Origin of the sequence: Methylococcus capsulatus str. Texas = ATCC 19069 (genome assembly GCF_000424685.1) — a bacterium.
GTDB classification, from domain to species: Bacteria; Pseudomonadota; Gammaproteobacteria; order Methylococcales; family Methylococcaceae; genus Methylococcus; species Methylococcus capsulatus.
The window spans coordinates 729,187-786,063 of sequence record NZ_KE384224.1 but is presented as its reverse complement, the minus strand read 5'-3'; the positions used below and the strand labels follow the sequence as shown (position 1 = coordinate 786,063).

The following is a 56,877-nucleotide window of genomic DNA, read 5'->3' as shown; positions in this document are numbered from 1 at the left end:
GTTTTCATAGCGATCCGGCGCATGTCTACTCAAACTACTTCGGAGTCCGGTGCTTCCGGTCTGGATACCGTCAAGCTCGTTCTTGCGCTGGTATGCCTGATCACGGGCATCGTCGCATATCATTACTTCGTCGATTATTCCGTCGTCTATCGCACGCTGGGTGTCGTCGGCGCGGGTATTGTCGCGGTCGCATTGGTTTCGGCGACGGCCAAGGGGCGGGCGCTGCTCGGATTTTTCCGTGAGTCGCGCATCGAGGTCCGAAAAGTGGTTTGGCCGACGCGGCAGGAGGCGGCGCAGGCTACCTTGATGGTGGTCGCGCTGGTGTTTTTCGTCGGGATTTTTCTCTGGCTGCTCGATATGCTCCTGTTTTGGGCAATCACCTCGATCACCGGGTAACAGGGGGCGATCGTGGCGCTACGCTGGTATGTGATCCAGGCTTATTCCAATTTTGAAAACCGCGTCAAGCGTTCTTTGGAGGAGCGGATAGCCCGGGCCGGGCTGGAGCATTATTTTGGCAAGATCCTGGTTCCGACCGAAGAGGTGTTGGAAATGCGGCAGGGTCAGCAGCGTAAGGGTGAGCGGAAATTCTTTCCGGGCTATGTCCTGGTCCAGATGGAGTTGAATGACGACACCTGGCATCTGGTGCGTGACGTTCCGCGGGTGCTGGGTTTCGTTGGCGGGACGCCCGATCACCCCGCTCCGATCAGTGACGCGGAGGCAGAAGCGATTCTGGCGCGTGTGGAGGAAGGGGTCAAGAAGCCTAAGCACAAGGTGCTATATGAGGTTGGCGAAGTGGTGCGCGTCATCGATGGTCCGTTCAAGGATTTCAACGGTGTCGTCGAGGAAGTCAATTACGAAAAGAGCAAGCTCAGGGTTTCCGTCCTGATTTTTGGGCGTTCCACGCCTGTCGAGCTCGAATTCGGACAGGTTGAAAAAGGCTAAGGCTGGGCGGGTTTGGTAGACGGGGGTCGTGGTTGCACCGCGAGCCCTTTTTGTTTTCGGGGAGCCGTAACCGGCGTTGGTACCCATAGGAGTCAAAAATGGCAAAGAAAATCACAGGTTACATCAAGCTTCAGGTCAAGGCCGGTGAAGCCAATCCGAGTCCGCCGGTCGGTCCGGCGCTTGGCCAGCGTGGCGTCAACATCATGGAATTCTGCAAGGCATTCAATGCCCAGACCCAGAACGTCGAGAAAGGGCTTCCGCTCCCCGTCGTCATCACGGTGTATGCGGACCGTAGTTTTACGTTCATCACCAAGACCCCACCGGCGTCCGTGCTCCTGAAGAAGGCGCTCGGGCTGAAGTCCGGAAGTTCCAAGCCGAACACCGATAAGGTCGGGACGGTCACGCGGGCTCAGCTGGAAGAAATCGCCAAGATGAAGATGCCGGATTTGACGGCGGCGGACATGGACGCCGCCGTGCGCACCATTGCCGGCAGTGCGACCAGCATGGGTTTGATTGTGGAGGGTGTGTGATGGCTCGTTTGACCAAGCGGCTGAAGTCGATCAAGGATAAGGTTCAGCCCGGCAAAGTGTACGCGATCGACGATGCGTTCGAGGTGCTGAAATCGGTCAGCTCCGTCAAGTTCGTCGAGTCGGTGGACGTCGCCGTGAATCTCGGCGTGGATCCTCGCAAATCCGATCAGGCCGTCCGCGGTGCGACCGTTCTTCCCCACGGAACCGGCAAATCGGTTCGCGTGGCAGTGTTCGCCCAGGGAGCGAATGCCGAGGCCGCCCTGGCGGCGGGAGCGGACATCGTCGGCATGGATGATCTGGGTGCCCAGGTGAAGGCCGGCGAGCTCAATTTCGATGTCGTTATCGCGGCGCCGGACGCCATGCGCGTCGTGGGCCAGTTGGGCCAGATTCTCGGTCCGCGGGGGCTGATGCCCAATCCTAAGACCGGCACCGTCACCCCGGACGTCGCCACCGCTGTCAAGAACGCGAAGGCCGGTCAGGTCCGCTACCGTACCGACAAGAAGGGCATTATCCATTGCACGATCGGAAAGATCAGCTTCGATTCGGCGGCGCTCAAGGAAAACCTGGAGGCCTTGCTGGCGGACCTGAAGAAGCTTAAGCCGAGCACTGCGAAGGGTGTGTACGTGAAGAAGATCACCGTATCTTCGACCATGGGGCCAGGCCTGGCGGTGGATCAGAGCACGCTGGCCGCCTGATACAGCAACGAATCAACCGACTTTGGGTTACCGGATTTCCGGTGACCGTCAAAGACCGCAGGCGTGCCTTTGGGGCACTTAATCGTACAGCCTGCGCAGACGGTGACTGAAGCCGAATTTCGGCGAAAGGAGCCGTTATGAGAGTCCCCGGCTTCGGCCGGGGTGGCATGGCTCTGAATGGTTTCCCAAAACTATTCAGTTTTTCTGGAGGTAACGAGTGGCACTGAGACTCGATGACAAGAAAGCGGTCGTCGCCGAGGTTGCAGCCGTTGCCGCCCGAGCGCACTCCGCAGTTGCGGCGGAATACCGGGGGCTGAGCGTCTCGGCACTGACGCAGCTCCGCAAGGAGGCGCGTGAGTCCGGGGTATACCTGCGCGTGGTCAAGAACACCTTGGCGCGCAAAGCCGTCGAAGGCACCGGTTTCGAGTGCATGCAGGACGGTTTGGTAGGACCCTTGATCCTTGCGTTCTCCCTTGAGGATCCGGGCTCCGCGGCCCGCGTGGTCAGTGCGTTCGCCAAGACCAACGACAAGCTCGTCGTGAAGTTGGTGGCGGTCGGCGGCAAACAATATGGTCCTTCCGAGCTCGAGCGTTTGGCTTCGCTGCCGAACCGCGAGCAGGCGATCAGCATGCTGATGGGCACGATGAAGGCGCCAATCGAAAAGTTCGTCCGCACCCTGGCCGAGCCGCACGCGAAGTTCGTGCGCACCTTGGCGGCGGTTCGAGATCAGAAGCAGGCCGCGTAACCCGCAGGTCCGGCAGAAAGAAATTTCGGAGAAATGACAATGGCAGTTTCCAAAGAAGATATCCTCGAGACTATTTCCAACATGACCGTCATGGAGATCGTGGATCTCATTTCGGCCATGGAGGAGAAGTTCGGCGTGTCCGCTGCGGCGGCAGTCGCCGTGGCTCCGGTCGCGGCGGGTGCCGCGGCGCCGGCGGTTGAGGAAAAGACCGAGTTCGACGTCGTCATGACCAGCTTCGGTGCCAACAAGGTCAACGTGATCAAGGCGATTCGCGAGATCACTGGCCTGGGGCTGAAGGAAGCGAAAGATCTGGTTGAGGGCGTTCCCTCCACCGTCAAGGAAGGTATTTCCAAGGCCGAGGCAGACGACATCAAGAAGAAGCTGGAAGAAGCTGGCGCGGCTGTCGACGTCAAGTAACGAAACGTTGCGCGTCCGCTCCTTTTAAGGAAGAGCTTCGATTCAGGCTGGCAGCCCCGCGCTGCCGGCCTTTCGGCGTTTGCGGATTGTTACGGAATCGGTTACCTTGTGGACTCCGAACGTCTGTCCATGCCGTCCTCCGTATCGCACGTGGCAATCCGATAACGAGCCAAGGCATATTCCCGATACTGCCGGTGCAGCCTCCCGGAGGCTTTAGGCTCACGATATTTCAAGCAAACCAAACTCAGGTCAGGAACCAACATGGCTTACTCGTTTACCGAGAAAAAACGAATTCGCAAGAGTTTCGGAAAGCGTCAGGACGTGCTGGAGGTCCCCTATCTTCTGGCGACACAGGTTGACTCGTACCGGCGGTTTTTGCAACTCGACAAGCAGCCCGCCGCCCGGAGCGACGAAGGTCTGCACGCGGCGTTGAAGTCGGTTTTCCCGATCAAGAGCCATTCCGGCAACATCGTACTCGAATATGTGAGTTACCGGCTGGGCGACCCGGTGTTCGACGTCAAGGAATGCCAGCAGCGTGGAACCACCTACGCCGCCCCGCTGCGCGTGCTCGTCCGTCTGGTGGTCTACGACAAGGATGCGCCGGTGGGCGCCAAGGTCGTCAGAGACATCAAGGAGCAGGAGATCTACATGGGCGAAATTCCGCTCATGACCGACAACGGCACTTTCGTCATCAACGGTACCGAGCGGGTGATCGTTTCCCAACTGCACCGCTCGCCCGGCGTATTTTTCGACCATGATCGGGGAAAGACCCATTCTTCGGGAAAGCTGCTGTTCAATGCCAGAATCATCCCCTACCGCGGGTCCTGGCTGGACTTCGAATTCGACCACAAGGACTGCGTTTACGTCCGTATCGACAGGCGTCGCAAGCTGCCCGCCACGGTGTTGCTGCGAGCCCTGGGCTATGACAACGAGCAGATCATCGCCGAGTTTTTCGACACCAACCGTTTCCTGCTCTCATCCGCCGGCATTCAGCTGGAACTGATACCCGAGCGGCTGCGCGGCGATATCGCCAGCTTCGACATTCGGCTTGGCGATCAGATCGTGGTCGAGAAGGACCACCGGATCACGGCGCGTCACATCCGGATGCTGCAAAAGGAGAACGTGAACCTCCTCGACGTCCCCAAGGACTACCTGTACGGCAAGATTCTTGCCCACAACGTCGTGGATACTTCGACGGGCGAACTGATCGCCAAGGTGAATCAGGAGATCACGGAGGATGTCTATGCGCGTCTCGTGGCTGCGGCCATCCCCGAGATCCGTACGCTCTATGTGAACGATCTCGACCGCGGTCCGTACATTTCCAACACCATGCGCATCGATCTGACCGAGACGCAGCTGGATGCCCTGGTGGAAATCTACCGGATGATGCGGCCGGGCGAACCGCCGACCAAGGAGGCCGCCCAGACCCTGTTCGAAAATCTGTTTTTCTCGGCCGAACGCTATGATCTGTCGGCTGTCGGCCGGATGAAGTTCAACCGGCGCCTGGGGCGGACCGATCCTACCGGCCCCGGCGTGCTGGAAAACGATGACATCATCGCGGTGCTGAAGGAACTGATCAACATCCGTAACGGGGGGGGCACGGTCGACGACATCGACCATCTGGGTAACCGCCGCGTCCGGTCCGTGGGGGAGATGGTGGAGAATCAGTTCAGGCTCGGGCTGGTCCGGGTCGAACGGGCCGTGAAGGAGCGTCTGTCGCTGCCCGACGCCGATGGTCTGATGCCACAGGAGATCATCAACGCCAAACCGGTGGCCGCTTCCATCAAGGAATTCTTCGGTTCGAGCCAGCTTTCGCAGTTCATGGACCAGAACAATCCGTTGTCGGAGGTCACTCACAAGCGCCGTGTCTCGGCTCTGGGGCCGGGGGGGCTGGCGCGTGAGCGCGCCGGCTTCGAAGTGCGCGACGTGCATACCACCCACTACGGCCGTGTCTGTCCGATCGAAACGCCCGAAGGTCCGAACATCGGCCTGATCAACTCGCTCGCGGTCTACTCGCGTACCAACGAATACGGCTTTCTGGAGACGCCGTATCGAAAGGTGATCGACGGTCGGGTGACCGATCAGATCGAGTACCTGTCGGCTATCGAGGAGGGCCAGTACTACATTGCTCAGGCCAGCGCCTCGGTCGATGAAAACGGCATGCTCAAGGATGAACTGGTGTCGTGTCGCCACAAGGATGAATTCACCCTGGCGTCGCGGGAAAACATCAACTACATGGATGTGTCGTCCAAACAGATCGTGTCGGTCGCGGCCTCGCTGATCCCCTTCCTCGAACACGATGATGCCAACCGCGCCCTGATGGGCTCGAACATGCAGCGGCAGGCCGTCCCGACGCTGCGTACGGAGAAGCCTCTGGTGGGCACGGGCATGGAACGCATCGTCGCCCGCGATTCCGGCGTGGCGGTCGTCGCCAAGCGCGGTGGCACGGTCGAGTTCGTGGACGCCAGCCGCATCGTGGTCCGGGTGAACGACGAGGAGACCGAGGCGGGGGTTCCGGGTGTGGATATCTACAACCTGACCAAATACACCCGTTCCAACCAGAACACCTGTATTAACCAGAGGCCGTTGGTTAAGCCGGGCGACGTCGTGGCCCGCAACGACGTGCTGGCGGATGGTCCTTCGACCGACATGGGCGAACTGGCGCTGGGCCAGAATCTGCTGGTCGCGTTCATGCCCTGGAACGGTTACAACTTCGAAGACTCGATCCTGATTTCGGAACGCGTGGTGCAGGACGACCGTTTCACGACCATCCACATCGAGGAGAAGACCTGCGTCGCTCGAGACACCAAGCTGGGGCCCGAGGAAATCACCGCCGACATTCCGAACGTCGGGGAGGCCGCGCTGTCCAAGCTGGACGAGTCGGGTATCGTCTACATCGGCGCCGAGGTCAAGGCCGGCGACATCCTGGTGGGCAAGGTGACGCCCAAGGGCGAAACCCAGCTCACCCCGGAGGAGAAGCTGCTGCGGGCGATCTTCGGTGAGAAGGCCTCGGATGTGAAGGACACTTCGCTGCGCGTGCCTTCGGGTATGGACGGCACGGTCATAGACGTGCAGGTCTTCACCCGCGACGGCGTGAAGAAGGATGAACGCGCCCGTCAGATCGAGGAAGCCGAGATTGAGAGGGTTCGCAAGGATCTGAACGATCAGCTCCGTATCATCGAGAAGGACTTTTACCAGCGGGCCGAGCAGATGGTTCTGGGCAAGGTCGCCGACATGGGGCCGGGCGGTCTGAAGCGCGGCGCCACCATCACCCGGGAATACCTGGATTCGATCAAGCCCGCCCAGTGGCTGGAGATCCGGTTGCAGGACGAAGACGTCAATCTTCAGATCGAAGCGATCGCCGGGCAGATCGCCCAGCAGCGCGAGGAAATCGCGAAGCGGCTCGAAGAGAAGCGCCGCAAGATCACCATGGGTGACGACCTCGCTCCGGGTGTGCTCAAGATGGTAAAGGTGTACCTGGCCGTCAAGCGCCGTATTCAGCCGGGCGACAAGATGGCCGGCCGCCACGGGAACAAAGGTGTGATTTCCCGCATCGTACCGGTGGAAGACATGCCGTATTCGGCTGACGGTACGCCGGTCGACATCGTGTTGAACCCACTGGGCGTGCCTTCACGCATGAACGTAGGCCAGGTGCTCGAGACCCATCTCGGCTGGGCGGCCAAGGGTGTGGGCCTGAAGATCGGGCGGATGCTGGAGGCCAAGGCCAAGATCGAGGAGATCCGGTCTTTCCTCACTCAGGTGTACAACGTGAGTGGCCGCCAGGAGGACATCGCCAGTCTGAGCGACGCCGAGGTGCTGGAGCTCGCCGGTAATCTGCAGGACGGCGTGCCGATGGCGACTCCCGTGTTCGATGGAGCCACCGAGGAAGACATCAAGGCCATGCTGCGGCTGGCCGATCTTCCCGAAAGCGGCCAGGCAACTTTGTTCGACGGACGTACCGGCGACGTGTTCGACCGTCCGGTGACCGTCGGTTACATGTACATGCTCAAACTCAATCATCTGGTCGACGACAAGATGCACGCACGGTCCACCGGTCCGTACAGTCTGGTGACCCAGCAGCCGCTGGGCGGCAAGGCGCAATTCGGTGGACAGCGTTTCGGCGAAATGGAGGTGTGGGCGTTGGAGGCCTACGGTGCCGCCTATACTCTGCAGGAGATGCTGACGGTGAAATCTGACGACGTGAACGGCAGGACCAAGATGTACAAGAACATCGTCGACGGTGATCACCGTATGGAGGCCGCCATGCCCGAGTCGTTCAACGTCCTGATCAAAGAGATCCGCTCGCTCGGAATCAATATCGAGCTCGAGCAGGACTGATCGCCGCCCCGCGCAGCAGGCAGCCGTTCGCGGCTGCCTTCCGAATTGATGACTGGGAGATTTACGTGAAAGATTTGATCAATTTTCTGAAGCGCCAGACGCAAAGCGAAGAGTTCGATGCGATCCGCATCAGCCTGGCATCGCCCGACATGATCCGTTCCTGGTCCTATGGCGAGGTGAAAAAGCCCGAGACCATCAACTACCGGACTTTCAAGCCGGAGCGCGACGGTCTGTTCTGCGCCAAGATCTTCGGACCGGTGAGCGACTACGAATGCCTGTGCGGCAAGTACAAACGTCTCAAGCACCGGGGGGTGATCTGCGAAAAATGCGGCGTGGAAGTCACCCTTTCCAAGGTGCGGCGGGAACGCATGGGACACATCGAACTGGCCAGTCCCGTTGCCCATATTTGGTTCCTCAAGTCGCTGCCTTCGCGCATCGCGCTGCTGCTCGACATGCAGTTGCGCGAAATCGAACGGGTACTCTATTTCGAATCCTATGTCGTCATCGATCCGGGCATGACTCCGCTCACCCGGGGCCAGCTGCTCGGCGAGGAGGAATATCAGAAGCTGGTCGAACAATACGACGACGAGTTCACCGCCAAGATGGGGGCCGAAGCCATCCGCGAATTGCTGCGCACCATGGATCTCCACGCCGAGGTCGTGCAGTTGCGGGAGGAAATCAACGGCACCAACTCCGAGACCAAGATCAAGAAGTACACCAAGCGGTTGAAGGCGATCGAATCGATGCTGGCGTCCAACAACCGGCCGGAGTGGATGATCCTCACCGTGCTGCCTGTGCTGCCGCCGGACCTGCGTCCGCTGGTGCCGCTGGATGGCGGTCGCTTCGCCACCAGCGATCTCAACGATCTGTACCGCCGCGTCATCAATCGTAACAACCGTCTCAAGCGGCTGCTCGACCTCAATGCGCCCGACATCATCGTGCGCAACGAGAAGCGTATGCTGCAGGAATCGGTCGATGCGCTGCTGGACAACGGCCGCCGCGGCCGCGCGATCACCGGTTCCAACAAGCGTCCGCTCAAGTCCCTGGCCGATATGATCAAGGGCAAGCAGGGCCGCTTCCGTCAGAATCTCCTGGGAAAGCGCGTCGACTACTCCGGCCGCTCGGTGATCGTGGTGGGGCCGACCTTGCGACTGCATCAATGCGGTCTGCCCAAGAAGATGGCGCTGGAGCTGTTCAAGCCGTTCATCTTCAGCAAGCTGCAGTTCCGCGGCCTCGCCACGACCATCAAGGCGGCCAAGAAGATGGTGGAGCGCGAGGCGCCCGAGGTCTGGGACATCCTGGACGAGGTGATCCGCGAACATCCGGTCATGCTGAACCGTGCGCCGACCCTGCACCGGCTGGGCATCCAGGCGTTCGAGCCGATCCTGATCGAAGGCAAGGCGATCCAGCTTCATCCGCTGGTGTGCACCGCCTTCAATGCCGACTTCGATGGCGACCAGATGGCCGTGCATGTGCCGCTTTCGCTGGAAGCGCAGCTCGAAGCCCGTTCTCTGATGATGGCGACCAACAACATTCTGTCCCCGGCCAACGGTGAGCCCATCATCAATCCCACTCAGGACGTCGTCATGGGGCTGTACTACATGAGCCGGGAGCGCTTGTTCGCCAAAGGCGAGGGCATGATCTTCGCCAGCGTCGACGAGGCCGAACAGGCGTTCCTCAATGGCGCCGTTGACCTGCATGCCAAGGTGGTGGTCCGTGTGCGGGAGGTGGTGGTGGGCGAGGGCGGGGAGCGTACCGAGAGCATCAAGCGGGTCCAGACGACGGTGGGGCGCGCGCTGATCTGGAACATCGTGCCGGAGGGCATACCGTTCGAAATGGTCAACGTCGATATGACCAAGAAGGCCATTTCCCGTCTGATCAACCACGCCTATCGAACCCTGGGTATCAAGGCCAGCGTCATCTTCGCCGACCAGTTGATGTATCTCGGCTTTTCCCATGCGACGAGGGCGGGTGTGTCGTTCGGCGTCGAAGACATGGAGATCCCCGCCCGAAAGGATGAAATCATCCAGGCGGCGGAGCGTGAAGTGAAGGAAATCCAGAACCAGTTTGCCTCGGGCCTGGTGACGGATGGTGAACGCTACAACAAGGTCGTCGACATCTGGTCGCATGCCAACGACCAGGTGGCCAAAGTGATGATGGAAGGACTCGGCGTGGACGAGGTGACCGTTGGAAACGGCGAGACCATCAAGCAGAAGTCGTTCAATTCCATCTTCATGATGGCCGACTCCGGTGCCCGCGGCTCGGCGGCGCAGATCCGCCAGCTGGCCGGCATGCGCGGCCTCATGGCCAAGCCGGACGGCTCCATCATCGAGACGCCGATCACAGCTAACTTCCGGGAAGGACTGACGGTATTGCAGTACTTCATTTCGACCCATGGCGCCCGCAAGGGGCTCGCCGACACCGCGCTCAAGACGGCCAACTCCGGCTACCTGACGCGCCGCCTGGTGGACGTCGCTCAGGATCTGGTGATCACCGAGGATGACTGCGGGACGACGGACGGTCTGCAGATGGCCCCGTTGATCGAAGGCGGGGATGTGGTCGAGCCATTGGCGGAACGGGTGCTGGGGCGGGTGCTGGCCGAGCACGCGGTCGATCCGGCGAGCGGAGACGTGCTGCTCGAAGCCGGTTCGATGCTGGACGAGCGGGCGGTGCAGCTACTCGAACAGCACGGCGTCGACAACGTCCGGGTGCGCTCCGTCATCACCTGCAAGACCCGTTATGGGGTGTGTGCCTCGTGCTATGGCCGCGACCTCGGTCGTGGCCACAAGGTCAACATCGGCGAAGCGATCGGCGTGATCGCGGCGCAGTCGATCGGCGAGCCGGGCACGCAGCTCACCATGCGTACCTTCCACATCGGTGGTGCGGCCTCGCGGTCGGCGGCGATCAGCAACGTCGAGGTGAAGTCGAGCGGACAGATCCGGCTGACCAATCTCAAGACCGTAGTCAACCGGGACAATGCGCTGGTCGCGGTCTCGCGTTCCGGCGAAATCAGTGTGATCGACGAACACGGCCGTGAGCGCGAGCGCTACAAGATCCCCTACGGAGCGGTTCTGTCGGTGCGGGAGGGCGGCGCGGTCAAGGCAGGCCAGATCGTGGTGAACTGGGATCCGCATACCCATCCGGTCATCTCCGAGGTCCGGGGCCGCGCCAAGCTGATCGATTTCGTCGAAGGCGTTACCGTGCGTGAACAGTCCGACGAAATGACCGGCCTGAGCTCGATGGTGGTCATCGATCCCAAGCAGCGCGGCGGCGCGGGCAAGGAACTGCGGCCGCTGGTCAAACTGGTGGACGAGGAGGGCAACGACATCTTCATTCCCTCGACCGAAATCACGGCGCAGTACTTCCTGCCGGCCGGAGCGATCATCGGCATCCGCGACGGCGATCTGGTCGAAGTCGGCGATGTGCTCGCGAGGATTCCTCAGGAGTCCAGCAAGACGCGTGACATCACCGGTGGTCTGCCGCGCGTGGCGGATCTGTTCGAAGCGCGCAAGACCAAGGATCCCGCCATCCTGGCCGAGGCGACCGGCACGGTGTCCTTCGGCAAGGAAACCAAGGGCAAGCGCCGCCTCATCATCACCGACGCGAGCGGCGAGCAGCACGAGGTGATGGTCCCGAAATGGCGCAACATCACGGTGTTCGAAGGGGAGCACGTGGAACAGGGCGAAACCATCGCCGAAGGTGAACTGACGCCGCACGACATCCTGCGGCTGCGCGGCACCGCCGAGCTGGCTTCCTACCTGGTCAAGGAAATCCAGGATGTGTATCGGCTGCAGGGTGTAAAGATCAACGACAAGCACATCGAGGTGATCATCCGCCAGATGCTGCGGAAAGTGGAAATCACCGATCCCGGTGATTCCAGCTTCCTGCGGGGCGAACAGGTGGACCGGTCGCGGCTCCTGGAGGAGAACGACCGCCTGGAAGAAGAGGGCAAGGTGCCCGCGTGTTACGAACCGGTGCTGCTGGGTATCACCAAGGCCTCCTTGAGCACAGAGTCGTTCATCTCCGCGGCGTCGTTCCAGGAAACCACGCGCGTGCTGACCGAAGCGGCGATCCGGGGATCCACCGACCGCTTGCAGGGCCTGAAGGAGAACGTCATCGTGGGACGTCTGATCCCGGCGGGAACCGGTCTGGCCTACCATACGGAGCGCAGGGAACGGACAAAGCTCGGCGAGGTGACGGAGCCCGAAACCCCGATCATCGATACGGCTGAGGTGGAAGAGGCCCTGAAGCAAGCGTTCAGCCTGTGACCGGACCGGCCGGGGGAGGCCGATGCATCCTCCCGGTTTCCGCGGTTGTCAAATTCCCGGAAACCGGTACCATACGCCGACTTGCCGGGGGCGCACGGCTGGCGTGTGCGCCGCGGGTTGCCCGGCGTTCGGATCGACTAGTCACTGGGGAGTATTCAGCATCATGAAAAACCATATCCTGTGGAAGGTTGCGGTCGCCGGGCTGGCCGGAATGGTCAGCAGCGGGACGGCATCGGCGGAGGGAGACCGCATGTCGGGGAAGGAGAAGTTCTACACCTGTGCCGGCTGTCATGGCATCGAGGGTTACTCCAATACCTATCCGACCTATCATGTGCCCAAGCTGGCCGGGCAGCACGACGATTATGTAGTCTCCGCGCTCAAGGCCTATGCCTCGGGAGCGCGGCAGCACGGAAGCATGGAAGGCAACGCGGTTTCGCTTTCCGACAAGGACCTGCGGGACATCGCCGCTTATGTCGCAGGTTTCCGGGCCATCAACGTCAAGAACGCCGTGACCGGCAACGTAGCCAATGGCAAAAAGAAGGCCGAGGCCAGCGGCTGCGGCGGCTGCCATGGGGAGGACGGCAACGGTGAGAGTCCCAACCCCCGTCTGGCCGGCCAGTACGAAAACTACCTGATGAAGGCGCTCGAAGACTACAAGACCGGCGTACGTAAGAATGCCATCATGAACGGTCTGGCCGGCGCGCTTTCCAAAGAAGACATCCATGACCTGGCTGCCTTTTATTCGAGCCAGGCCCGCGGACTTTCGGTTGTTCAGGACGACTGACCGGCACTTTCGCCAATTCGGATGACGGCTCACTGGGGAGACTGGTGGGCCGTTTTTCGTCGATTGCCAGGGAGGCGGAAAATACCCTAAAGACTTCGAATCCGCTGTATCACAGGACCGGGTTTGCGTCATGAAACTTCATCGTATTGGGATCGCGTTCTTGTTGGGACTGGTCAGTGCCGTTTCCTCCGCCGGCGACGCGCCGAAACCGAGAGACAAGGTCGTCATGGGCTGGCTGGAGTCGGTGTTTCTGTTGCCGTGGAATCTCCGCCTAACGGCCAAGCTGGATACCGGCGCGAAGACCTCGGCACTGCATTCGGACAATATCCAGCGATTCAACCGGGACGGCCGGGAATGGGTCCGGTTCACACTGGAAAGCGAGGATGACGATAAAACCGTCGTCGTCGAGAGGCCCTTGGAGCGCACCGTTTACATCAAGGAGCGCCACAAAGGGTCATCAAAGCGGGAAGTGGTCACCTTGACGCTGTGCAAGAACGGACGTGAATACCAGACCGAATTCACCCTGGTGGATCGTAGCAATTTCAACTACCCCCTGTTGCTCGGCCGCAGTTTTCTGAGTGACGTCGCCGTGGTCGATGCGGGAGAAACATTCGTTTTCAAGGCGGAGGGCGACCCCTGTAACCAGCGGGGTAAGGGGAGCACTACGCCGGCCCCTTCGCCCGCTGGTGGAAGGCACTGAGGGGAGATGACGGAGTCCCGTCCGGCATGAGCAAACTCCACGTTCGCCTTCTCGCCGCCGTGTTGACGGCGGTGGGTCTGGCGTTGTGCTATTACAAAGTCGAGATTCTGGGATTGCCGCTGCTGCCGACCGAACAGGCCGAGGTCTGGACGGTCGAGGCGCGTATCGAGTTCAAGGCCCGGCGGGATACCGCCGTCAAGGTCCAGTTCGCCATTCCGCGGGCGCCGCGGGGTTACACCGTGCTCGACGAGAACTTCGTCGCCAGCGATTACGGTTTGACGACCGACGACAACGGCCTACGCCGGCAGGCACGCTGGGCCATACGCGAAACCCACGGTTGGCAGGTCCTGTATTACCGTATCCACCTTGCCAAGGATCCGGCCGCGGAGGCGTCGCCCCCGCCGACGGGAGTGGTCATGCCGGTAGAGCCGCAGAGTTTGCCCGAACCCTTACAGGCGGCCGCTCGCGGCCTTCTCAACGAGGTCCGCAGCAAATCGGCGGACAACGTGACGTTCGCCCAGGCTCTCCTGCAGCGTCTCAACGCTGCCGACGCCGACAGCAACGTGAGTCTCTTGCGCCAGGACATCACCGGACCGGACGATTGGGCGCGCCGGATCGTGGCCATCCTGCGCGAGGCCGACGTTTCCGCCCGTCCCGTCTACCTGGCGATCCTGAAGGACAATGCCAGCCGGGGTTCGCTCACTCCCTGGGTCGAGGTGTTCGACGGCGACTCCTGGGTGGATCTGAACCCTTCGAGCGGTGAGACAGGGTTGCCGGGGGATGCGATCGTGTGGACGGTCGGGAGCGAGCCCCTGCTCGAGATCACGGGGGGGAAGAACGGGCGGGTCGAATATTCGGTGCGCCGGCATTCGCAGGAAATGACCCAGATCGCCGAGCAGCGTGCGCGGAAGATGGGGTCCAGGATCATGGAATTTTCCCTGTTCAGCCTGCCGGTCAAGACGCAGAACGTCTATCGGGTGCTGCTGCTGGTGCCGATTGGGGCCTTTCTCATCGTGTTCCTGCGTAACGTCGTGGGGCTTCAGACTTTCGGAACCTTCATGCCGATCCTGATCGCGGCGGCCTTCCGGGAAACCCAGCTGCTTTGGGGGGTCGCCATGTTCTGTCTCTTGGTCGCCCTGGGGTTGTTGCTGCGGTTCTATCTGGAATCGTTGAAACTGCTCCTGGTTCCGAGGCTGGCGGCGGTTCTCATCATCGTGATCCTGCTCATGGCGATGGTGAGCGTCATGACCTACAAGCTTGGCTTGGACCGGGGGGTATCCGTCGCTTTGTTCCCGATGGTGATCATGGCGATGACCATCGAGCGGATGTCGATGGTCTGGGAGGAGTTTGGGCCGGTCGAAGCCTTGAAGCAAGGGTTTGGCAGCCTGGCCGTGGCCGTCCTTGGCTACCTGAGCATGAGTAGCGACTATTTGGGGCACCTCGTTTTCGTTTTTCCGGAACTGCTACTGGTGGTCCTGGCACTCACACTGCTCCTGGGCCGTTACACGGGATATCGTCTGCTGGAACTGTGGCGTTTCCGTGGAGCGCTCAAGGGATGAAAGCCGGGGGCTGGAAAGACCGCATGTTTCCCTGGCGGCGTCTTCGCCGGCTCGGCATCCTGGGGATGAACGAGCGGAACGCCGACTTCGTGCTGCCCTACAATCCTCGCTCGTTGTACCAGCTCGTCGATGACAAACGCAGGACCAAGGCGCTAGCGATCGAGCTTGGTATTCCGGTGCCCCGGCTTTATGCGGTGGTGGAAATCGAACATCAGATCGAAGATCTCTCCCGGTTGCTCGCCCCCTATGGCGAATTCGTCGTCAAGCCGTCGCACGGCAGCGGGGGAGAGGGCATCCTGGTGGTCGAGTCACGCAGTGACGGCCGTTACCGCAGGTGTAGCGGCCTGGTCCTGACCGAGGAGGATCTGGGTCATCACATTTCCAACATCCTCAGCGGCATGTATAGCTTGGGAGGGATTCCGGACTGCGCACTCATCGAGTATCGGGTCAATTTCGATCCGCTCTTCACCGAAGTGAGCTATCTCGGTGTCCCCGACATCCGGATCGTCGTATTTCGCGGAGTACCGGTGATGGCGATGATCCGTGCCCCGACCCGCCTTTCCGACGGAAAGGCCAATTTGCATCAAGGTGCGGTCGGTGTGGGAGTCGATATGATCACGGGGCGGACCTACAATGGCATCTGGCGCGAACGCCGGATCGAAGAGCATCCCGACACGGGCGGCGAACTCGCCGGCATATGTGTGCCCCATTGGGACGACATCCTGACCATGGCAGCCCGCTGTAACGACATGGTCGGCATGGGATACATCGGCGTGGATATCGTGCTGGATCGCGACCTCGGGCCTTTGATGCTCGAGCTGAACGCACGGCCCGGTCTCAGTATTCAGCTTGCGACCCGAACGGGGCTTCTGCCGCGCCTGCGCTATCTGGAGGGGTTGCGTGAAATCCCCCGCGACGTTCCTGAGCGTGTGGCATTGGCGAAAACCGTCGCGAACCGCTTTTAGGTCGTTGACGTGGCGGGTGGGGCGGCCATGAGGTTTTTTCCGGTGAAATACCGTTGTAATGTTGCCGGGTTAAAAGGTTTTCTTGCTCAGTCTCTGCTCGTTCCCGGACGTGGTATGTTCCCGTGCGCCCGCTTCGTCAACGGATTCGGCGGGCGGCGGAGTGATGCTGGCAGTTTTTTTAGGGTGGGCATGGTGTTCGCCCCGGCTGGAACCCCCTGAAGCATATGCCCCGGGATTCCGGGCCACGGTCTCATATGATGTCCGATGCTCCGCTGCGTCCGTAAATTGCCGGCCGGTCCGATTTTTGTGGCCAGAAGTTACCCATGACCAAATCAACGCTGTTTTTCGTCCTCGTATTGTTGTGCCTCGCCGCTTACCGTTTCGGCCGCCGTCGCTCCTTGGCGGTCGCCTCGGGCAGAATCCGCAACCTCCACTCGCTTCCCGGGTACTACGGATTTTTCGTTGCGCTTTGGTGTGGAGTGCCCGCTTTGATACTGCTGGTCTGTTGGCTGATGTTCGAGGGGCCGGTCATCAACCACCTCGTCATTTCGAGCCTGCCGGACGAGCTCCGCGGCCAGTCTCCCGAGCAACTGGGCCTTGTCATCAACGACATCCGCAACGTGGTGGGCGGAAAGGAAACATCGGCTACCAACCCGGCGATACAGGCGGCTGCCGCCGAATACCTCCGCCTGCGCTCTTTGAGTGACGCCTTGCTGGCCGCGGTCGCGCTGTCCGTTTCCGTAATCGGCGGCGTGGTCGCCGGGCAGCGCATCCAGCCGTCGTTGCGGGCGCGGAACAAGGTGGAAGGGGCGTTGATGTTTTTTTTGATCGCCTGCTCCCTGGTCGCGATCTTCACCACTGTCGGCATCGTGCTTTCGGTGCTGTTCGAATCGATACGGTTTTTCGGACTGGTTCCGATCACCGAGTTCCTGTTCGGTACCGACTGGAGTCCGCAGATGGCGATCCGTGCGGACCAGGTCGGGTCTTCCGGCGCATTCGGAGCGGTGCCTCTGTTCACCGGCACCTTGCTGATTTCGGCGATCGCCATGGCGGTTGCCGTTCCCATCGGCTTGTTGTCGGCCATCTATCTGGCGGAATACGCCACCCCCCGCATCCGGGCAGTCGGCAAACCGTTGCTCGAAGTCCTGGCGGGCGTACCCACCGTCGTCTACGGCTTCTTTGCCGCTCTGACGGTCGCTCCCTTTGTCCGGGATGTGGCGCAGTCCCTGGGGCTCGAGGCGTCCTCCGAGAGCGCTCTGGCTGCGGGGCTGGTGATGGGAGTCATGATCATTCCGTTCGTATCATCGCTTTCTGACGACTTCATCAATGCGGTGCCGCAGTCGCTCCGAGACGGCGCTTATGCCCTCGGCGCCACCCAATCGGAAACGATCCGAAACGTCGTCATTCCGGCAGCGTTGCCCGGTATCGTTGGTGGAATCCTGCTCGCGGTGTCCAGGGCGATCGGCGAGACCATGATCGTCGTCATGGCGGCGGGCCTGGCGGCGAATCTGACCGGCAATCCCCTGCAGGCGGTCACCACCGTCACTACCCAGATTGTCACCCTGCTGGTGGGCGACCAGGAATTCGACAGTCCGAAGACGCTGGCGGCTTTCGCCCTCGGCCTGGTGCTGTTCCTGGCGACGCTCGCCCTCAACATCATTGCCATGCACATCGTCCGGAAGTATCGGGAACAATATGAATAGCGAAGCCACGCACGTCCTTTCGCGACGCACTGCCGACATCGTCAAGGCCTCCCTCGGGCGGCGGCATGCCGCCGAAAGGCGTTTTCGCCTCTATGGCCTCATGTCCATAGGTGCGGGCATCCTGATGCTGGTCATCCTGCTGGTCAGCATCTTCGGCCAGGGCTACCGGGCATTCTCGCAGACCTACGTGGGTCTCGACGTCAGTTTCGACCCGGCCGTGATCGATCCCGACGGCGGGCGTTCGCCGGAAGCGCTGGCCTCGGCCGACTATGGGGCACTGCTGAAGCGCGCTCTGGGGGAGCTGTTTCCGGATGTCACTGAACGTCAGGACAAACGCGCCCTGCATCGGTTGATCAGCGCGGGCGCTTCGTATGCCGTCCGTGACGAGATCCTGGCACATCCCGAGTTGGTCGGTCATTCGGCCCGCATCTGGGTGGCAGCGGGCGCGGACGTCGACCTGCTGGAAAAGGGCTACTTCGATCGCAGCGCTGCCGAAGCCGAGCGGCGCATGAAGGACCGCGAACTGGCATGGGTCGACAGGCTCAAGGCCGAAGGTCGTCTGGAACGGCGATTCAACGCGAAGTTCTTTACGGCCGGTGATTCGCGCGATCCGGAACAGGCGGGGATAGGGGGAGCGTTGATGGGCTCCTTCTACACCGTCCTGGTCACCCTGGTACTGTCTCTCCCCATCGGTGTGGCGGCCGCCATCTATCTCGAGGAGTTCGCGCCGCGCAATCACTGGGTCGATTTCATCGAGGTCAACATCAACAATCTCGCGGCGGTGCCATCGATCGTCTTCGGCCTGCTCGGCCTGGCCGTGTTCATCAATTTCTTGGGCGTGCCGCGTTCCTCGCCGCTGGTCGGTGGGCTGGTGCTCACGCTCATGACGCTGCCGGTCATCATCATCGCAGCCCGCTCGGCCCTGAAGGCGGTACCGCCCTCGATACGCGAGGCCGCCATGGGGGTGGGGGCTTCGCCAATGCAGACCGTGTTCCACCACGTCGTACCCCTGGCCATGCCGGGGATGCTGACCGGCGCGATCATCGGGATGTCGCGGGCGCTGGGCGAAAGTGCGCCATTGCTGATGATCGGTATGGTGGCTTTCATCGTCGACATTCCGCACGGCATTTTCGATCCGGCGACCGTGCTGCCCGTCCAGGTCTACCTGTGGGCGGACAGCCCGGAGAGGGGCTTCGTTGAGCGCACTTCCGCGGCGATTCTGGTCCTGCTGGCATTCCTGATCCTGATGAACGGCACTGCGGTGTACCTGCGCCGGCGCTTCGAGCGGCGCTGGTGATTCGTCCTCGGGGCCTGCGGGTTACACTACCAAAAGCTCGAGGGAGCGCATGAATACAATCGCAGAGAGTCAAACGGTTCAAGGCAAAGAGAGCGCAAAAATGAGAAGCCCGGAAAAGGGAACTTTGATCGCCGCCCACCAGAGGGAGTTCACCCGGACGATCGGAGAAATCAGCTCGCCGAACCCCAGGATCATGTGCCGGGACGTCAATGTCTATTACGGCGAAAAGCATGCGATTCAGAACGTCAGTCTGGATGTCGGCCACAATGAGGTCATCGCTCTGATCGGCCCTTCCGGTTGCGGAAAGTCGACGTTTCTGCGCTGTCTCAACCGGATGAATGACACCATCGTGGGCTGCCGGGTGACCGGTTCGATCCGTCTCGACGGCCAGGACATCTACGACGGCGGGCTGGACGTGGTGCCGCTGCGGGCGCAGGTGGGCATGGTGTTCCAGAAGCCCAATCCGTTTCCGAAGAGCATCTACGAAAACGTCGCCTACGGGCCGAAGATCCACGGTCTGGCGAATAGCAAGGCTGAGCTGGAGGAAATCGTGGAGTCGTCGCTGCGGCGGGCCGGGTTGTGGGACGAGGTCAAGGACGATCTGGCCAAGCCCGGTACCAGTTTGTCGGGTGGACAGCAACAGCGCCTGTGCATCGCCCGGACCATCGCGGTCAGTCCCGAAGTGATCCTGATGGATGAGCCCTGTTCGGCGCTCGATCCCATCGCCACGGCCAAGATCGAGCAGCTCATCGACGAGTTGCGCGAGCTCTACACCATCGCCATCGTGACCCATTCCATGCAGCAGGCGGCCCGCGTCTCCCAGCGTACGGCCTACTTCCATCTCGGCCGGCTGATCGAGGTCGGTGATACGGCACAGGTCTTCACCAACCCACGCCATCCCCTCACCGAAGACTACATCACCGGCCGATTCGGCTAATTGCGGAGATTGCGTTCGATGAATCAGGTTACGGAAGGTCACAGTATCCGCCGTTACGACGGCGAGTTACGGGAACTGCACTACAAGGTGCTGGAAATGGGCACGCTGGTGCTGACCCAGGTCAAAGAGGCGGTGCGTTCCCTGAAAACGGGCGACGTGAGTCTGGCAGCAGAAATCATCGAAGAGGATGACCAGGTCGACGATCTCGAAGTTGAAGCCGATACCGAGGTCGTTGCACTGTTCGCCCGCCGCTGTCCGAAGGGCAGCGATCTTCGCTTGGTGATGGCGCTGTCGAAAGCCATTACCGATCTGGAGCGCGTCGGCGATGAGGCGGTGAAGATCGCCTCGTGCGTGGAACGGCTGTATGCCGTCCCGGCCGATTATCCTGCCGAAGTGCCGCGCAACCAGGTCCTCGTGCTTGCTGACCTCGTGGTCAAGCGGTTCGAGAGCGCATTGCGCATCGTCGACTCGTGGGAGGCCGAACAGGCGCAGCAGTTCATCGCGAGCCAGCGCGAGGTTTCCGAGAGGTTCCAACAGACGCTCGGCGGGTTGATGGACAATGGCGGTTCCGATGCCGGCGGTGCCAACCGGGCGGTGAATCTGGTTCTGGTCCTCAAAGCGCTGGAACGTATCGCCTGCCACGCGGAAAATCTGGCGGAATACGTGATCTACCAGGCCATGGGCCTGGTGATCCGGCACCATGCGGTCTGAACGTCCCCATTCCAGCATGACGTCCGGGCATGAATGGCGCCTCAACGGCTCCGCTCATCCCTGACGGCGACTATCCCCAAACGCTGCGCCAGGCTAAAATAGTCGGATTTCCCGGCGTCTGCGCTGATGAAGAGGCCCGGCCGCAGGGGCTTCGAATTGTCGATCAGAGAGATTTGCGGCCATGCCCAGCGTGTACAACACCGACGATCTTCGCATCTGCGAGATCAAGGAAGTCATTCCGCCCGTCCAGGTTCATGAGGAATTCCCGATCACGGACCGGGCCGCACTCACGACACTGACCGCCCGCCGAGGGATTCACGCAATCCTTTCCAGGGAGGACGACCGCCTGCTGGTGGTGATCGGGCCCTGTTCGATCCATGACCCCAAGGCCGCGCTCGAATACGGGGAGCGGCTGCTGCCGCTCCGCCAGAAACTGGCGAGACATCTGGAAATCGTGATGCGGGTCTATTTCGAGAAGCCGCGAACGACCGTCGGCTGGAAGGGCCTGATCAATGATCCCGATCTGGACGAGAGTTTCAACATCAACAAAGGCTTGCGTCTCGCCCGCAAGCTGTTGCTCGATCTGAACGAACTGGGCATGCCCGCGGCCACCGAGTACCTCGATCTCATCACCCCGCAGTATGTCTCCGACCTGATCGCTTGGGGCGCCATCGGTGCTCGTACCACGGAGAGCCAGTCTCACCGTGAACTGGCATCGGGGCTGTCATGTCCGGTTGGATTCAAGAACGCCACCGACGGCACGATCAAGGTTGCTGTCGACGCCATAGGTGCGGCACGGCGGCCACATCATTTCCTGTCTTTGACCAAGGCCGGTCATTCGGCGATCTTCTCCACGACCGGTAACACCGACTGTCACATCATCCTTCGTGGCGGAGCCCGGCCGAATTACGACGCGGCCAGCGTCGAAGCGGCGGCCAGGGCGCTGGAAGCCGTCGGCCTGCCGCCCAACATCATGGTGGACTGCAGCCATGCCAACAGCATGAAGGATTACCTGAAGCAGCTGCGGGTGGCCGAGGACGTGGCCGAACAGATAGATGGCGGCGACAGGCGGATCATCGGCTTGATGGTGGAAAGTCACCTCAAGCCGGGCAATCAGAAACTCCACAAGGGCATGGTTCCCGAATACGGCGTCAGCATCACTGATGCCTGCATCGGCTGGGATGACAGCGTGGCCGTGCTGGAACGGCTCGCCGCCGCGGTGGAGAGCCGGCGCGGCCGGTCGGCAGGCATCCGGAACGTGCGGGGGGCCTGAGCGCATGCGTGTTTTCGTCAACGGCGAAGAGCGTACGGTACCGCCTGGAACGACCCTGGAGGATCTGATCGCCGCCATGGACCTCGCCGGGAAACGTGTGGCCGTCGAGCTGAACCTCGAAATCGTGCCACACGGCGACTATGGTTCCCGGGTCCTCGAGCCCGACGACCGGGTGGAAATCGTCCACGCCATCGGGGGGGGGCAGGGCGATCCGCTGGTGATCGCCGGGAAGGCATACACTTCACGCCTGCTGGTCGGGACTGGCAAATACAAGGATCTGGCGGAAACCCGGGCCGCGGTGGAAATGTCCGGCGCGGAGATCGTCACGGTGGCGATCCGGCGCACCAACATCGGCCAGGACCCGGGCCAGCCCAGTCTCCTGGACGTGATCCCGCCCGACCGCTACACCATTTTGCCCAATACCGCCGGCTGTTACACGGTCGAAGACGCCGTGCGTACCTGCCGGCTGGCCCGCGAGCTGCTCGGGGGGCATCGTCTGGTCAAGCTGGAGGTGCTGGGCGACCCGACCACCCTCTTCCCGGACGTGACCGCGACGCTGGAGGCGGCGGAGATCCTGGTGCGCGATGGATTCGATGTCATGGTATACACCAACGACGATCCGATCATCGCCAAGCGCCTGGAAGAGATCGGCTGCGTCGCCGTGATGCCGTTGGCCGCCCCCATCGGATCGGGGTTGGGGATTCGCAATCCCTACAACATCCTGACCATCGTGGAAAACGCCAAGGTCCCGGTCCTGGTCGACGCGGGCGTGGGTACGGCTTCCGACGCCGCCGTAGCGATGGAACTCGGCTGCGATGGCGTGCTCATGAACACGGCCATCGCCGAGGCTAAAAATCCAGTACTGATGGCATCGGCGATGAAGAAGGCGATCGAGGCCGGGCGTGAAGCCTTCCTGGCGGGCAGGATGCCTAGGCGCCGGTTCGCGTCGGCTTCGTCCCCGCTGGCGGGGTTGTTCTTCGATTGAGCACCCGTGAGGGTGGGGTGGTTTCGGGTGCCGACGAGTTGAAAGCGGCAATCCGGCAGCCGTAGTGTACCTCCCATGCCCTTCCTTCGGCAGCGGCTCGCCGGAACGCAGGGCTTTCATCAGGGCGCCCGGTCCGAGGTTGTAGGCGGTCAGCGCCTTCTCCGTGTCCCCGCCGAACAGGTCGGTCAGGTCCCGGAGATACCGAGCCGCGCCGTTGGCGGCCTGCTTCAGGTCGTGCGGGTCGGTCACGCCGTACTGGGCGGCGGTCGCCGGCATGAGCTGGAACGCCCCGCGGGCGCCCTTCGGGCTGACCGCCGCCGGGTTCAGGCCGCTCTCGACCAGCCCCACCGCCTTGAGCAGGGCGGGATCGAGGTTGTTGTCGATCGCCGCCTGGCGGATGACCGCCTCGGCGTCGGACGGGGCCGCGGGGGCGGAAGCGGGGGCGGAGGCGCCGGACCCTGCATCGAGCATGCGCTCGATGTCGAAGGCGTCCCGCAGCCGCAGGCCGCGCTTCTGCTCGTAGCGCGCCCGGTCCTGCGCGAGCCGGCGCTCGAGGGCGGAAGCGGCGAAGCGCCGGTCCGCGTCCTCGGCCGCCTGGGCGCGGACCATCGCATCCTGGTACAGCGCGTTGCGGTTCGCGGCCTGGAGCCCGGGGCTGACGCCGGCGAAGGTCTCGTTGCCGTAGGGGTCGACGGAAATCTGGACGCCGTTGGCGGAGAGCCGGGTCTGGGGAAGGGCTATCATCTTGACCAGGTCCTCCGGGGGGAGTCCGTTTTGCGCCGCGAGGCTTAAAATCTGTTGGCGTTCTTCAGGAGTCCGGGCGTTCTGGAGAATGCCTGCCACTCGGCGAAGCTTCGCCTGATTCAGACGGGTATTGACGTAATCGGCCAGGCCACGATCCTTCGCGTAGAGCGAAGACATCACGGCATGGTGCAGCGTGTCGGCATTGACCAGCTTGACTGGATCGTCGTCGCGGTTGGTGCGCCCTTCGGTGATTGGTCCGTGGGACAGCACGTTGCCGTCCCCGTCCAGCCAGGACACCCGCAGGCCGTAATGCGGATTGCCCCGGTCATCCTTGCCCGTGGGCACCACCTCGTCGACGCGCACCTTGGCGACGTTGTCAGGCACGCCGTGCTTGAGCTGGCCCTGGAAAAACGGATGGTTGAAAAGCTCCAGCGCCTCGGGAGACCGCAGCGCCTCGTGCGCGTCCTTCGTGACGAGGTTGCCCGCCGGGTCCGTGGTGGTGTACAGCGAGAGGTACTTCCCGGCGACATCCTGCGCGTCCCGCAGTTCCGCCGCCTCGCGCCGTTGACGGTCCTGTTCCTGAAGGGCTACGATGTCGCGGTAAGCGCCGAGAAAGCTGCCGAGTGGATCGCCGATGTTGTACAAAGCCATGAAGAACTTCCTGTTCCTGGTTGCGCTGCTTCCCGTGACGGCAGCCGCGTGGGATTCGGAGTGCGTTACCAATCCTGCCGCCTGCACGTCCGCAATCGGCGAGACCAGACGGGAACCTCCTTTATGGAAAACCGCGCCCGACCCCATGCAGGAAATCCGGGACCGGCAACGCCGCTCCGCGATCTATGACGTCTGGGAGACGGACTCCCAGGGCCACTACCACCAGTACCTCGTCATTCCGGACGAGTACGGCAGGCCGAGCCGCATCACGCCCGGATTATCCTCGGGCCGCTAGGAAGGCTGCAAACCGTCTGGCGGGTCCTGCGCCACCGCCTCCAGGAACGGCCTGAGCTTCCCGCTCTGCCGCGCCACCTCGTCCCAGACGAGCCCGGTCTTCGCCTGCAGGAGCCGGTGCGCGTCGGGGTAGTTCTTCCGGATCCACTCGACGCGCTCGACCTCGGCCGCGGAATTCCCCCACGCGGTGCAGGTCGCGCAGTCGAGCGAGTGGGTCACGCCCTAGAGACGAACGTTGTCTGGGAACTGTTCGCAACTCCCCCCCTTTTGATGCTCAAGATCGCCCTCGCTTCAGAAGATGTCGAGCGCACTCTGCCGGTCCAGGATGATTCGACCGTCACGGAGCGAGGCTTCTTGCCTTGTGGCTTTTCGCGCGCCTTCGGAGACAGGGAATCACCTTGCCCCTGATGGGGGGCTGTCGTGTCTCGAATAGTCGCGTAGTCGGTCGGTTGCCGACGATGACCCGCATCAAGCAGGGAGGGCTTAAGCCGCCTCCTTGACTTATTGTTGATCTCTCTACATTCTTTTCTCCATCTCAAATCCGGGTGAGATGGATCTCGCCGTTGAAGGGAGGAATTGGGATGGTACGGCGAACCATTTGGGCCGCACTGGCCCTCATCTGTATCCTGAGTTTTTCGCGCCCGGCCGGAGCCGCGGGATGCCCAAGCGAACCCGACTGGTCCTACAGCGGCGCCAACGGCCCCAGCAACTGGAACACCCTGTTTCCCATTCAGTGCGGGACAGGTTCGCGGCAGTCTCCATTCGATATCGTCACCGCCAACGTCACCAAGGCCGACCTGCCCAAGCTTAGCTTTCACTACAATGTCGCCGACGTGTTGTTTCTCGACCACGACGATCAGGTCGCCTTCAACCACGGCAACGGCAACTTCATAAAGATCGGGAAGGATCGCTTCGACCTTATCAACATCCACGAGCATACTCCGAGCGAATACACTCTAAACGGCCAACAGTTCCCGATGGAGATTCATCTCGTCCATCAGAACAAGCAGACCGGGCAGCTCGCGGTGATTGGCGTCTTCGTCGTCACGGGCAAGGAAAACAAGGGCGTCAGGAGGCTCCGAGCTTCAACGACCCCTCGACGGTCGCTCTTAAGCTGACCGGGTTGATTCCCAAAAAGCGCAATTATGTGCGCTTCAACGGTTCCACCACCCCAGGCGAAAACATCGCTCTGCCCAGATGCGCTGAAGGTGTGCTGTGGACGGAGATGCTGACGCCGATCGCGATGTCCTCCGACCAGATCGCCGCTTTCCAGGACTCGGCCCAGGTCTGCTGGGGCACCAGTATCACGAATCGTCCCCTCCAGCCCTCCAACAACAGGTTCCTGCTCTCGCCCAGGAACGTCGATCCGTGAGCCGCCCGCGTTTAACGCGCAAGCCAAAGGATAACCTCAGCGCGTGCGCTTTGCGCTTGCGCAGCTCGACCCGCCTGATCTTTCCGCTCACGGTCTTCGGCAGTTCGTCCAGGAACTCGATTTCCCTCGGATACTTGTAAGGAGCGGTCGTCCGCTTAACGTGCTCCTGAAGATCTCTCGCCAGGGTGGCATCCTTCGCCCCCCCGGTTTGAGGCGCACGAAAGCCTTTCACGATCGCGCCCCGATCCGGTGTATTCATAGTACGCATTGAACGCTAGCCCAAGATTGGAGGCGTCCCCTGGCTCTCCGGTGGGAATAAGCGTAGTTTTCCGATATGGGATGATGACGGGAAAGGCGGGCCGATGAGCATCGGCCCGCCCCATTAGCGGGGTTCGTCCCTAAACCCGACTTCCGTCTCAGGGCGCGGCTTTCAAGTGGGTGACGGCTTCCTCGGCCGATTTCTTGGCGATGTCGGCGTGCCCCATCTTCCCGTGCTCGATGGCGCTGTTCAGGCTCGTGATCGCAGCGTCGTAGTGGGGACTTTTCTTTTCCGCATTGGCGGCGGCGGCATGGGTCTTCGCGGCCTCCGCATGTTCCGCCACGCCTGCCGCATTGCCGGCCGCGACCGCGGCTTCGGCATGTTTCAACGCCTCTGCCTTGTGATCTTCCGCCGCCTGCGCCGCGCTCAGGCCGAGCATCGTGGCGAATGCCGCGGTCAGCAGCCCTTTGATGATGCCTCTGTTCAGAACGTTCATCGTGCTTTCCTCCTCTCGTGGGTGGTAAGGCTTCATGGTCGTCGGATGCATTGCACTCGGTATGTCCGACGGGAACACGGATACCACAGTCATTTTTCGGCGTCCATAGGAACTCTCCGGCCGTCGTTCGGAGCCGGCCCTGTCATCCGCCTTTAACTTCGAGCAAATAAGATCGCCCGCTCATCCGGACGGTGCAGGCCGTACGGTATAAAGATCATCATAATATTTCGAGGGGTTTGAAGATGATGAAAAAAAGATTTCTGGCTACGGCGGTCGGTATGGCTCTGGCGGGTGCGGGGGCATCCCCTGTCATCGCCGCCGTCAAAGGCGCGATTCCGGTGAAGTCAGTGGAGTTCATCGGGATGGCGGCGCCCGAAACCGCCGAACAAAGGGCTGCTGCCTACACCAACGCCAAGGCGAAGGTCACTTTCAAGAGCGGAGGGAGCCGGATCTACGATCTCAAATACAACACGCTCTTCTATAACATGGACACCATTGGCGGCGTGACTGCCGGCGCGATCTATGATGTGACCGGTACGCCATTGCTGGATTCGAACGGCAATCCGATGATCTCCGAAAGTCCGGACGCGAATAGTCTGATCCGCATCCCCGCCAGGGGCGGTGACAAGCTTTTTCTGGTTACCCATTTCGAATACGACTGGCTGGACACTGCCGGCGTCGATCAGTACGGCAAGCAGCCGATGACCATGAGCCTGGCGAGCATCGCGCAGGACGGGAAAACCGGGGCGCTGGCGGCGACCGGCCTCAAGAACATCGACATGTCGGCCATCGATGGCTTGTGGATTCCCTGTGCGGGCTCCCTCTCGCCCTGGAATACCCATCTCGGCAGCGAGGAGTATGAGCCGGACGCCCGTTGCCAAGTGGAAAGCTCCTGTGCAAGCGGATCCATTGGTCTGGAGGGGATGGAGCGTTATCTTGCCGGGACCAAGGTGGCCAACGTGTACAACTACGGCATCGTGCCTGAAGTGACAGTCGACGGAAGCGGCGCAACCCGCGTCGTCCGCCATCGGACCCTGGGTCGCGTATCCCGCGAGCTGGTTCAGGTGCTGCCCGATGAACGCACGGTGTTCCAGGGCGATGACGGTACCTATAACGTGCTGACGATGTTTGTGGCGGACCGGAAGCGTGATCTGTCTGCCGGGACGCTGTATGCCGCGAAATGGCAGCAGATCAGCGCCGAGAATGGCGGCGAAGCCGATCTGGCATGGGTCCGTCTCGGCCATGCCAGCGATGCCGAGCTGGATTCGCTGGTGGCGAGCGGCGTGACCTTTGCCGACATCTTCGAAACCGCCCCGGTGAACAAACTGGCCGATGGTTCCTATGAAGCGCCTCCGGCAGGTTTCAGGCAGATCATCGCCGGCCACAACAAGGGGCTGGTGGAAAATCTGAAGCTGAAACCCGGGATGGAAACCGCGGCGGCCTTCCTGGAGACACGCCGCTTCGCCGCGTATATGGGGGCCACCACGGAATTCGAAAAATTCGAGGGCGTGACGGTCAACGCCCGCGACCGGAAAGTCTATCTGGCGATGACGCGCCTGAGCAGTGGCATGGAGGACAAACCGAAGGATCCGGCCAACCACATCCGTATCCCCAAATTGCTGGCAGGCGCGGTCTACCAGATGGATCTCGCGACCTGGAAGCTGGACACCGAGGGCCGCAGGATCGACAGCAAGTACGCAGGGACTCACATGAAGGCCTTGGTGCTGGGACAGGACATCGCCAAGGATGCCGCGGGAAATACCGCCGCTGTCGACAGGATCGCCAATCCGGACAATCTGAAATATTCGGAAAAGATGCGTACCCTGTTCATCGGCGAGGACAGTAGCACCCTCCATATCAACAACTTCCTGTGGGCCTACAACGTCGATACCGGCAAGTTGTCACGCATCCTGTCCTTGCCCGCAGGCGCGGAAAGCACCGGGCTTCAGGCGATCGACGCCCTGGGCGGTCATGCCTACATCATGAGCAACTACCAGCATGCCGGCGATTATTCACCCAACATCGATCCGGCCCTCAAAGGACAACTCGAACCGCTGATCGACAAGTCCAAGGCGGCGATCGGCTATCTCGGAGGTATGCCGGCATTGGAGTGATCGACGCAGTCTCGATCCTTGAAAAACGCCGGGGCGCCCCGGCGTTTTTCATTTTGCGATGGTGATACTGGGTGTCCCGAAGGTCGGCAGGTCGGTCACGGTCATCTGGTAGAGCTGGTAGAGGAGGCGGAAGGCCTCCAGATTCCATTGGTGGCCGGTTTCAGGGCGCAATGAGTAGTAACGGCCGGCGAATTCCACGGCAAGCCCGGCATCCGACGGGCGCGAATCCGTCTCCACGATGTCGACGGTTGATGCGGGATTCTCCCGCACCGGCGGGGTTCTGGGATCCGGCTGGACGTCGTACTCCGGTTCTTCCGTGATGGATCTGCCGATGAAGTCGAGAATGCCTTGGAAGCTGCGCAGTCGGAACGTCCCGTGGATTGGGAATTCCCCGCCGGGATAGTCCTTGCGGATATCCACCGCGATTGCGTTGGGCGGGCTGTTTTCGGCCTCCCGGTTCAGCCGGATACGCTCCGCCTCGGGCAGATTGTCCGGATCGTAATTGGTGATCATCAGGCGTCCGGTGACCTTTTTCGACAGGAGGTAGCTGTTGGTGGACGGTTCGAACCGGATCTCATAGCCTTGCTCCAGCGCCGCGAATCCTTCCGGCGTTATCGCCGAGGCCGGCAGTGTCCAGGACTGAGTGAAGAACATCGGTTCCACGTAAAGCCGGTTGCGATCCTGGATGGAGGACAGATGGAGGACCAGGCGCCGGAAGAATGAATAGCCGGTCCGGTCGGAAGGCTTGTTGGTGTAAGCGACTTCTTCGCCTTCACGGAACGTTCGGAACTCCTGCGCCATGAGACGTAGAGCCATGTCCACGTCCATGCCCTGGCGCAGCAACAGGGTCAGTTTGTTTTCCTGCAGCGGCGCCAGCATGCGCTTGGTGAAGGCTTCCCCCTCGACGGGGACGATGCTCACGGTCGGATTTTCGGCGACGGAGCCGCCAAAGACCGGCATCATCAACCCGCCCGAGTTGCCTGTCAGTGCCGGTGTGGCGCCTGCATTGAACGTGACGTTGTAGGTCGCCGCGATGCTGGACAGGGCGGTGAAATGAATCGGCTGGTGGCGGGCGGCACGGGCGATGTTCAAAAGGATCTGTTTGTCGATGATGTCGGTCGCGGCTTCGTTATAGGCTAGGACGGCATGGTCGAGTGCCGTCGGCGCCAAGCATCCGGAAAGGTTGGCGGCGGCCAGCCCCACGAGCCCTGTACGCCGAAGGGATGACAGGGAGGTTTTCATCGCACCGAAGGACATTTTCACAAGGACGTAGCGCGGCGGCCCGATTTCTCTGACATTGCCGAAAAAAGAAAGGGATGAAGTATAGCCCAGGCCGTACCGTGGTTCGTGTGGTTTTCCCTGTCAGGCAAGGTATCGACAAATCTCGCTGCGGCGTCATGAAACCGTCACAGCAACCTGATAGCTTGAACGGATAACACATATCTTGCGGATATCCCACCAATTCGCGTTTTCCTTTTCTCAAACACTCGATATGCGTTCAGCCAAATCAAAGCGCGTGCTCCCTTTTTCACTGACTCCAGATGACCGGCGGGCCTTGCAGCGGGCGTTCGATCACCTTGAATACCCCAGCTTCGCGGCGAGGCTGTCCGGCGTGGTCGGAACGCCCATCGAAATGGCCGTGAAGCTGCTGCCGCGTTCCTGGTACATGGCATGGCATCGGGGCGTCGATGCGGCCGTTGCCAAGGCTCTGAGCATGGCGATCGGCAGCCTGAGCGCTTCGGCCGCGCCGCTGGCCGACCGCCGCTACTGGATGATGGGTGCCGTGTCCGGTGCCGTCGGTGGCTTCTTCGGTGGGCCGGCACTGCTGCTGGAAATCCCGCTGACGACGGTCCTCATGCTGCGGGCTATCGCCGACATTGCCCGGCAGGAAGGAGAGGACGTGGAGTCGCCCGAAGGCCAGCTCGCCTGTCTCGAAGTCTTCGCGTTGGGGGGACGATCCAGTGAGGACGATGCGGCCGACACAGGCTATTACAGCCTCCGTCTTGCGCTGGAGCTGCCGCTATCCAGCGCCGCCCGGCATATCGCGCGACGTGGCCTGGACCGCAGGAGTGCGCCGGCCCTGGTCAATCTGGTCGGCCATGTTTCCGAACGTTTCGGCGTGGCGCTTTCGGAACGGGCCGCCGCGAAACTTATTCCCGTTGTCGGCGCCTTGGGGGGCGCACTTATCAACAATGCTTTCATTCAACACTTTCAGGATACCGCGCGCAGCCACTTTACTATTCGTCGATTAGAGCGAAAATATTCGAGATCGCTTATCGAAGCGGAATACAAGAAGTTGAAACGCCGGCCCGGAAAAGCCTCCGTCCGGTATACTGCATTGGCTGCCTGAGGAATTTGCCATGCCCCCGATCAAAGAGTTTTTCGACCAATTGCCGCCGGTCAACGAGGTTTTGAACAACGACATCGTCAAGGGTGTCGCGATCGGCGCTGGCGTCGTGGCCTTGGCCGGTCTGGCGCTCCCCGCCGCTGCGCGGGCCGCGCGGCCGATGGCGCGGTCGACCGTCAAAGCCGCCATCCTGCTTTCGGAAAAGGGGCGCGAAATCTTGGCTGAAGCCGCCGAGAATCTCGAAGACATCGTCGCGGAAGTCAAGGCCGAACTCGCGGCCGGTGCCGCTGCCGGTGCGGCGGCGGGTGAAACCGCGGCAGAAGCCAAAGGAGTCGAGGCCGCCGATTGATATGCTGAGGGCGGAGATCGTTCACTGCCTGCCCGGCAGGCTGCGGCTGCGCGTCGCCGAAAAACGCGGCGATGAGGCGGCGTTGCGGGAACTGGCAAACGGTTTGGCCGCGCATCCGGAAGTGGCATCGGTGGAAGTCCGGCCCGTAACCGGCGGTCTGCTGGTGGTCCACAATCTGGGCGAGGCGTGGCAGCCGATCACCCGCTACGCCGCCGACCGGAACTTGTTCGCCGTCACCGCGCCCGCGGCGTTGGTTTCCCCGCCTTCCATCGCAGATGCCACCGTAGCTGGCCTCAAGGTCATCGATCGCCGGTTGCGTCGGGCGACCGGTGGGGCGCTCGATTTCCAGTCCGCGATGTTTCTGACGTTCGTCGGGTTCGCGGTTCATCAGGTCCGGCAAGGCCACATGCTGGGTCCGGTGTCGACCCTGTTGCTCAATGCCTACGGTTTCCTAAAAGAGAAGGGCCGCTGATCCTAGGCGGCCGGCATCGGCCCGTTGCGGGGACAGGCGTCGGCAATGTTCTGCGGGATCGGGATATGTCGTCCAATTCATGAAGTTTCTTCTGGTCTTCATCCCGCTGGCCGTCATTTTCGAGCATTTGGCCTCGGTGCCGGCGGGTTTTCGGTTCGCGGCGGCCGCTCTTGCCATCATCCCGCTGGCCGCGGCGATGGTGGACGCCACTGGACGGGTATCCCATCGGGCGGGCCCGGCGGTTGGCGGTCTGCTCAACGCCACTTTCGGCAACGCTCCGGAGTTGATCATCTCGCTCATGGCCCTGCGTGCGGGGCTGATCGAAGTCGTCAAGGCGTCGATCGTCGGAGTCATTCTCAGCAATCTCTTGTTCGTGCTCGGGCTGGCCTTCCTGCTGGGAGGATTGCGTTTCCATGTCCAGAAGTTCAATCGGCATGGCGCGCGGATTCAGCGGGCGGTATTGATGGTCGCAGCCATCAGCATCGTGGTGCCGAGCGTGTTCGACAATTTCATACCGCCGGAAATGATCGATCGCGAAGACGGCCTCAATGTCTGCGTCGCGTTGGTGCTTTTGGCGACCTATGCGATGAGCCTGGTTTTCATGCTGAAGACTCACCCCGATTATTTCGTGTCGGAAGAAGCCGCTCCGGACGCGAATGTCGAGCCGGGCCGTACGGACGCCAAGTTAGCCGTGGCGCATCTGGCGATCTCTTCGGCAACACTCGCGATGATGAGCGAGATACTGGTCGGTTCGATCGAGGAAACCGCGGCCGGCCTCGGTATGTCGAAAGCATTCATCGGCGTGATCATTCTTGCCTTGATCGGCGGCGCTCCGGAAAGTGTGGCGGCGGTGACCGTGGCCCGCAGGAACAAACTGGATCTCACCATGGGCATCGCTGTCGGCAGCAGCGTGCAGATCGCGCTGTTCGTCGCTCCGGTGCTCGTGTTGGCCAGTTATTTCATCGCGCCCCGGCCGTTGAACCTGATGGTGGGTAATGCCGGCATCATGATCATCATGCTTCCGGTTCTGTTGCTGTCGATGTTGGTCGGAGACGGCCGGTCGAACTGGTTCAAAGGGGTGCAGCTGTTGAGCGTGTACCTCCTCATCGCGCTTTTCTGCTTTTTCCTCCCCGATACGCCGGGTACGTCTTTCTCCAGCCCTTGACGCAGCGGACAAAAAAGCGGTCCGGGGACCGCTTCTTCGGGATGACGGGGAGATGCCGCGTCAATGGCCATGCTGCCCGGTGATCGCCATGGTCTTGTCGTTGCCCGTGGCCGACTCGTGGACGTTGACGTACAAGGTGCCGGCATCGGCGCCGAAATAGATGCCCGTACCCGTCGCCTCGGCATCCTTCAGCGAGGCGAAAAGCTTCACGCTACTGCTCAGGCCGTCGGCTTCCGTATGGGTATCAGCCACCCAGATGTCGCTCGGCTGAGTGTCCTCCGTGATCCAAAGTTTCCCGTCGGGTCCCTCGGCCAGAGTTTCCGGGCGGAAGAAACCGCTGATCCCGGCCGCTGCATTTTGGGCAGGAACGTTCTTACCGACCTCGACGAAATAGCTGACCTTGGGCTGGTTGCCCAGCGTGACGGACAGGATCACGCCGGGACCGTCGACGCCGTCGATCCGGGGTTCGCACTTCACCGCCACGTACAGTTTCTGGCCGATCAGTTCGATGTCCTCCGGATTGCAATAGGGTGTCGCATTGGCGGCGCGAGCCGCTTCGTGTGCATCGATCCGGGCCCGTTTCATATCGAGCGGGACCCATTTTGCGGCGCCGGTCTGGCCCCCGGTCTTGACGCGGAGCGCATACAGTTTGCCCTTGCTCAGGTTGCCGCGCTTTTTCGGCACGAATTTATAGATGTAACTGTCGCGGTTCGAGCTGGACAGGTAGACATTGCCCTTGCGGTCGAACTCGACCGCTTCGTGCCGGACCGCCCCCAGCGAGGGCAGGGCGGTCACCGACTGGGCCACGGTCGGGTCGTCCTTGTTGAGCTTCAGCTCGTAAACGAGGCCCCGTCTGGCATCGGGATAATCCGGATCGGGATATTGCGGCTCGTCGGTTTCCTCGGCGAACAGCAAGGACCCCCAGGGCGTCCAGGTCAAGCCGTCCAATACCTCCCAGTCGGCGCGGGTCGCCAGCAGCCGGGTCGCGCCGGTTTCCAGGTCAACCACCGAAAGCGCACCCCCCGTGGTCCCGTCCAGATGGGTGTCCTTGCCTGGATAGGTTTCATGGGTGCGGTAGAGGTAGCGGCCTGCCTGCGGGCCGGTTTCGTTCGTGACGATAAAGGCCGGCCGGTCGTTGAGCTGGTAGACGTTCAGATCGGTTTCATCCGAGACGACGCGCTGGGAATAGCCGTCCGGAATGAGCCAGGGTACGGCGTCGAGGACCGTCTTGTCGGTCGTGGATTCGGCGTAGGCCGACGCGGGAATCGGGTCGAAGTCCATTGCTTCGGCTTTGGCAGCGCCGACGTAGCTGCATATTGCAGAAGCCGCGACGGTGGTAAGGATGTTTCGCATCAAACTATCTCCGCTGTTGTCTTTCTTGGCAGCCTTCCGTTGTTCCCAAAATGAAAAACGCGCTACGGTGAAATGGGTTGGCTGATACGAAGGGGTTAGAGTGGATGTTCCGGGAAACGTTCCGCTGTGGTGTGGGCAGTTGGCGTGCTGTCCGGAAACGAGGAGGATGCGACGCCGATCCGGCCGCTCGCCGTGAGTCGATGTGGAGCGGGTGATGGGAATCGAACCCACGCTATCTGCTTGGGAAGCAGAGGTTCTACCATTGAACTACACCCGCCTTTGCGGAAGCCAACAGTAGCATTGTAGGGCGTTTCTGGCAATCTCCTCGTACCGTTCAGGGAGCAGGCAGCGAGCGGCGCAGAAAGTCCAGGGCCAGCGCTGCGCTCAGTGCTCGCCGGTATCCGGGATTTCCGGCCAGGCTGTGCCGCACCCTGGCGGTTCCTACCTCGGAGGCGACCGCGATGACCAGTTCGGACGGATTTCGCGGCGATTCCATGCAGGCCAGCGCGTGGCTCGTGCCGTGCCGCCTGCGCAGGTGTGTGGCGATCGCTGCCACATCCAGAGGACCGTCGGACAGGCCGTTGCCGGGGGACAGTTCGAGGTGCTGGACGACGGCCCGGCCGTCGGGGACGACCAGCCCGTAAGTCCACCAGGAGAAGGCACCGCAGAGTTGGGCCAGGTGGCCGCGGCTCACGGTTTCCAGTGTCGCCAAGCTGGCGTCGGTGTGGCGCATCAGCCGGTCGACGCATTCGATCAACGTGCCCCCCGGCCGCTCCGGCGTATCGATGCTGAAGACTGCAGTCCCGATGGCGCGCCGTATTTCGTCGATCAGCAGATCGCGTTCCGGGGCCGGGAAATCCGCCGGGAACAGCAGCTTGACGTGGTTTTCCGGCGGAACGGTGCGAAAGCCCAGCTTGATCCCGGGCGGCAATGCGAAGGGATCGAGCCGCTGCTGGAGGGTGGATTCCCCGACACCGAGCACTCGTAGGGTGACCCGTTGCATCGGTCGGGTGGGGAAGCTCGACTGGATGTCCGCCTTCACGAGGCGTTCGAACATGAATTCCATTTCGTGGGGGACGCCGGGCAGAAAGAAAAACCGGCAGCCGCCATGATCCAGTGCGAAACCGGGCGCTGTGCCACGAAGGTTGTCCAGCCGCCGTGAGCCTTCCGGCAGAAATGCCTGCTTACGGTTCGCCGCGGGCATGGGGTCGGCCCGGCCAGCGAACCAGTCCTGGATCTGCCGCAGGGCCTCCGGATCTTCCTTCAGGGGGCGGGCGAAGGCTTGGGCTACCGCTTCCGCCGTCAGGTCGTCGAGGGTGGGACCCAGGCCGCCGGTGCAGACGCAAAGGTCCGCGCGTGCAGCGATTTCCCGGAGAACTGTGGTCAGGGTGTGGACTTCATCGCCCACCGTGGTATGCCGCGTGACGGCGAATCCGAGTTCCGTCAGCCGTTCCGACAGCCAGGCACCGTTGGTGTCGGCGATCTGGCCCATTACCAGCTCGTCGCCCTGGGAAAGGATTTCGGCCTGGGGCTGCGTCATGCCGGGCTTCCGATGAAGGTTCCGAGCAACAGGTGCCAGGCGGGCAGAGACACTAGGGCAAGCAAGGTGGTCGTCGTTGCGAGCATTGCATACAGCCCCGTATCCAGCCGGTAGCGGTCGCAATAAACGATCCCCAGCAGCATGCTGGGCATGCCTGCCTCCAGCACCAGCGCGGCGCGGGTGTCTCCGGCAATGCCCAGACCGTGGGTCAGGCTCAGGCCGAACAGGGGCAGGGCGATCAGTTTCAGTCCCGATGCCAGGGCCACCAGCCGAGTGTTTTCCTTGCGCCAGGAGTTCCATCGCAGACCCAGCCCCAGGGCTAGCAGCATGAGGGGGGCGACGGCCGAGGCGGCGGTTTCCAGGAGCGGTTCCAGGACGGCTGGCCGTGGAATGCCGAAGTCGCCGAGCATCAGAGCCGCGAACGCCGTCCAAAGCGGGGGATTGAGTAACAGCGCCCGGAGCGCAGTGGAAAGATTCGCCCGCACTTCACCGTAACGGGAGGCGATGTACACGCCCAGCGTGAAGACCAGCGGAGCGGTGGAAAACAGATCGATCTGGATGACGATGGGGCGGGCGAGTTCCGGGCCGAAGAGCCGTTCCAGCACCGGCAGTCCCAGAAAGGTCACGTTGGAGAAGGCGATGCCGAGCAGGGTCGCCCCCGTTTGCCGTCGGTCCAGGTGCAAGGCCCGGTCCAAGCATAGCGCCGCGCTGAGGCCGAACAGGACGGTCGCCGCCCCGAACACAGATATCTTCCATCCCTGGGGATGTGCGCCGCCGCCCCAAAGCGCGGACAAGACGAGCGCGGGAAGCAGGGCATTGAAGACGAGACCGGTCACGGCTCGACGCAGGCGTTCGGGGTCGACGCCGAGAGGCTGAAGCCGTTGCAGGGCCATGCCGCAAAGAATCAGGGCGCTCATTTGCGCCAGTACGCCCGTCATTGAGATGCCGTCCGGAAACCGCGATGTGCCCATTTTATCGGCAGTCGCCCTCATTGGGGGCGCAAGGGTCCTAGGCAAAGCACGCCGTTGGCTCCATAATTCGCCATGACGGCGCGAAAGGCGCCGTTTTTCTTGACTGCCCCGACGAACCCGACATGCCGAATTTCCTTTCGAACAAGCCCATTCCCGTGGCCGATCGCCTGATCATGGCGCTGGACCTGCCGGATGTCTCCGAAGCCAAGACCTTGGTGGAACGCCTCGGCGACGCCGTGAGCTTCTACAAGGTGGGGCTGGAGCTGTTCATGTCCGGCGACTGTTTCGCTTTGGTGGATTGGCTCAAGGCCAAAGACAAGAAGGTTTTCGTCGATCTCAAGTTCTTCGACGTGCCGGAGACCGTCGGCCGCGCGGTCAAGGCGCTGAGCCGGCGCGGGGTGGATTTCGCCACCGTGCACGGCAACGATGCGATCATGGAGGCGGCGGCCCGCAACAAGGGGAGCCTCGGCATTCTGGCGGTCACGGTCCTGACCAGCCTGGACCAGGGGGATCTGCGTGATCTCGGCTTCCAGTGCGACGTGCAGGAACTGGTCTTGTCCCGTGCCCGGCGCGCCCTGGCAGTGGGTTGCGACGGGGTGGTGTCGTCCGGGCTCGAGGTCCCGCTGTTGCGCGGTGAGATCGACCACAAGCTAATGGTCGTGTCGCCCGGCATCCGGCCTGTCGAAAACCGTCCTGAGGACGACCAGAAGCGGGTGGTGACGGTCGATCAGGCGTTCCGCAACGGTGCCGATTACATCGTGGTGGGCCGGCCGATCCGCGATGCAGCCGATCCCCGCGAGGCCGCCCAGCGGGCACAGGCGCAGATCCGCGACGTGTTCGCGGCGGGCTGAACTCGGTGGCCGGGGCGTTTCGGCCTGTCGGCCCCTGGGCATTTCTGGTATCGTTTCGCTCCCATGCACCCTATCGAACAAGCTTTTGGCACGTCCTATCTGGTCGCTCTGCTGATGGGACTGTTCAGCGCACTGCACTGCCTGAGCATGTGCGGCTCCATCATTGGATCACTGACGCTGAGCCTGCGGCGGGAGATCCGTGACAACAAGGGCTTGTTGATGCCTTTCGTGCTGAGTTACAACATGGGGCGGATCACCAGTTATGCGATCGGTGGCCTGATCGCCGGACTTCTGGAGCATGTCCTGTCCATCCCCCTGGGCGAGGGGCACGGACACCGCGTATTACAGATCCTCTCGGCGCTGGTGATGCTGGGCGCGGGGTTGCACATCGGAGGCTGGTTTCCCCGTTTCGCCTACATCGAAAAAGGCGGAGCCCTGTTCTGGAAGCGCATCGAGCCGTACGGACGCCGGCTGATTCCGGTGGAGACCCTGCCACAGGCTTTCTTCTTCGGCATGGTCTGGGGCTGGCTACCGTGCGGGCTGGTCTATACGGCGCTGGCGCTGGCCGCCACCACGGGGGACGTCGTCCGGAGCACTTTCACCATGCTGTCGTTCGGCATCGGGACTTTGCCGGCGGTGGTCGGTGTCGGTATAATGACCAGCCTGCTGGTGCGGTTATCGCGGATGCAGAAATTCCGTCAGATCGCGGGGATTACCCTCATCGTACTGGCAGTGCTGGCCGCTTTCCCGGGCTTGAATCCGCTGGTGCTGCACCACCTCGAATATTAAGAAAGTTGGGTGAGGTTATGTTTGATACACTGATTGGACAATCACCGAGCTTCGAAGCGCTCACCAGAAGCGCAAAACTGGTCGCGGCGACCGATGTCACCGTCCTCATCGTCGGCGAGACCGGAACCGGCAAGGAGGTTCTGGCCAACGCTCTTCAAATGCACAGTCCCCGGGCGGAAAAGCCGTTCGTCACACTGAATTGCGCGGCTCTTCCCGAGGCGATTGCTGAATCCGAGCTTTTCGGCCACCGTCGGGGTTCATTCACCGGCGCGGTCTGTAACCAGACCGGCCGCCTCCCCGCCGCCGATGGCGGCACGCTGTTCCTGGATGAAGTGGACTCTTTGTCCCTGCCTTTGCAGGCAAAGCTCCTGCGTTTCCTGGAAACGGGCGAAATCCAGCCGGTGGGTGAAACCCAGACCTACAACGTGGACGTGCGCATCATTGCCGCCACCAACGCCAACCTTCACGCCAAGATCGAACGCGGCGAGTTCCGCAAGGACCTCTATTACCGACTGAACGTGGTTCCCCTGGAAATCCCGCCACTGCGGGAACGGATGGGTGACATCGTCCTGCTGTTGCAGCATTACATGGAGCGGTTCGCCCGCGAACACGGGCTGGCGCCCGCGACCTTCAGCAAGGCGGCATTGAACCGCCTCTGCAATTACAGCTGGCCGGGCAACGTCCGGGAACTGCGCAACGTCTGTGAGCGGCTGTCGATTCTGCTGGCCGGCCGGGTGATCGAGGAAAGCAACCTGCCCCTCGAAATCACCCATCGGGCGCCTGCCACCAAAGGTCTGTTCCCGTTGCCCGACATGGGCATCGAACTGGAACAGGTGGAAATGGATCTGATCCGCCAGGCCTTGAACCGGACCAACGGCAACCGCAGCCGTTCCGCCCGTCTGCTCGGCATTTCTCGGGACACACTGCTCTACCGGATGCAGAAATATGGCATCCATTGACCACCGTCCCGGTCGCCGCACGAAAAAGCCCGCATTACGCGGGCTTTTTCGTCCGAACGTCCGTCAGAACCCCAACGAGCGCGCGCCCTGATAGAACACGAAGCTCGTAAGCCAGGCCAGCAGCAGCGACCAGAATATGGAGCCAAACATGAACGCACGGCTTTTCGACTCGGTGCGCAGGGTGGCCACTGTCGACAGGCACGGCAGATAGATCAGGGTGAACAGCATGAAGCTGTAGGCCTGCACCCAGTCGAGCCTCTGTGCCATCAGTCCCATCAAAGCATCGCCTTCCAGTCCGTAGATGGCGGCAAGCGAGCCGACCACGATTTCCTTGGCGATGAAACCGAAGATCAGAGCGAGGCTCAGCTGGGCATCGATGCCGATGGGGGACAGCACTGGTGCCAGCCAGGCGGCGATGTGACCCGCCAGCGTATCCACGCCGCCGGCCGGAACATCGGTCGGAAGATGGGTGAGCAACCAAACCGCGACCACGCCGGCCGTGATGAACTTGGATGCGCGTCTCAAGAAATGCCGGACTTCATGCCAGCCGCGCAGGAAGATCTGGCGCCAGGTCGGCAGGCGGTAGGGAGGAAGCTCGATGACGAAGGGTTCGTTGCTGACGAACCGGTTTTTGAACGCTACCGCGGTCGTCAGTGCCGTCGTGAAGCTCAGGAGATAAAGGCTGAACAACACCGCCGGCGCCGTTTCCACGGTGAACAGTGCCGCCGTGATGAACAGGAACACCTGCAGCCGCGCCGAACACAGCGAAAACGGGATCACCAGCATGGTGAGCAGACGCAGGTCCCGTGAGCGCATGACCCGTGTCCCCATCAGTGCCGGCACGTTGCAGCCGAAGCCCATGAGCAGCATGACGAAGCTGCGTCCGTCCAGCCCCAGTCGGGCCATCAGGGCGTCCATCAGAAAAGCGACGCGCGACAGATAGCCGCTGTCTTCGATCAGGGTCATCACCAGGAAGAACAGGATGATGATGGGCACGAAGGCGGCCACGGTACCGACACCACTGTAGATGCCGTCCAGAAGCAGTCCGCTGGCGAAGGCCGGGAGGCCGGCCGTCAGCGGTTCGAGCCAGAGTGTACGCAGCTCCGTCAATGCCCAGGCCACCCCGTCCTGCATCGGTTTTCCCAGCGTGAAGATGAATTGGAATAGCAGGAACATGAACAGGAAGAACAGCGGGAGTCCTGCCCAAGGGTGGAGGAGGAGGCGATCGATGCGCGTCGTGGCGTTTTCCGGCAATCGTCTTGGAACCCGGACCGCGGCACGCATGACGGCAGCGGCCGCCGTTTCGATCTGGTGGTCCTCCGAGAAGGTCTGCGCCACGTCTGGCGGGGCATGGGCGGTGCCTGAATCGAGGGCCCGCAGCAGGGTCTGGGTGACGCTCTGGAAGCCATTGCCGTACTTTGCGCTTAGAAGGATCACTGGCATGCGCAGCAATTCGGCCATCCGCCGGGCATCAATGCTGATCCCCAGATGGCGGGCTTCATCGGCCATGTTGAGTAGCAGGACGGTAGGCAGTCCGAGCCGCGCGACCTGGAGCGCGAAAGGGAGCTGGCGGTCGATCTGGGTGGCGTTGAGTACGACAGCGACCAGGTCCACCGGGTTGTTCTCCAAAAAGTCACGGACCACCTTCTCGTCTTCGGAAAAACCGTGGAAGCTGTAGATGCCCGGCAGGTCTACCACTTGCGCGACCGTGCCGCCGAGGATAATCCTCGCGCTCAGCAGGTCGACCGTGATGCCCGGCCAGTTGCCGACCCGGGCGGATGCTCCGGTCAAGCGGTTGAAGAACGTGGATTTGCCGGTATTCGGCATGCCGACCAGGGCGATTCTCTTCATCAGGCTGTCTTGGCGATGACTCGGATTCTTTCGGCGTCGCTGCGCCGCATGATGATGTCGGTATTTCCGATCCGGACCTGCAGGGGGCCCTTGAACCGGCCGTGGCGGACGACGGCGATGGGCTTCCCGACCCGGAAACCGAGGCCGACCAGGCGGTGGTAGAGGGCGCCTTCCGCACTGATGGCACGGATGATCGCCGATTCGCCTTCTTTGAGACTGTTCAGGTTCAGGTTGGAATCCATAGGCAAACCCCGCAAATGATAATTATTCTTGAATATATCATATCCACGGGATTTGGCGAGGGCGGCGTTTCGTCACAGCCGCGATATTGTGTTTCCCGGCGCGGCTCGCCGTGCCGGGGCGGCATCTTGATGGTTATGCGAAGCTCGCGCCTTTCCGGCCGGCGATGCGCAGGCGCAACGCGTTGAGCTTGATGAAGCCTTCCGCGTCCTTCTGGTCATAGGCGCCACGGTCGTCCTCGAAGGTGGCGATGTTCATGTCGAACAGGCTGTTGGACTCCGACTTGCGGCCGACGACGCTGACGTTGCCTTTATACAGCTTCACCCGCACTACACCGTTCACCAGTGCCTGGGAGGCATCGATCATCTGCTGCAGGATCCGGCGTTCCGGGCTCCACCAATAGCCGTTGTAGATCAGGCTGGCGTAGCGTGGCATCAGCTCATCCTTGAGATGGGCGACTTCCCGGTCCAGCGTGAGGGACTCGATGGCGCGGTGCGCCTTCAGCATGATGGTGCCGCCGGGGGTCTCGTAGCAGCCGCGCGATTTCATGCCGACGTAACGGTTTTCCACAATGTCGAGCCGGCCGATGCCGTTGGCACCGCCCAACTGATTCAGGCGGGCCAGAACCGCCGCGGCTGTCATCCGTTCGCCATCGATGGCGACGATGTCACCGTGTTCGTAGGTCAACTCGACATAGGTCGGCCGGTCCGGAGCGTTTTCGGGCGAGACGGACCAGCGCCACATGGTTTCCTCCGGCTCGGCCCAAGGGTCTTCCAGGATGCCGCCTTCGTAGGAGATGTGCAGCAGATTGGCATCCATGGAATAGGGCGAGGTTTTGCCGCGCTTCATTTCGATTGGGATGCCCCGGCTTTCGGCATAGGCCAGCAGGGTTTCGCGCGAGGTCAGTTCCCACTCCCGCCAGGGGGCGATGACGCGGATGTCCGGCCGCAGGGCATAGGCGCCCAGTTCGAAGCGCACCTGGTCGTTGCCCTTGCCGGTGGCGCCGTGGGCGATGGCATCGGCGCCGGTTTCGTTGGCGATCTCGATCAGGCGTTTGGCGATCAGCGGGCGGGCGATGGAGGTGCCCAGCAGATATTCGCCTTCATAGATGGCATTGGCGCGGAACATGGGGAAGACGAAGTCACGGACGAACTCCTCGCGTAGGTCGTCGATGTAGATTTCCTTGACGCCCATGGCCTGGGCTTTGGCGCGGGCAGGCTCGACTTCCTCGCCCTGGCCGAGATCGGCGGTGAAGGTCACGACTTCACAGCCATAGGTTTCTTGCAGCCACTTCAAAATGACCGAGGTGTCGAGGCCGCCGGAGTAGGCCAGAGCGACTTTCTTGACGTTTGAGCTTGACATGATGGGGCGAACCGCGCGGTTACAGGACGAAAATAACCAATTATAGCGTGAACCGTGACATCGATCTTCCGCAAATTCTGCTTGCCGGGCGCGGTTTCGGGGTGAGGCAGTTCACCTTCCTGATCGAGGGAAATCACGTGTTCCCTCCGGATCGAAAGGCGGCCAGGAGGAGAGAAGCCTTTGATTCATCTGATCACGGGGGTGTCGTCAGCGGATGGTTCGATATCTGCATCCAGTGTTCTGGCCCTCGTGGTCATTAATGTCAAATCTATCCAAATACATAAAATTATAAAAATGACTAAGACAACAAGAACCCGGAATATCGTACTGACGGCCGTGACGATGGCCGCCGCCGTCTATGCCTCTCCCGGAGCCGCCATGATGGGCGGCGGATGCATGATGGGCTGCACATCGACCACCGTCATCGACCCGCCCCGCGGAGCGGCGTTCGCCGATCCACCGACGCTGCCCAATCTGTCGATGACCCCGGGCGTCGTCGAAGTCAACCTGGAAGCGAAAATCGCACCCGTCAACGTCAACGGGACGACGGCAAACCTGCAGACTTACAACGGCTTCTTCCCCGGCCCCACCATCAAGGTGAAGAAGGGCGACATCCTGAAGGTCCATTTCAAGAATTCGCTGCCCTATAGCGGGGTGAACGACATGGGGATGCCCCGCGACATGACCAATCTGCATACCCATGGCCTGCACGTCTCGCCCGCCGGGAACGCCGACAACGTCCTGGTGCATTTCCCGTCCGGTGAGACCTTCGACTACGAATACGATCTTTCGCTTCACCGGGGCGGGAACCTCAACTTCTATCATCCGCACGTACATGGCAATGTCGCGGAACAGGTCTGGGCAGGCCAGGCGGGAGCGCTGGAGGTGGCGGACGAGGGAACGGCGCTCTCGGGCTACGAAACGCACATCCTGGTCCTGAAGGACATCACTCTCAGCGGCGGCGCGCCGGAAGCCCACACGTCGGCGGACTTCATGAACGGCAAGGAAGGCGACACGATGCTGGTGAACGGCCAAGTCAACCCGGTGCTGGCGATGCGGCCAGGGCAGGTGCAGCGCTGGAAGATCGTCAACGCCAGCAACGCGCGGTTCTACAAGCTCAGCCTGGGCAGCCATTCGCTGCGGGTGGTCGGCACGGACGGCGGCCTGCTGGACAAGCCCTATGCGCAGAGCACCGTGCTGCTGTCGCCGGGCGAGCGGGTGGACGTCCTGGTGAAGGCTTCGAGCACCAAGGGTTACTACAAGTTGCAGGCCTTGCCATACAACCGGGGGGCGGGCGACTCGGCCAATCAGCAGATCACCCTCATGACCGTGAACGTCACCGGCTCATCGCTGAGCCAGAACCTGCCGGCGATGGTCGATCCCAGCGCGACTCGGCTGAACGTGCCGGCCAATGCGGTCACCCGGCAGATCACCCTGAGCATGGGGATGGGCATGATGGGCGGTGGCTCGGCCTCCATCAACGGCATCGCCTTTTCGGACACCGAGGCCTATACCATCGTTTCGGGACGTGAAACCTACGAGGTGTGGGAAATCTACAACAACAGCATGATGGACCATCCCTTTCATCAGCACGTCAACCCGGCGCAGGTGATTTCCATCAGCGGCGGCGATTCGGCCTACAAATCACTGTATACCACGACGCCGGCCTGGAAGGACACCGTCATCGTGCCGGCCATGGGGAGTGTCAAACTGCTGGTGCCGGTGAAGGATTACGGCGGTGTCACGGTGTTCCACTGTCACATCCTCGAGCATGAGGACATGGGTATGATGGGGCTGTGGGACATCCAATAGGGAGCCCGGAATCCGGGGCAGGGCTGCCCCCTTCCGTCACACGCCCAGCTTCTTCCTTTTGCGCCATAGCGTCGCCCGGCTCATCTGCAGCAGCCGGGCGGCCTGGTCGATGCGCCCGCCGGATTGCCGCAGCGCCGTGCGGATGCGATCGGCCTCATCCGGCACGGCTTCCATGGACGTTTGCGGCCCGGCGCGCTCGTCGCGGAATTCGGGCGGCAGATCATCGAGTTCCAGCACCTCCCCCCGCCCCACGGCGAAGGCGTATTCCACCACGTTCTGCAATTCGCGCACATTACCCGGCCAGGCATGGTCGAGCAGCCGGCGCATGGCATCGGGGTCGATGCGGACGATGCGGCGCAGGCCGCGGGCATTGTGCCGTTCGATGAAATGCCAGAGCAGCAGGCCGATGTCGCGGCGGCGCTCACGCAAGGGTGGCAGGAAGAGGGGGACTACCCGCAGACGGTACATCAGATCCTCGCGGAAGCGGCCCTCGCGCACCGCATCCCGCAGCGAGCGATGGGTCGCTGCCACGATCCTTACATCCACGCTGAGCGTGCGGTCGCCACCGACCGGAACGAAGCTTCGTTCCTGAAGCACGCGCAGCAGCTTGGCCTGCAGCTCAAGCGGCAGTTCGGCGACTTCATCGAGGAACAAGGTGCCGCCGTCGGCGCGCTGGAACAGCCCGGCATGGCTGCGCACGGCGCCGGTAAACGCGCCGCGGACATGCCCGAACAGTTCGCTTTCCAGGAGTGAGGGTGCCAGCGCGGCACAATTGACCGCGAGAAACGGCTCCCTGGCGCGGTGACTCTCGGCATGCACGGCGCGGGCGACCAGTTCTTTGCCGGTGCCCGATTCGCCGCGGACCAATACCGTGGCCTCGGTTTCCGCGACATTGCGGATGAGACGGAACACCTGTTTCATCGCCGGTTCGCGCGTGAGCAGTCCATGCAAGATCTCGACATCGGCTTCCGCCAGAGGGGTACCGATGGTTTCGATCGCGGTGAGTACTTCCAGGCGGCCCCGGGCGGCCCCTTCCCGGTCCCGGAGGGGATGGTACCGGCGTCGCAACAGCAGCGCCGAGCCATCCGCCCGCTCGACCCGGATTTCGTCCTCGCCTCTGCCGTCGTCAGCTCGAGGGGGGCCATAGCCGGGCAGCAGCCGGGCGATGGATTCGCCGGTCGCAAATTCACCCGTGTGGCCCGTCAGCTGCTCGGCAGCCGAACTCCAGTAGCTCACCCGCTCCTCCTCGTCCAGGAGGTAGAGGGCGCCGGTGCATTCGAGTCCGGCCAGCGCATCGAGCAGGCAGCGTGTGTCGAGGGGGAGACCGGAGGGGGTATCGCTTCGACGTTTCATAGTGTTTCATGAATCGTAGCACGTGTTTCATGAGCGTATCAAAAAATGAAACGTCCTCCGGAGCAATTCCACTGGTTTGTCATGAATCATGTGATCAGCGCTCGTGGCACGACTTTTGACTTCCTTAAAAATATGTGAGACGAGGATTTTTTGCTGGAGGGCCGGATGATTTTCAGACAGCTGTTCGAGACCGATACTTCGACTTACACCTATCTATTGGGTTGTGAACGTACCCGTCGCGCCGTGCTGATCGATCCAGTGGACACCCAGGTCCCGCACTACGAAGGGCTATTGCGCGGACTGGGACTCAGGCTGGTCTACACTTTGGAAACCCATGTGCATGCCGATCATGTCACCGGTGCTTCGCTCCTCAGGGAACGCCTGAACAGCAAGAGCGTGGTGCACAGAGACGCCGGAGCCGGTTGCGCGGACCTGCTGGTGACCGACGGGGTACCACTGCAGGTGGGTGATCTGGAATTCGAGGTGCGTCACACACCGGGCCATACCGCCGGCTGCGTGAGCTATGTCATGAGCGACCGGGTTTTCACCGGCGACGCCTTGTTCATCGATGGCTGCGGCCGCACTGATTTCCAGGAGGGCGACGCCGGGACGCTCTATGACAGCATCCAGCGCCAGCTTTTCTCCCTGCCGCCGGAAACGCTGGTTTATCCGGGACACGATTACCACGGCAACACGGTCAGCACGATCGGCCGCGAGATGGTCCGGAACCCCCGCTTGGGCGGCGGCAGGAGCAGGGAAGAATTCATTGCGATCATGCGTGCTCTGGAACTGGATTATCCGAAATACATCGATCGTGCGCTGCCCGCCAACCAGGCCTGTGGACGGCTGCCGGCGGCGGATCCTCATGGGTTGATCAGCCGATGACCTGGGCGCTAGTGTCGGCTCTGGGGATCGGGCTCCTTCTGGGACTATTGGGCGGGGGCGGATCGGTGCTGATGGTGCCGATGCTGGTCTATGTCGCCGGTTTCGGCCCGAAAGAGGCGATCACGACGTCGCTCGTCGTGGTCTGCCTTACCAGCTTGGCGGCGCTGGCCGGCCATATCCGGGGCGGCCGGGTCTGCTGGAAGATGGGAGCGGTATTCGGCCTGGCGGGAATGGCGGGCGCCTACGGCGGCGGCCGGACCGCTGCGGCGTTGCCTGGCGGAATTCTGCTGATCCTGTTCGGACTGGTGATGCTGGCGACCGCGGTCGCCATGCTGCGAGGACGCCGCGGCGATGCGGTTCCTCCGGGCCGGGCACCGCAGTGCCCGTTGCGGTTGCCAGTCTTGGCCGTTCTGTTTGATGGCGGAATGGTCGGAGCTTTGACGGGACTGGTCGGGGCGGGCGGCGGCTTCATGGTCGTGCCGGCGCTCAACCTGCTCGGCCGTTTGCCCATGCATGCGGCTGTGGCGACGTCGCTCATGGTGGTCGCCATGAATTCGCTGGCGGCCCTGTTGGGCTATGGCGGGCATGTCCAAGTCCGCTACGACCTGGCCGGGCCGATTGCCGGCGCAGCAGTGGGCGGCAGCGTGGTGGGCGGATGGCTGGCCGCGCGCGTGGGCGGAACGACCTTGCGTCGGATGTTCGGCGGATTCGTCGCGCTGATCGCGGTGTTCCTGCTGTACCGTGAGCTCACGCCGGAAAGGCTGGAGGCGGTCGGCGGGCTGGTGGCGGCTCACGCGGATTTTTTCCGCGGCGCCACGGCTGTGTTGGTGGGGATGTTGTTGTCCCGGCTGCGTGGATGGCTCCACACACGCTACTTCGGCACCGGTCGTACGGCCCATTAGAGGGAGGACGGGCCGATGCCGGAACAGGATGCGGGTCGTGTGGTGAAAATCCCGAAAAGGTGTACGATTGGCGCATTCGCGCCAGCCGGCCGCGGCTAGCGGCCTGATTCCGACGGTATGCGAGGGATCTCATGAAGCCATACGACGGATTTCGCTTCGTCTCAACGGCCGCGCAGCAGGTGGATGCGGCCGCGTTTCGGCGCGTGGGCGCACCGGGCCGGCGTTCTTCGCTGGCGCGGGAGCTCACGCTGGCGTTGCTGTTCAAGATGATCGTGCTGACAGGATTGTGGGCGCTGTTCTTCCGCTCACAGCCGGAAGGCCGGGAACCGCCGTATCCGGCGATTCTGATCGGTTCCAGTCCCCTTTCCTCTGCCAACCAGGAGGCGCTCAAGCCATGATCGGTGAAGACATCGTCAACCTTTCCAGGCTGCAATTCGGCCTGACCGCGCTCTACCATTTTCTGTTCGTGCCGTTGACCTTGGGGCTGGCTTTCCTGCTGGCCATCATGGAATCGGTCTACGTGATGACCGGCAAGGAGGTGTACAAGGACATGACCCGCTTCTGGGGGAAGTTGTTCGGCATCAACTTCGCCATGGGAGTGACGACCGGCATCACCCTGGAATTCCAGTTCGGCACCAACTGGTCCTATTACTCGCACTACGTCGGCGATATCTTCGGCCCCATCCTGGCCAGCGAAGGCTTGGTGTCGTTCTTCCTCGAATCGACTTTCGTCGGCCTGTTCTTTTTCGGCTGGGACCGCATGAGCCGGGTGCAGCATCTATCGGTCACCTGGCTGCTGGCGCTGGGCACCAATACTTCCGCGTTGTGGATTCTGATCGCCAATGCCTGGATGCAGCATCCGGTGGGCACGGAATTCAACTACGAAACCCTGCGCATGGAGCTGACCAGTTTCGCCGAGGTGTTCTTCAATCCCGTGGCCCAGGTCAAATTCGTGCATACGGTCGCGGCTGGCTATGTCACCGGAGCGATGTTCGTCCTCGGCATATCTTCCTGGTATCTGCTGAAGGGGCGGGACGTCGGTTTCGCCCGCCGTTCCTTCTCGATCGCGGCGGCGTTCGGACTGGCTTCGGTTCTCTCCGTCATCGTGCTGGGCGATGAGAGCGGCTACACCGACGGCGAGGTGCAGAAGGTGAAGCTGGCGGCGATCGAGGGTGCTTGGGATACCGAGAAGCCGCCGGCAGCGTTCACGGTGGTCGGATTCCCGGATCAGGACAGGGAGGAAACCCGCTATGCATTCAGAATACCGTACGTGCTCGGCCTGATCGCCACGCGTTCCATCGACGAAGAGGTCAAGGGACTCAAGGAACTGCGGGCGTCCAGCCTGGCCCACATCCGCAGTGGCCAGATCGCCTATGGGGCGCTGGAGAGGATGAGGGGAGGGGACGCCAGCCCGGCGGTGAAGGCGGATTTCGAGCAGCACAAGGCCGATCTGGGTTTCGCCCTGTTGCTTGCCAAGTATACGGACCGCATCGCCGGGGCGGGGGAAGACCTGGTGCAGAAGGCGGCCGCCGATACCATTCCGAGCGTAGCGCCCTTGTTCTGGACTTTCCGCGTGATGGTGGCCTGCGGCTTCACCCTGCTGTTCATCTTCGTGATGGCCTTCTATTACTGCGCGGTGCGGGTGGCGGACCGCAAACGCTGGCTGCTGAAGCTGGCGGTCTGGTCCATCCCGTTGCCTTGGATTGCGGCGGAAACCGGGTGGTTCGTCGCCGAGTACGGCCGCCAGCCATGGACCATTTCCGGTGTGCTTCCCACGCACCTGAGTACCTCCTCACTCAGCACCGGGGATCTGTGGTTCAGCATCGCGGGTTTCGCTTTCTTCTACACGGCGCTCCTGGCGATCGAGCTTTATCTTATGGTCAAGTACGTCAAGCTCGGCCCCAGCAGCCTGCACACGGGGCGATATCATTTCGAGCGGCCGGCGGCGGCGCTCTCCGGTTCAGCAGTCTGATGCGCAGCGGGAGGTTCCCATGTTCGACTATGAAACCATGCGGGTGATCTGGTGGGTGATCACGGGAGCGGTGGCGACGGGATTCGTCCTCACCGTCGGATTCGACTTCGGCATCGGCGCCTTGCTGCCCTTCATCGGGCGCAACGACGTCGAGCGGCGGGTGGTGATCAACACCATCGGCCCGACCTGGGACGGCAACCAAGTCTGGCTGATCCTGCTCGGCGGCGCCATTTTCGCCGTCTGGCCGGCGGTGTACGCGACGCTGTTCTCGGGGCTCTACATCGCGATGCTACTGGTACTGTACACCCTGTTTTTTCGGCCGGTCGGTTTCGATTACCGCAGCAAGCTGGAGTCTCCCCAGTGGCGCAACGCCTGGGACTGGGGACTGTTCATCGGGGGTGCGGTGCCGCCGGTCCTCATGGGGGTTCTGGTGGGCAACCTGCTGGTCGGCCTGCCGTTCCATCTCGATGGGAGTCTGCGCACGTTCTATGATGGCAGCTTTTGGGGTCTGCTGACGCCGTTTCCTCTGCTCTGCGGCGTGATCGGCCTTTTGGCCTGTGTGTTTCACGGCGCGGTTTATCTCGGCTGCCGGACCGAACGGCCGATCGAGCAGCGCGCCCGTCGCGTCGCCGCGATCGGCGGTGTGGTCCTGGTCCTGCTGATGGTCCTCGCCGCCGCCTGGGTGATTCTCGGCATTCCGCGCCCGGAAATCCTGACCATGGCCGGGCCCAATGCGCCGTCCAACCCGATGGCGAAAACAGTCGATTTTTCCGGAAGCTGGCTGGGTAATTTCCTGGCACATCCGCGCCTGTTCGTCGCTCCGGCGCTGGCCGTGCTCGGGGTGTCCGCAGCGGCAGCCCTCGCCGGCAGCGGCCGTTCCGCCGCGGCTTTCGCCGCCAGCGCCGTGGGCATGGGTGGCCTGCTCTGGACGGTAGGCTTCGGTCTGTTTCCTTTCATGCTGATCTCGACCACCGATCCCCGCAGCAGCCTGACGATCTGGGACGCCAGCGCGAGCCATCTGAATCTGCAATGGTCGCTGGCGATCACCTTGATGTTTCTTCCCATTGTACTGCTCTATACCCGATGGGCCTATCGGGTGATCTGGGGAAAGGTCACGGCGGCGGACATCGCCAAGGGCGACCATACGCTTTATTGACGGCTCGACACTACGATCGGGGAGGTGTGGGATGTGGTATTTCGCGTGGATACTCGGGGTGGGTTTCGCATGTGCATTCGGTGTCATCAATGCCATGTGGTTGGAATCGGTCTGTGACATCGACGACCCGGCGGCGGGCGGTGCGGAAAATTGACGGCGCAGCCGCATGGCCGGAACCTCGCGGGTGTCCGGCCGGTCGAACGGGTTCCAAAGAGAGGATTTTTCCGGGAGTCGCATCATGAAGCTCAAGATTGCAAATGTCCTTGTCTCCGCCAGTGTGCTGGCACTGTCGGCCGGCGTCACGGCCGGTGAAGACCTGACCGAACAGGAGGTGCCGAAAGCGGTGCTGAACGCCTTCAAAACGGTTTATCCGGCGGCGACGGACGTCGAGTACGAGAAGAAGGTGAAACACGGCGAGACGGTCTACGAAATCGAGTTCAAAGACAAAGGCGTGGAGCGTGAGATCGTGTACAGCGCAGACGGGAAGGTGTTGAAAGCCGAACTGGAGGATTAAGGACGACCGGCCTGGGCGCGGGCCGGGAGACGGCCCGGTCCCAGCCGCGGTTCCTGTTCGAAGACGGTCGAGAAGGCACTCTGTCCACCACTGTGCGGCTGATCGCCGAAGATGGCGAACTCGATCTGGCGGCGGGATTCCTCACGACGGATGAGCGGGCGGTCCTCGGCGCCCGCCTGCTCCGCGAACTGGCCTGGCAGAGCGAGGAGATCCTGCTGTTCGGACGGCATGTGGCGGTGCCGCGCCTCGTGTGCTGGTACGGCGACCCCGGCGCCACCTACCGATATTCCGGGGTGTCGCACCAACCCTCGCCCTGGCACGAGGTGCTGGCCGATTTGCGGACCCGCATCGAGGCGTTCAGCGGTCATGTGTTCAATGCCGTCCTTTGCAACCGCTACCGCAGCGGCCGGGATTCGATGGGCTGGCACGCCGACGACGAGCCCGAACTCGGCGAACGTCCGTTCATCGCCTCCCTGAGTCTGGGTGCGGAACGCCTGTTCCGGATTCGCCATCGCGGCACGGGGCGGACCCTGGATGTGCCGTTGCGGGATGGCGACCTGCTGCTGATGGGTGGAGAGCTGCAGTCCCATTGGAGGCATTGCGTGCCCAGGACCGCCAGGCCCTGCGGCGAACGCATCAACCTCACGTTCCGTCGCATCGTGCTGCGTTCCTGAAAGACGCCGGCTCAGAACGGGTGGTACTGGTATAGCCAGGTCTCGGACATCACCTCGTCTTTGTGGCGCAGATAGCAGCGGATTTCGACCGGATCCTGCCCCGTCACCGCCAGGTCGAAATGGGTACGCCAATGGCCCGGGACGTCGTCCGGCACGGCTTCGATCTCGATTCGCGACAATTCGCCCCGGGTCGCGGTAATCACGGGTTCCGGTTTCTCGCCGTAAGGAAGCTTCGCCAGCGGCTTGCCCAGGAATTCGACCATGAATTTGCGCACGCCCTTGGGGCGCGGTTTGCCGGGCTGGCCGCCGTTGCCGAGACGGGTTGCCACGCAGCGCGCCAGCGGGCTGGGGAATGCCTCGTCCGCCAGCCAATGGATGCGGTAGCGCAGGTCATAGGTCTTACCCGCCGTGGCGGGCTCCTTCGGCACCCACATTGCCACGATGTTGTCGTGGATTTCGTCGTCGGTGGGGATTTCAGTGAGCTGCACCGCACCCTCGCCCCAGTCACCGAGCGGTTCCACCCAGGCCGAGGGACGCAAGTGGTAGCGCACGCCGTCCTGGTAGTGGTCGAGCACCCGGTCGCGCTGGCTGAGCCCAAAGCCTTTCGGTGACTTGTCGGCAAAGCTCGATACCATGATGTGCGACGGATTGTTGATCGGCCGCCAGATGTGTTCACCGACGCCGGTCCACAGCGCCAGTCCGTCGGAGTCGTGCACTTCCGGCCGCCAGTCCACGCCGGTGGGTTTGGCGGTTTCGGAGAACCAGTACATGGACGTCAGCGGCGCGATCCCCAGACGTTCGATGTCCTTGCGCAGGAACAGCGCAGCCTCGATCTCCATGACCACGCCCCGGGTCCGCCGCAGCAAGAAGCGATAGGCGCCGGTCAGGCTGGGGCCATCGAGCAGGGCGTAAACGGTCACCGGATCGTCGGTTTTCGCGGCGGGTTCGAACCAGAAGGAAACGAAATCCGGAAATTCTTCCGGGTTGGAAGTGCCGGGATTCAGCGCGATGCCGCGTGCCGACAGGCCGACCTGGCCCAGTTCGCCGATAGCGCGAAAGTACGAGGCTCCCAGGAAAGTGACCCAGGGTTCCCGCGTCTTCCAGTCGGAACCCTTGCGGCTCTCGTGTACCCAGAACCCGGCGAAGGCCGAAGGGCTGGCCGGAAGACCCTTGGCCACGTGATCCGGTCCCATGGTGAAGAGACGGGGATCGTACAGGATTTCCCGCGCCGTGCCTTTCTCGACGACGTTCATGATCACCGTTTTGGGGAAGAACATGCCCACGTGCTGGAAGGAAATCGGGTAGCTGCCGCCGCTTTCGGCCCAGAGCGCGGCCTCCTTGCGGTACTGCAGTTTGCCGTGGGCGTCGTAGTCGATCTGCTTGACGATCGCTGGATCGGGTTGGGGCGGCGGGGCGTATTCCCGGCCGGCCCGTTCCCGCGCCAACGTCTTGAGCGTCTCGAACGAGAAGGGGGAGGGGGGGCCGAATTTCAGTCCGATTCCGGGTTCGGCATTAACCATGCCGGCTTTGAACAGTGAAAGCGCATTCACTGCGACGGCGAGTTGGAGGAAATGGCGGCGGCTCAGACTCATGGGATCGAATCGTCCTGCAGGGTCGTTGTTGAGGAGAGCGGCGAGGCGTCGAGGCCCCCCGCCGGAGCGGCGCATATTCTAAGGCCGCGCTGGCGGTACTCAAGGGGGGTCAGAGCACGAACTTGCAGCCGATCAGCAGGAGGAGCGAGGCGAGCGCGGGGCGCAGCAGCCATTCCGGAATCCTGGCACTCAGCTGGCTGCCCAGGTAGATGCCGGGGAGCGATCCCAGCAGGAGGCTGCCGAGGAGGGTGAAATCCACATTGCCCATGTGCAGGTGGCCCAAGCCGGCGACGGCGGTCAGCGGGATCGCGTGCGCCAGGTCGGTTCCCACGACGCGCACCGTCGCCAGGCGCGGGTACAGGAACAGCAGTGCGACGGTGCCCAGGGCACCGGCGCCGACCGAGGAGAGGGTGACCAGCACCCCCAGAATGACGCCGACCAGCACCGTTAGTGCTCCCTGCCAGCGTCCGAAACGCTCGGTATGGGTCAGGCGCCGAATCGCTGATTTCCGCGACAGCCGTTTGCGCAGGAGCAAGGACAGACCGGTGAAGATCAGGGCGATGCCCAGTGTGGTGGTGATGATCGCGGTCACTGCCTCGTCTTTCTTGAACACGGTCTCCAGTAGATAGACGACGGCCAAAGCCGCGGGAATGCTGCCCAACGCCAGTTGCAACACGATTTTCCATTCCACCGATCGGTGGGAACGGTGATGGACGAGGACGCCGCCGCCTTTGGTGATCGCTGCAAACAGCAGATCCGTTCCCACCGCCGTTTTGGGGGCGAACCCGAACATGAACACCAGCAGCGGTGTCATCAGTGAGCCGCCGCCGACGCCGGTCAGACCGACCAAGAACCCCACCAACAGTCCAGACATCGCGTATGCAGTAGTCATGACCTTTCCCAATGAAAAGCCGGCAGTCTATAGGATGAGCCATATATTGATCAGGAATTTTTTAATATATATTTATAAATATACGGAATAAATCAGGCGGATCTGTCAAGCAATACCCGGCGGGGATACGGAAGGGGGGGCGGATGATCGGGGGAGGCCGGGACTATCTTTTCAGCCGGTTTTCCTGGAAACTAGCCGTCGGTGAACAAACACTTGGCTAGATGGATAAAGCAACACGTCCGTCCGTACCGCTTCGGATCGCAGGCATCACCGTGCTGGCGCTGGCTGGAGCGGTGCCCCTACTTCTCGCGGCACCGCTCGACGTCTGGCTTGCCTATCTCAGGGGCGCGCGCGCCGGGTTCGAGGACATCGGACTCTGGGCGCCATTCGTGTTTATCGTGGTTTCCGCACTGCTGACGGCCATCGGCTTCCCGCGCCTGATTTTCTGCGTTTTGGGGGGGGCTGCTGTTCGGTGCGGCTTGGGGCGCGCTGTGGAGTGAACTAGGCACCGTGCTCGGGGCCTACTGCACATTCCTGTTTGCGCGCTGGTCGGCCCGTGAACTCGTGCTGCGGCGCTATCCCAAACTGCAATCCCTTGCCGCCCGCGTGCAAGGCCGGAAAGGTTGGTGGTCGGTCGTTCTGATCCGGCAGATTCCGGTCGCAGGGCTCTACAACGACATTCTGCTGGGCATCAGCGCGATCGGCCATCGCGACTTCTGGATCGGCACCGGCCTGGGTTTTCTTCCCCAGGGCATCGCAGCGACCCTTGTCGGCGCCGGGATGGTGCAGACGGATTTCGTCGCGCTCGGTCGTTATCTTGCCGTCGCGGCAGCCGTCCTCCTGGTCTTGACGCTGGCCTGGAACCGCCTCGTCGCCCAGGCCGGCAAGCAGCATGCCGCCTAGGCGGCCGCCTGTCCCGCCACCAGTTCGCTCAAAGCGTCGAGGAGAATCTGGCACTCCCCTTCCGTTCCCACGGTGATGCGGAGGAACTGGTCGATCCTCGGCAGCTTGAAGTGGCGGACGATGATGTGCCTTTCCCGGAGCGCGGCCGCCAGCTCTGCGCCATCGTGCGTGGGATGGCGGACGAATACGAAATTGGCGGCCGACGGCAGCACTTCGAAGCCCAACTCGGCGAGTCCCCGGCTAAGCCATTGCCGGGTCCACATGATGGCCTGCCGGGACCATTCGAAGTGGTCACGGTCGTCGAAGGCCGCGACTCCCCCCACGATCGCCAGGCGGTCGAGCGGATAGGAATTGAAGCTGCCCTTGACTCGCTCCAGCGCCTCGATCAGTCCCGGCTCGCCGAGTGCGAAGCCGACACGCAGACCGGCCAGCGATCTCGATTTAGACAGCGTCTGGATCACGAGCAGATGGGGGAATCGGTTGACCAGCGCCGCTGCCGATTCACCGCCGAAGTCGATATAGGCCTCGTCCACGATCACGACCGAGTCGCGGTTCTTCGACAGCAGCGTTTCGATGTCCGCGAGCGGCAACAGCCGGCCCGTCGGCGCGTTGGGATTGGGAAAGACGACGCCGCCGTTGGGCCGCAGGTAATCTTCGATCCGGATCTCGAAACTTTCGGTCAGGGGTACGGTCTCGTGAGCGATGTCGTACAGCCCGCAATAGACGGGGTAAAAACTGTAGGTGATGTCAGGGAACAGGATGGGCCGAGTCTGTTTCAACAAGGCCTGGAACGCATGCGCCAGGACTTCGTCCGACCCATTCCCGACGAACACCTGGTTTGCGGCGACGCCGTGATATCGCGCGATCGCCTGTTTGAGCAGTTCGGCGTTCGGGTCGGGATAGAGCCGCAGGGATGCACCGAGTTCGCCGCGGATCGCGGCCAACACTTTGGGCGAGGGCGGGTACGGATTCTCGTTGGTGTTCAGCTTGACGAGATTGTCCAGCTTGGGCTGTTCGCCGGGTACGTAGGGTTTCAGATCCCGGACCAGCGCACTCCAATAGGGATTCATAAACTTCTCGGAACGTAGCGGAAGCACAAAAGATAGCTGACGGGAGCCGCGCGGTCTATGTCGGCACGACGGGTTACGACGCCATGTGCTGGATTTCCCGGGCAACGGCCGCCGTGGCTTGACA

54 protein-coding genes, 1 tRNA gene and 1 pseudogene are annotated in these 56,877 nt (G+C 62.1%); 40 read left to right on the top strand and 16 right to left on the bottom strand.

The window, feature by feature from the left end:
• Window positions 1-21: 21 nt before the first annotated feature.
• The 18 genes from secE to thiS all read left to right on the top strand — a co-directional run bounded on the left by secE (window position 22) and on the right by thiS (window position 22,849).
• The gene (secE, locus tag H156_RS0115050) at window positions 22-396 is read left to right on the top strand and encodes a preprotein translocase subunit SecE (RefSeq protein WP_010960360.1); all 375 of its coding nucleotides are present in this window, start codon (window positions 22-24) and stop codon (window positions 394-396) included.
• Window positions 397-408: 12 nt separating this feature from the next.
• Window positions 409-942 carry a transcription termination/antitermination protein NusG gene (gene nusG, locus H156_RS0115045; protein WP_010960361.1) on the top strand — a complete coding sequence of 178 codons (534 nt, stop codon included), beginning with the start codon at window positions 409-411 and terminating at the stop codon, window positions 940-942.
• A gap of 98 nt (window positions 943-1,040) precedes the next feature.
• Window positions 1,041-1,472: a 50S ribosomal protein L11 gene (gene rplK, locus H156_RS0115040; protein ID WP_010960362.1), complete on the top strand. Its 432-nt coding sequence runs from the start codon at window positions 1,041-1,043 to the stop codon at window positions 1,470-1,472.
• Window positions 1,472-2,167, top strand: coding sequence for a 50S ribosomal protein L1 (rplA, locus tag H156_RS0115035; RefSeq protein ID WP_010960363.1), 696 nt, complete (start codon window positions 1,472-1,474; stop codon window positions 2,165-2,167). The genes rplK and rplA overlap by 1 nt, the downstream gene beginning before the upstream one ends.
• A gap of 217 nt (window positions 2,168-2,384) precedes the next feature.
• A complete protein-coding gene (gene rplJ, locus H156_RS0115030; protein ID WP_010960364.1) occupies window positions 2,385-2,912 on the top strand; it encodes a 50S ribosomal protein L10 in 528 nt (175 codons plus the stop codon).
• 39 nt (window positions 2,913-2,951) lie between these two features.
• Window positions 2,952-3,329, top strand: a complete 378-nt coding sequence (gene rplL, locus H156_RS0115025) for a 50S ribosomal protein L7/L12 (protein WP_010960365.1) — start codon at window positions 2,952-2,954, stop codon at window positions 3,327-3,329.
• Between the two features lie 261 nt (window positions 3,330-3,590).
• Entirely contained in the window at window positions 3,591-7,667 is a 4,077-nt protein-coding gene (gene rpoB, locus H156_RS0115020; RefSeq protein ID WP_017365161.1) for a DNA-directed RNA polymerase subunit beta, read from the top strand.
• A gap of 65 nt (window positions 7,668-7,732) precedes the next feature.
• Window positions 7,733-11,935, top strand: coding sequence for a DNA-directed RNA polymerase subunit beta' (rpoC, locus tag H156_RS0115015; protein WP_017365160.1), 4,203 nt, complete (start codon window positions 7,733-7,735; stop codon window positions 11,933-11,935).
• 163 nt (window positions 11,936-12,098) lie between these two features.
• Window positions 12,099-12,719: a c-type cytochrome gene (locus tag H156_RS0115010; RefSeq protein ID WP_010960368.1), complete on the top strand. Its 621-nt coding sequence runs from the start codon at window positions 12,099-12,101 to the stop codon at window positions 12,717-12,719.
• A gap of 130 nt (window positions 12,720-12,849) precedes the next feature.
• The gene (locus H156_RS0115005) at window positions 12,850-13,419 is read left to right on the top strand and encodes an ATP-dependent zinc protease family protein (RefSeq protein ID WP_017365159.1); all 570 of its coding nucleotides are present in this window, start codon (window positions 12,850-12,852) and stop codon (window positions 13,417-13,419) included.
• Window positions 13,420-13,445: 26 nt separating this feature from the next.
• Window positions 13,446-14,978 (top strand): inactive transglutaminase family protein, encoded by a 1,533-nt coding sequence (locus H156_RS0115000; protein WP_017365158.1) that lies wholly within the window; start codon window positions 13,446-13,448, stop codon window positions 14,976-14,978.
• A 23-nt stretch (window positions 14,979-15,001) separates the two neighbouring features.
• Complete coding sequence (locus H156_RS0114995) at window positions 15,002-15,943, top strand: alpha-L-glutamate ligase-like protein (protein ID WP_010960371.1); 942 nt, start codon at window positions 15,002-15,004, stop codon at window positions 15,941-15,943.
• Window positions 15,944-16,266: 323 nt separating this feature from the next.
• Window positions 16,267-17,646: a phosphate ABC transporter permease subunit PstC gene (gene pstC / locus H156_RS0114990; RefSeq protein WP_017365156.1), complete on the top strand. Its 1,380-nt coding sequence runs from the start codon at window positions 16,267-16,269 to the stop codon at window positions 17,644-17,646.
• Complete coding sequence (gene pstA / locus H156_RS0114985) at window positions 17,639-18,943, top strand: phosphate ABC transporter permease PstA (RefSeq protein WP_010960373.1); 1,305 nt, start codon at window positions 17,639-17,641, stop codon at window positions 18,941-18,943. The genes pstC and pstA overlap by 8 nt, the downstream gene beginning before the upstream one ends.
• Before the next feature lie 100 nt (window positions 18,944-19,043).
• Window positions 19,044-19,880, top strand: a complete 837-nt coding sequence (gene pstB / locus H156_RS0114980) for a phosphate ABC transporter ATP-binding protein PstB (RefSeq protein WP_154656743.1) — start codon at window positions 19,044-19,046, stop codon at window positions 19,878-19,880.
• A gap of 18 nt (window positions 19,881-19,898) precedes the next feature.
• Window positions 19,899-20,591, top strand: coding sequence for a phosphate signaling complex protein PhoU (gene phoU, locus H156_RS0114975; protein ID WP_017365154.1), 693 nt, complete (start codon window positions 19,899-19,901; stop codon window positions 20,589-20,591).
• A gap of 181 nt (window positions 20,592-20,772) precedes the next feature.
• Window positions 20,773-21,864, top strand: a complete 1,092-nt coding sequence (gene aroG / locus H156_RS0114970; protein WP_017365153.1) for a 3-deoxy-7-phosphoheptulonate synthase AroG — start codon at window positions 20,773-20,775, stop codon at window positions 21,862-21,864.
• Between the two features lie 4 nt (window positions 21,865-21,868).
• Window positions 21,869-22,849: a sulfur carrier protein ThiS gene (gene thiS / locus H156_RS0114965; RefSeq protein ID WP_017365152.1), complete on the top strand. Its 981-nt coding sequence runs from the start codon at window positions 21,869-21,871 to the stop codon at window positions 22,847-22,849.
• Window positions 22,850-22,963: 114 nt separating this feature from the next.
• On the opposite strand, the pseudogene H156_RS17600 reads toward thiS, so the two are convergent.
• A pseudogene (locus H156_RS17600) lies at window positions 22,964-23,320 on the bottom strand (transglycosylase SLT domain-containing protein); the annotation flags it as partial.
• A gap of 907 nt (window positions 23,321-24,227) precedes the next feature.
• Here H156_RS17600 and H156_RS17130 point away from each other — a divergent pair.
• On the top strand, window positions 24,228-24,539 hold the full coding sequence (locus H156_RS17130; RefSeq protein ID WP_154656742.1) for a hypothetical protein: 312 nt from the start codon (window positions 24,228-24,230) through the stop codon (window positions 24,537-24,539).
• Here H156_RS17130 and H156_RS0114950 read toward each other — a convergent pair.
• Window positions 24,536-24,757, bottom strand: a complete 222-nt coding sequence (locus H156_RS0114950) for a hypothetical protein (protein WP_017365149.1) — start codon at window positions 24,755-24,757, stop codon at window positions 24,536-24,538. The genes H156_RS17130 and H156_RS0114950 overlap by 4 nt on opposite strands.
• Before the next feature lie 362 nt (window positions 24,758-25,119).
• On the opposite strand from H156_RS0114950, the gene H156_RS16335 reads away from it, so the two are divergent.
• Both H156_RS16335 and H156_RS17700 read left to right on the top strand, forming a co-directional pair.
• Window positions 25,120-25,656, top strand: coding sequence for a carbonic anhydrase family protein (locus H156_RS16335; RefSeq protein ID WP_017365148.1), 537 nt, complete (start codon window positions 25,120-25,122; stop codon window positions 25,654-25,656).
• Between the two features lie 5 nt (window positions 25,657-25,661).
• A complete protein-coding gene (locus H156_RS17700; RefSeq protein ID WP_026045916.1) occupies window positions 25,662-25,910 on the top strand; it encodes a carbonic anhydrase family protein in 249 nt (82 codons plus the stop codon).
• On the opposite strand, the gene H156_RS17695 is transcribed toward H156_RS17700, so the two are convergent.
• Entirely contained in the window at window positions 25,843-26,169 is a 327-nt protein-coding gene (locus tag H156_RS17695; RefSeq protein ID WP_274517078.1) for an AMP-binding enzyme, read from the bottom strand. The two genes, H156_RS17700 and H156_RS17695, sit on opposite strands and share 68 nt — an antisense overlap.
• A gap of 157 nt (window positions 26,170-26,326) precedes the next feature.
• Window positions 26,327-26,665, bottom strand: a complete 339-nt coding sequence (gene smbP / locus H156_RS0114930) for a small metal-binding protein SmbP (protein WP_010960380.1) — start codon at window positions 26,663-26,665, stop codon at window positions 26,327-26,329.
• Between the two features lie 242 nt (window positions 26,666-26,907).
• On the opposite strand from smbP, the gene H156_RS0114925 reads away from it, so the two are divergent.
• Window positions 26,908-28,779, top strand: a complete 1,872-nt coding sequence (locus H156_RS0114925) for a PhoX family protein (RefSeq protein ID WP_017365146.1) — start codon at window positions 26,908-26,910, stop codon at window positions 28,777-28,779.
• 48 nt (window positions 28,780-28,827) lie between these two features.
• Here H156_RS0114925 and H156_RS0114920 read toward each other — a convergent pair whose 3' ends face one another.
• Complete coding sequence (locus H156_RS0114920) at window positions 28,828-29,982, bottom strand: hypothetical protein (RefSeq protein ID WP_238536845.1); 1,155 nt, start codon at window positions 29,980-29,982, stop codon at window positions 28,828-28,830.
• A gap of 241 nt (window positions 29,983-30,223) precedes the next feature.
• On the opposite strand from H156_RS0114920, the gene H156_RS0114915 reads away from it, so the two are divergent.
• The 4 genes from H156_RS0114915 to cax all read left to right on the top strand — a co-directional run bounded on the left by H156_RS0114915 (window position 30,224) and on the right by cax (window position 33,112).
• On the top strand, window positions 30,224-31,129 hold the full coding sequence (locus H156_RS0114915) for an EcsC family protein (RefSeq protein WP_026045914.1): 906 nt from the start codon (window positions 30,224-30,226) through the stop codon (window positions 31,127-31,129).
• A 10-nt stretch (window positions 31,130-31,139) separates the two neighbouring features.
• The gene (locus H156_RS0114910; RefSeq protein WP_010960384.1) at window positions 31,140-31,475 is read left to right on the top strand and encodes a DUF5132 domain-containing protein; all 336 of its coding nucleotides are present in this window, start codon (window positions 31,140-31,142) and stop codon (window positions 31,473-31,475) included.
• Window positions 31,408-31,947, top strand: a complete 540-nt coding sequence (locus H156_RS0114905) for an HMA2 domain-containing protein (protein WP_282213448.1) — start codon at window positions 31,408-31,410, stop codon at window positions 31,945-31,947. Before H156_RS0114910 ends, H156_RS0114905 begins: the two co-directional genes overlap by 68 nt.
• A gap of 79 nt (window positions 31,948-32,026) precedes the next feature.
• Window positions 32,027-33,112, top strand: coding sequence for a calcium/proton exchanger (gene cax / locus H156_RS0114900; protein WP_017365143.1), 1,086 nt, complete (start codon window positions 32,027-32,029; stop codon window positions 33,110-33,112).
• Between the two features lie 60 nt (window positions 33,113-33,172).
• Here cax and H156_RS0114895 read toward each other — a convergent pair whose 3' ends face one another.
• The 4 genes from H156_RS0114895 to H156_RS0114880 all read right to left on the bottom strand — a co-directional run bounded on the left by H156_RS0114895 (window position 33,173) and on the right by H156_RS0114880 (window position 36,943).
• Window positions 33,173-34,465: an alkaline phosphatase PhoX gene (locus H156_RS0114895; RefSeq protein ID WP_036246582.1), complete on the bottom strand. Its 1,293-nt coding sequence runs from the start codon at window positions 34,463-34,465 to the stop codon at window positions 33,173-33,175.
• Between the two features lie 203 nt (window positions 34,466-34,668).
• A tRNA-Gly gene (locus H156_RS0114890) sits at window positions 34,669-34,742 on the bottom strand.
• 57 nt (window positions 34,743-34,799) lie between these two features.
• Window positions 34,800-36,005: a competence/damage-inducible protein A gene (locus H156_RS0114885; RefSeq protein WP_017365141.1), complete on the bottom strand. Its 1,206-nt coding sequence runs from the start codon at window positions 36,003-36,005 to the stop codon at window positions 34,800-34,802.
• Entirely contained in the window at window positions 36,002-36,943 is a 942-nt protein-coding gene (locus tag H156_RS0114880; protein ID WP_026045913.1) for an AEC family transporter, read from the bottom strand. The genes H156_RS0114885 and H156_RS0114880 overlap by 4 nt, the downstream gene beginning before the upstream one ends.
• Before the next feature lie 155 nt (window positions 36,944-37,098).
• Between H156_RS0114880 and pyrF the strand changes: the two genes are divergently transcribed.
• The 3 genes from pyrF (at window position 37,099) to H156_RS0114865 (ending at window position 39,575) form a co-directional block, all read left to right on the top strand.
• Window positions 37,099-37,827: an orotidine-5'-phosphate decarboxylase gene (gene pyrF / locus H156_RS0114875; RefSeq protein WP_017365139.1), complete on the top strand. Its 729-nt coding sequence runs from the start codon at window positions 37,099-37,101 to the stop codon at window positions 37,825-37,827.
• A 63-nt stretch (window positions 37,828-37,890) separates the two neighbouring features.
• Entirely contained in the window at window positions 37,891-38,616 is a 726-nt protein-coding gene (locus H156_RS0114870) for a sulfite exporter TauE/SafE family protein (RefSeq protein WP_036246580.1), read from the top strand.
• 17 nt (window positions 38,617-38,633) lie between these two features.
• Window positions 38,634-39,575, top strand: a complete 942-nt coding sequence (locus tag H156_RS0114865) for a sigma-54 interaction domain-containing protein (RefSeq protein ID WP_010960391.1) — start codon at window positions 38,634-38,636, stop codon at window positions 39,573-39,575.
• Between the two features lie 63 nt (window positions 39,576-39,638).
• Here the strand turns inward: H156_RS0114865 and feoB are convergent, their stop codons facing one another.
• From feoB to H156_RS0114850, 3 genes are all read right to left on the bottom strand, one after another.
• Entirely contained in the window at window positions 39,639-41,426 is a 1,788-nt protein-coding gene (gene feoB, locus H156_RS0114860) for a ferrous iron transport protein B (protein ID WP_010960392.1), read from the bottom strand.
• A complete protein-coding gene (locus tag H156_RS0114855) occupies window positions 41,426-41,668 on the bottom strand; it encodes a FeoA family protein (protein WP_010960393.1) in 243 nt (80 codons plus the stop codon). Before H156_RS0114855 ends, feoB begins: the two co-directional genes overlap by 1 nt.
• A gap of 133 nt (window positions 41,669-41,801) precedes the next feature.
• Window positions 41,802-43,028 (bottom strand): argininosuccinate synthase, encoded by a 1,227-nt coding sequence (locus H156_RS0114850; RefSeq protein WP_017365137.1) that lies wholly within the window; start codon window positions 43,026-43,028, stop codon window positions 41,802-41,804.
• Between the two features lie 294 nt (window positions 43,029-43,322).
• Here H156_RS0114850 and H156_RS0114845 point away from each other — a divergent pair, with 294 nt between their 5' ends.
• Window positions 43,323-44,840: a multicopper oxidase family protein gene (locus H156_RS0114845; protein WP_036246578.1), complete on the top strand. Its 1,518-nt coding sequence runs from the start codon at window positions 43,323-43,325 to the stop codon at window positions 44,838-44,840.
• Window positions 44,841-44,876: 36 nt separating this feature from the next.
• On the opposite strand, the gene H156_RS0114840 is transcribed toward H156_RS0114845, so the two are convergent.
• Window positions 44,877-46,193 carry a sigma-54 interaction domain-containing protein gene (locus tag H156_RS0114840; protein ID WP_017365135.1) on the bottom strand — a complete coding sequence of 439 codons (1,317 nt, stop codon included), beginning with the start codon at window positions 46,191-46,193 and terminating at the stop codon, window positions 44,877-44,879.
• Window positions 46,194-46,358: 165 nt separating this feature from the next.
• Between H156_RS0114840 and H156_RS0114835 the strand changes: the two genes are divergently transcribed.
• The 8 genes from H156_RS0114835 to H156_RS0114800 all read left to right on the top strand — a co-directional run bounded on the left by H156_RS0114835 (window position 46,359) and on the right by H156_RS0114800 (window position 52,296).
• Window positions 46,359-47,078 (top strand): MBL fold metallo-hydrolase, encoded by a 720-nt coding sequence (locus H156_RS0114835; protein WP_010960397.1) that lies wholly within the window; start codon window positions 46,359-46,361, stop codon window positions 47,076-47,078.
• Window positions 47,075-47,980, top strand: coding sequence for a sulfite exporter TauE/SafE family protein (locus tag H156_RS0114830; protein ID WP_017365133.1), 906 nt, complete (start codon window positions 47,075-47,077; stop codon window positions 47,978-47,980). Before H156_RS0114835 ends, H156_RS0114830 begins: the two co-directional genes overlap by 4 nt.
• 131 nt (window positions 47,981-48,111) lie before the next feature.
• On the top strand, window positions 48,112-48,378 hold the full coding sequence (cydP, locus tag H156_RS0114825; protein ID WP_017365132.1) for a cytochrome oxidase putative small subunit CydP: 267 nt from the start codon (window positions 48,112-48,114) through the stop codon (window positions 48,376-48,378).
• Entirely contained in the window at window positions 48,375-49,952 is a 1,578-nt protein-coding gene (locus H156_RS0114820; protein WP_017365131.1) for a cytochrome ubiquinol oxidase subunit I, read from the top strand. The genes cydP and H156_RS0114820 overlap by 4 nt, the downstream gene beginning before the upstream one ends.
• Window positions 49,953-49,971: 19 nt before the next feature.
• Complete coding sequence (cydB, locus tag H156_RS0114815) at window positions 49,972-51,108, top strand: cytochrome d ubiquinol oxidase subunit II (protein ID WP_017365130.1); 1,137 nt, start codon at window positions 49,972-49,974, stop codon at window positions 51,106-51,108.
• A 31-nt stretch (window positions 51,109-51,139) separates the two neighbouring features.
• Window positions 51,140-51,262 (top strand): cytochrome bd-I oxidase subunit CydX, encoded by a 123-nt coding sequence (cydX, locus tag H156_RS16830; protein ID WP_010960401.1) that lies wholly within the window; start codon window positions 51,140-51,142, stop codon window positions 51,260-51,262.
• Between the two features lie 84 nt (window positions 51,263-51,346).
• Window positions 51,347-51,622 carry a PepSY-like domain-containing protein gene (locus H156_RS16330; protein WP_036246676.1) on the top strand — a complete coding sequence of 92 codons (276 nt, stop codon included), beginning with the start codon at window positions 51,347-51,349 and terminating at the stop codon, window positions 51,620-51,622.
• Between the two features lie 92 nt (window positions 51,623-51,714).
• Complete coding sequence (locus H156_RS0114800; protein ID WP_017365128.1) at window positions 51,715-52,296, top strand: alpha-ketoglutarate-dependent dioxygenase AlkB family protein; 582 nt, start codon at window positions 51,715-51,717, stop codon at window positions 52,294-52,296.
• Window positions 52,297-52,307: 11 nt separating this feature from the next.
• Here the strand turns inward: H156_RS0114800 and H156_RS0114795 are convergent, their stop codons facing one another.
• Window positions 52,308-53,888: an OpgD/OpgG family glucan biosynthesis protein gene (locus H156_RS0114795; protein WP_010960404.1), complete on the bottom strand. Its 1,581-nt coding sequence runs from the start codon at window positions 53,886-53,888 to the stop codon at window positions 52,308-52,310.
• Window positions 53,889-53,997: 109 nt separating this feature from the next.
• On the bottom strand, window positions 53,998-54,780 hold the full coding sequence (locus H156_RS0114790; protein WP_026045912.1) for a sulfite exporter TauE/SafE family protein: 783 nt from the start codon (window positions 54,778-54,780) through the stop codon (window positions 53,998-54,000).
• 221 nt (window positions 54,781-55,001) lie between these two features.
• On the opposite strand from H156_RS0114790, the gene H156_RS17590 reads away from it, so the two are divergent.
• Together H156_RS17590 and H156_RS17585 are read left to right on the top strand one after the other, a co-directional pair.
• On the top strand, window positions 55,002-55,280 hold the full coding sequence (locus H156_RS17590) for a TVP38/TMEM64 family protein (protein ID WP_248617109.1): 279 nt from the start codon (window positions 55,002-55,004) through the stop codon (window positions 55,278-55,280).
• 10 nt (window positions 55,281-55,290) lie between these two features.
• Entirely contained in the window at window positions 55,291-55,683 is a 393-nt protein-coding gene (locus tag H156_RS17585; protein ID WP_248617108.1) for a VTT domain-containing protein, read from the top strand.
• Here H156_RS17585 and hisC read toward each other — a convergent pair.
• Complete coding sequence (gene hisC / locus H156_RS0114780; protein ID WP_017365125.1) at window positions 55,680-56,753, bottom strand: histidinol-phosphate transaminase; 1,074 nt, start codon at window positions 56,751-56,753, stop codon at window positions 55,680-55,682. The genes H156_RS17585 and hisC overlap by 4 nt on opposite strands.
• Window positions 56,754-56,877: the final 124 nt, after the last annotated feature.

Bases quoted from the DNA above. Each gene is read 5' to 3' on its own strand.
- H156_RS0114865 (WP_010960391.1), top strand. From the start codon at position 38,634: ATGTTTGATACACTGATTGGACAATCACCGAGCTTCGAAGCGCTCACC.
- H156_RS0114885 (WP_017365141.1), bottom strand. From the start codon at position 36,005: ATGACGCAGCCCCAGGCCGAAATCCTTTCCCAGGGCGACGAGCTGGTA.
- H156_RS0114845 (WP_036246578.1), top strand. From the start codon at position 43,323: ATGACTAAGACAACAAGAACCCGGAATATCGTACTGACGGCCGTGACG.
- smbP (WP_010960380.1), bottom strand. From the start codon at position 26,665: ATGAACGTTCTGAACAGAGGCATCATCAAAGGGCTGCTGACCGCGGCA.
- rpoB (WP_017365161.1), top strand. From the start codon at position 3,591: ATGGCTTACTCGTTTACCGAGAAAAAACGAATTCGCAAGAGTTTCGGA.
- secE (WP_010960360.1), top strand. From the start codon at position 22: ATGTCTACTCAAACTACTTCGGAGTCCGGTGCTTCCGGTCTGGATACC.
- cydX (WP_010960401.1), top strand. From the start codon at position 51,140: ATGTGGTATTTCGCGTGGATACTCGGGGTGGGTTTCGCATGTGCATTC.
- cydB (WP_017365130.1), top strand. From the start codon at position 49,972: ATGTTCGACTATGAAACCATGCGGGTGATCTGGTGGGTGATCACGGGA.
- pstA (WP_010960373.1), top strand. From the start codon at position 17,639: ATGAATAGCGAAGCCACGCACGTCCTTTCGCGACGCACTGCCGACATC.
- H156_RS17130 (WP_154656742.1), top strand. From the start codon at position 24,228: ATGTTGTACAAAGCCATGAAGAACTTCCTGTTCCTGGTTGCGCTGCTT.
- H156_RS0114870 (WP_036246580.1), top strand. From the start codon at position 37,891: ATGCACCCTATCGAACAAGCTTTTGGCACGTCCTATCTGGTCGCTCTG.
- feoB (WP_010960392.1), bottom strand. From the start codon at position 41,426: ATGAAGAGAATCGCCCTGGTCGGCATGCCGAATACCGGCAAATCCACG.
- hisC (WP_017365125.1), bottom strand. From the start codon at position 56,753: ATGAATCCCTATTGGAGTGCGCTGGTCCGGGATCTGAAACCCTACGTA.
- H156_RS0114840 (WP_017365135.1), bottom strand. From the start codon at position 46,193: ATGAAACGTCGAAGCGATACCCCCTCCGGTCTCCCCCTCGACACACGC.
- H156_RS0114850 (WP_017365137.1), bottom strand. From the start codon at position 43,028: ATGTCAAGCTCAAACGTCAAGAAAGTCGCTCTGGCCTACTCCGGCGGC.
- H156_RS0114835 (WP_010960397.1), top strand. From the start codon at position 46,359: ATGATTTTCAGACAGCTGTTCGAGACCGATACTTCGACTTACACCTAT.
- H156_RS0114820 (WP_017365131.1), top strand. From the start codon at position 48,375: ATGATCGGTGAAGACATCGTCAACCTTTCCAGGCTGCAATTCGGCCTG.
- pstC (WP_017365156.1), top strand. From the start codon at position 16,267: ATGACCAAATCAACGCTGTTTTTCGTCCTCGTATTGTTGTGCCTCGCC.
- H156_RS16335 (WP_017365148.1), top strand. From the start codon at position 25,120: ATGGTACGGCGAACCATTTGGGCCGCACTGGCCCTCATCTGTATCCTG.
- aroG (WP_017365153.1), top strand. From the start codon at position 20,773: ATGCCCAGCGTGTACAACACCGACGATCTTCGCATCTGCGAGATCAAG.
- rplL (WP_010960365.1), top strand. From the start codon at position 2,952: ATGGCAGTTTCCAAAGAAGATATCCTCGAGACTATTTCCAACATGACC.
- H156_RS0115010 (WP_010960368.1), top strand. From the start codon at position 12,099: ATGAAAAACCATATCCTGTGGAAGGTTGCGGTCGCCGGGCTGGCCGGA.
- H156_RS0114830 (WP_017365133.1), top strand. From the start codon at position 47,075: ATGACCTGGGCGCTAGTGTCGGCTCTGGGGATCGGGCTCCTTCTGGGA.
- H156_RS0114895 (WP_036246582.1), bottom strand. From the start codon at position 34,465: ATGCGAAACATCCTTACCACCGTCGCGGCTTCTGCAATATGCAGCTAC.
- cax (WP_017365143.1), top strand. From the start codon at position 32,027: ATGAAGTTTCTTCTGGTCTTCATCCCGCTGGCCGTCATTTTCGAGCAT.
- rplA (WP_010960363.1), top strand. From the start codon at position 1,472: ATGGCTCGTTTGACCAAGCGGCTGAAGTCGATCAAGGATAAGGTTCAG.
- cydP (WP_017365132.1), top strand. From the start codon at position 48,112: ATGAAGCCATACGACGGATTTCGCTTCGTCTCAACGGCCGCGCAGCAG.
- phoU (WP_017365154.1), top strand. From the start codon at position 19,899: ATGAATCAGGTTACGGAAGGTCACAGTATCCGCCGTTACGACGGCGAG.
- H156_RS17590 (WP_248617109.1), top strand. From the start codon at position 55,002: ATGGATAAAGCAACACGTCCGTCCGTACCGCTTCGGATCGCAGGCATC.
- H156_RS17695 (WP_274517078.1), bottom strand. From the start codon at position 26,169: ATGAATACACCGGATCGGGGCGCGATCGTGAAAGGCTTTCGTGCGCCT.
- H156_RS0114925 (WP_017365146.1), top strand. From the start codon at position 26,908: ATGATGAAAAAAAGATTTCTGGCTACGGCGGTCGGTATGGCTCTGGCG.
- H156_RS0114795 (WP_010960404.1), bottom strand. From the start codon at position 53,888: ATGAGTCTGAGCCGCCGCCATTTCCTCCAACTCGCCGTCGCAGTGAAT.
- pyrF (WP_017365139.1), top strand. From the start codon at position 37,099: ATGCCGAATTTCCTTTCGAACAAGCCCATTCCCGTGGCCGATCGCCTG.
- H156_RS0114790 (WP_026045912.1), bottom strand. From the start codon at position 54,780: ATGACTACTGCATACGCGATGTCTGGACTGTTGGTGGGGTTCTTGGTC.
- H156_RS0114880 (WP_026045913.1), bottom strand. From the start codon at position 36,943: ATGACGGGCGTACTGGCGCAAATGAGCGCCCTGATTCTTTGCGGCATG.
- pstB (WP_154656743.1), top strand. From the start codon at position 19,044: ATGAGAAGCCCGGAAAAGGGAACTTTGATCGCCGCCCACCAGAGGGAG.
- rplK (WP_010960362.1), top strand. From the start codon at position 1,041: ATGGCAAAGAAAATCACAGGTTACATCAAGCTTCAGGTCAAGGCCGGT.
- H156_RS0114855 (WP_010960393.1), bottom strand. From the start codon at position 41,668: ATGGATTCCAACCTGAACCTGAACAGTCTCAAAGAAGGCGAATCGGCG.
- H156_RS0115000 (WP_017365158.1), top strand. From the start codon at position 13,446: ATGAGCAAACTCCACGTTCGCCTTCTCGCCGCCGTGTTGACGGCGGTG.
- H156_RS0115005 (WP_017365159.1), top strand. From the start codon at position 12,850: ATGAAACTTCATCGTATTGGGATCGCGTTCTTGTTGGGACTGGTCAGT.
- H156_RS16330 (WP_036246676.1), top strand. From the start codon at position 51,347: ATGAAGCTCAAGATTGCAAATGTCCTTGTCTCCGCCAGTGTGCTGGCA.
- thiS (WP_017365152.1), top strand. From the start codon at position 21,869: ATGCGTGTTTTCGTCAACGGCGAAGAGCGTACGGTACCGCCTGGAACG.
- H156_RS0114995 (WP_010960371.1), top strand. From the start codon at position 15,002: ATGTTTCCCTGGCGGCGTCTTCGCCGGCTCGGCATCCTGGGGATGAAC.
- H156_RS0114910 (WP_010960384.1), top strand. From the start codon at position 31,140: ATGCCCCCGATCAAAGAGTTTTTCGACCAATTGCCGCCGGTCAACGAG.